Genomic DNA, 57,671 nt, shown 5'->3' with positions numbered 1-57,671 from the left:
TATGATGTTGTAATAATAGAGCATAGCGATCACAAAGGCGATCACCACCCGTATGAGCTTATCTCTCTGTCCCATATTCTTTCTGAGTGCCATTGTCGCTGCAATTATTTTAGGGTACTCGGACAAACATAGTCGGTGCGCTTCAGGTCTGTTTCCTGTATGGCTCCGTATCCTCCCGCCACATCGGTAAGATTTTTAAATCCTGCCGGGATCATGATAGAGGCAGCGATCACCGAGCGGTAACCACCGGCACAGTGTACGTAATACGGTTTGTCTTTATCGAGGGTATCCATTTTTTCCTGTAGGTAATCCAGCGGTAGGGAAACAGCATCTTCAAGGTGTTCTGACGCATACTCTCCGGGTCTGCGAACATCGAGGATGGTTGTTTCTCCATCGTATTCCTTTTCAAAGATGTGCGCACTGATAGAACGAAGGGTAGACGTAGGCTTCCCTGCGCGCTTCCAGGCCATCATACCTCCCTGAAGGTAACCCAGGGCGTTGTCGTATCCCACACGTGAAAGGCGGGTTACGGCTTCCTGCTCTCTTCCTTCAGGAACTACCAGGAGGATTGGCTGATTAAGATCGGCAATAAGCGCTCCTACCCATGGGGCAAAGGAGTTATCCAGGCCGATGAACATCGAATTTGGGATGTGTTCTTCAGCAAAATCCTGGGGTGAACGCACATCGAGCACCAGGGCGCTTTCGTGCTCGGCCATCGCTTCAAAGGCATCGGCACCGAGTGGAGCGTTTCCTTTTTTGAGCACATCGTCAAAAGAGGTGTAACCCTGCTTGTTGAGCATGGCGTTTTTGGCAAAGTATTGCGGTGGAGGAAGGATACCGTCGAGTACTTCGGCAACAAATTCCTCTTTGGTCATATCTGCTCTCAGTGCGTAGTTCGTAGCCTTTTGATTACCAAGGGTATCCACGGTCTCACTGCTGAGGTTCTTACCACAAGCCGATCCGGCACCGTGTGCAGGATAAACGATCACCTCGTCTTCAAGAGGCATGATCTTATCGCGTAGCGAATGGAAAAGCATTCCTGCCAGATCTTCTTTGGTGAGGGTCGATTTGATCGCAAGATCAGGACGTCCTACATCACCTAAGAATAGGGTGTCTCCGGTGAAAATGGCGTGGTTCTTTCCGTTCTCATCGATCAGCAGGTAGGTGGTAGACTCCAGGGTATGTCCCGGGGTATGCAGCGCCTTGATGGTGACCTTTCCGAGTTGGAAGGTCTCCCCGTCTTTGGCGTTGTATGTTTTATAGGAAGTTTCGGCATCGGGGCCGTAAACGATCGTTGCTCCGGTCTTCTTTGCCAGGTCGAGGTGTCCTGAAACGAAATCGGCGTGAAAGTGGGTTTCGAATACGTATTTGATGGTTGCGCCTTCAACCTTTGCGCGCTCAAGGTAGGGAGTGGTTTCTCTCAGCGGGTCAATGATCGCTGCTTCCCCTTCAGATTCGATATAATAGGCACCTTGAGAAAGGCATCCGGTGTAGATCTGTTCTATTTTCATATGCTGCATTTTTGCCAAATATACTAAATTCCAATAATCGATGATGTAACTGGAATGTTAGACGGCTAGTTGAGCACTTCCTTACCAATAATAAAGAAGCTCATGAGCAATATGAGCACGCCAAAGGCTTTTTTGAGACTCTGAGCCGGAACATACTGGGAGAGCATGCCTCCGATAAGGGTTCCGGTAATGGTGAAGGCAGAAAAGCGCAATAGAAAATCCCAGGCAATAGAGAGGGTTTGCATATCTCCCGAGAATCCCACCAGCGAATTAATGGTCACGATCACCAGGGAGGTGCCCACAGCAGTTTTTATAGGGAGTTTTGCCCAAAGCGCCAGGGCAGGAACATAGAGAAATCCGCCACCGGCTCCGATGAATCCGGTGATCACCCCGATCACCAATCCCTGGATAAAGGTCATATAATAGGGCTGTCGTTCATGCTCGTAGGTATTAGCGCTGGGCTTTTTATTGCGGATCATCGACAGGGAAGCCAGGAACATGACCGCCGCAAAGAACACCATGATGAGCATTTCTTTAGACATGGTAAATCCGGGCAGGTCAACGATGGTTTCAGGCAGGTAGGGTACCAGGTATCTTCGGGAGAGGTATACTGCCATAAAGGAAGGAAAGCAAAATGCGAGTCCGGTCTTTATATCTACCAGGCCCTTGCGGTATTTTTGAACCGTACCGAAAAGGGAAGAGATCCCCACCACAAAAAGGGAATAGGCGGTAGCCGTAACCGGATTGAAATGCAACAGGTAAACAAGAAGGGGTACGGTAAGTATGGACCCACCGCCCCCTAATAAACCAATGATCATACCTATTGCCAGGGCACCACCGTACCCCAGTAGATCTTCATACCCCATTAATGAGGAAGTTTATCTCTAAGCAATCCGTAAACATAGGTCCCAATCAGGGATCCGGCGATCACCAACAGGATGGAAAACACCCCGGATCCGAGCAGTACATACATAGGGCCGGGGCAAGCACCTGCGAGCGCCCATCCGAGTCCGAAAAATGTTCCTCCGATGATGTATCGCGGCCATGTTTTGTCTTTAGGATTGAAGGTTATCGCGTTTCCTTCTATAGAATGCATACCTGACTTTTTGATCAGGGCAACGATAATGACCCCGAGGATCACTGCCGAGCCGATGATGCCATACATATGGAAGGATTCAAAACGGAACATTTCAAAGATGCGGTACCAGGAAACGGCTTCCGATTTTACCATGATGATACCGAAGAATATACCGACGAGTAAGAATTTTAAATACTTCATATTAACCAAAAATTAGAGGGATGATGAAAAAGGTCATGATCAGACCACCGATAAAAAATCCGATAACGGCTACCAGGGAAGGTAACTGCAGGTTACTGATCCCGGAAATAGCATGTCCTGAGGTACAACCTCCGGCGTAGCGGGCTCCGAAGCCAACGAGGAATCCGGCGATCACCAGGATAGCCATGCTTTTAAAGGCATCGGCACCGGTAAGGTCAAATACTTCGGGTGGTACCAGGCTTTTTCCAACATTATCCCAACCGTAAGATTCCAGGGTGGCTACGGTATTTGGGTTGAGGTCTATGTCAATGGGGTTCGACAGGTATGTAACGGCAATGTAGCCCCCGATAATAGCCCCGAGCACGATCACGAGGTTCCAGGTTTGCGATTTCCAGTCGAAATCAAAGAACTTTACTTTTTTTCCGGCTCCGACAGCAGAACACATGGTTCTGAGGTTGGCCGACATTCCGAATTCTTTCCCGAACCAAAGGAGTAAGAACATGGTCAGGGCGATCAATGGCCCGGCAACGTACCATGGCCACGGTTCTAATATTGCTTCCATAAATAAAATGGTATTTAGTTTCTACAAATTTACATATTTGAAAAAGGATGGAACATGATGTTTGTTATAAGAATGAGGAAACTACTGATAAAGAGGAGACTGAGGGTTTAAAACGAAAAAAGGCGTAAAAAAATTGATTTTCCCTTTGGAAAAAAGAAAAGAAAAACATTATATTTGCACCCGCATTTGCAGTTCAGTAGATGTGATTTTTAAAGGCCTCGTGGCGCAACTGAATAGCGCATCTGATTACGGCTCAGAAGGTTACAGGTTTGAATCCTGTCGAGGTCACATCAAGCAGAAAACCCATCGTGTAAGCGATGGGTTTTTTTATTCCCCCAAGCGTCAAGTGCTTGCACTTGTAAGCGAAGGGGGAATAAAAAAAACAACAAGACGGCGGAGGCCGTCTTGGGTTTTCTATTTGCATCAGGGAGTTTATTCAGGATCTCTAATCCTGTGCTTGCACTTGTAAGCGAAGGGGGAATAAAAAAAACAACAAGACGGCGGAGGCCGTCTTGGGTTTTCTATTTGCATCAGGGAGTTTATTCAGGATCTCTAATCCTGTGCTTGCACTTGTAAGCGAAGGGGGAATAAAAAAACAACAAGACGGCGGAGGCCGTCTTGTTGTTTTCTATTTGCATCAGGGAGTTTGTTCAGGATCTCTAATCCTGTGCTTGCTTTTACAAGCGTATGGCCTTTCTTGTATTGCAGGATACTGAATTCTATTTTATCTCTACAGAATTTCCTGGGATCCAGCTCTTGTGCTCATCCCCGTAATAAAGGTAAATGGTACTTGCCGGTGCCTGGTATTGTCCGGGTATATCTGCTTTCAGGTCCAGGTTGATCGTTTTATTCTCCTCGGTCTGCATGGATCGCCAGTAAAACACCAGGTAGTTATCAAATATTTCATAGTAGGCTACCTGTTCTTCTTCTAACAGTTCTTTCAGTTGCCAGGGTTGCGCCGTGGTACCGGAAGGGATGCCGATGATCGCAGTGACCATCCCCAGAGGGTCTTTACTTTCGTTTGTAATAGCAATATTCATTCTGACATTATCACCCACCTGGTAAGTTTTTCCTGTAATGACGGTTTCCATTTTTAGAGGACAGGCCTCTGACGAGTCGGGTAGATAGCTGTCATAAGAAACATTTAAGGTATACGGGATGGTGGTTTCTTTATCGCTTAATTTTAGCCCGAATTCCTGCTGGCCTTCCGTAATGAACTGTTCCAGCCCTGAAATATGGATCTTACCATCCTCGGTGATCTTCAGGGCCTTGCTTAACGTCTCTCCATTGATGGTGAGCTCAACCGTTTGGTTTGAACCATTAAAGAGTTCATTCTGATATTTTTGGTATTCGATAAGTACTTTTAAAACCATGGAGGTGGCCTGAGTAGATCCAAAACGACCGTTTTTTCTTTGTGTCATTAAATATTCGATCCCGGAAGTGATCGATGCCATATCCGGCACCTCCTGTTTCATTAATGCCAATAGAGTAAAGGCAGCGGTTTCCACGTTTTTGGAATTCCAGTATGAGCGGGTAATGGTATGCTCTACCGGTAGATCGGCAAAACCAAAGGTTGTAATGGTTTCCTTAAGCTTCTCGGTCAGAATAATGGCATTTTCCTCCTTATTGAGGTTGTAACTGGCGCACGTCATCAAGGCCATTCTGTAAGCGTCTTTATCTTTTAAAGCCTGCTCGTAATTATATTGGTATTCGGAGTCAATGTCCACATCTACACCCGATTCACTTATGGCGTATACGATATAGGCATTGTTCACGTTTTCGGGAGCTGCGGAAAATCCGTATTTCCCCCGGTTTTGTTTAAATCCGCCTTTTCCGTCTCTGCGGCTTAATAAAAATTCGATGGTTCGTTTGATCATCGGCTGACTTACCCCATCATACACCTCCTTCATTTCGGTGAATTCCATAAGCCCATATGCCGATAAGGCTTCATGAGGTGGGGTATTTCCATACCATTCGAAACCATTTTTTCTGGTTTCATAACCAGCTAGTTTTGTATACCCCTTTTTAATAAAGCCCAGGGCCTTTTTCTCTATTTCAGGGTTGCTTTTTCCCGAAGTCCTCAGGTATTTAAGTACCAGGATATTGGGGTAGGTGCTTGAAGAGACCTGTTCAAAACAGCCCCATGGTGCTCGGATCATCCCCTCAACACCATCCATGACATCTCCGATGACATCTAAGTAAAGGGTGAGGTCGGCCTTCAGGCTACCCTCAACCATTTGATCAACTGAGAATTCATAGTTCGCCGATCGCATGCCCGATGCCGCTATTTCTGTAGGGAAATAGGGACTGATAATAACCGTCTCTTTTTCCACAATATCGGTCATCTCACCAGCCTTAGCACGTATCGTTAAGGAGCCGGTTTCAAGTTTTCTTTGCGGTATTATCACAACGTTTCTTACTGCAGAACCTCTGGCAGGAATTATCAACTCGTTTTCAGGAGCATCGACGATCTTAATTTCTTCGGGGAACTCAAGTTCCAGGTTAACCGTTATAGACTCATCAGATTCATTGTTTATGGTGACCGGCAGGGAAATAGTATCGTTCAATGCCATGTAATTAGGCAGTTTGAAATCGGTGTTTAGTAGTTTTTTGGTGGCATAGGATCTTTTCACTCTTCCCGCCAGACCATTATAGCCCACACCTTCTGTGATGATCTCAAATGAGGTAATAGCGTCCGAATTGTAGAATTCAAAATCAGCAATCCCGTTTTCATCCGTTTGAACTACCGGGTTCCAGTAAATGGTTTGCCTGAAGTCGTTTCGCTCTTCAGGAAGTTTTTCTCCCTCGTATTTAGGCATATAAAATTGCCTGGCCATGTCAAAATCTGTAACCGATCTATTATAAAAGGTTTTGATCGCATAGTTATTGTATTTAGCATTATTGAGTTTCTTTTTACGCCAATTATTACGCCAATAGCTATTGTTTTTTGTGGTGACCACAATCACACCGTTGGTGGCTGCACTGCCATAAAGGGCTTGAGCCGCCGCATTTTTCAATACGGTGACCTGATCTACCTGGTGGGCAGAAATGTCTTCAAGGGTTTCCAAAGGATAGGGAGTGCCGTCTACAATGATTAGGGGTTGATTGTTTCCGGATAAGGAGTTTATACCCCTGACCCTCACGGCCGTGGTGTTTCCAGGAGTCCCTGCTTCATTGACGATCTGTACGCCTGCCACACGCCCTTGTAATGCATTACCTAATGAAGATTCCAGCTCTAGCTCGGAAGAATTGATCATGGTTACCGATGCACCGGTCAATTTACTTCTGGATTCTGCACTATATCCTACAACCACTATTTCATCAAGGTTTTGAGAATCACTGTTCAGCGATAGGGACGCCGTGGCTTTCTTTTTAATGGTTTCTTCGGTCCCTTTATTATATTTCAGCAACGGGTTGTCAGGATCTTTTGTTTTAGCCTTAGGTCCTGTAGCTCTGCTGGAGGTATAACCTTTTACCTTTTCTTCTTCTGTGATTCTTAGCTTCCTTCCGTCTGCTGTATAAGCAATTAGGATCAGTAGGTTAGATTTGTCGTATTTGAAGGAATACCTACCTCGATCATCCGTTTTAAATACCAATACTTTTCTACCGCTTTGGTCAAATAAAAGTAGGTCGGCTATTACAGGGTTGCCCTTTTGATCCACGATCTTGCCGCTTTGTACGGCTAACCTTTCCGGTTTGAATAGGGCTTTTGACAAACTCACCGGGTTGAGAATGTAGTTTCTCCAGCCATGGGTAAGCATAACGTAATCTAGGGCCTCATAGGAAAGCTCTTCTTCCGGGTTAAAATAAAAATCAGGCTCATGTATCTTGCCCTGAAGCTCTGAGGTGAGCAGCAAACTGGAAAGAATGTGATCCTGTTTATCATCAGCAAAGGATAACAATTTATTATCGACCACCGCTACGGATAAATTAGCCGGTACGGGCTCATCATGAATATCTTTAGAGGTGACAGTGACATGAACTTTCTCCCGGGTTTGATATATTTTTTTATCAAGCTCCAGGGTGACTTTCAGTTGCCTGTGTGCATTTAAAAAGACCAGGCGTTCTGACAGGGGTGTTCCGAAGTCATCGGAAATCCGAAACCTGGTGATCCCTACCGGAAGATCTGAAGTGTCAATTTCCAGCAGGTCCTGGCCCTTAGCGATACTTTCCCGTTCTAATACCCCATTGGCATTAGCGATCTCCAGGAATAGTAATCGGTTAAGGGTAGAATGCACCCTTACCCGGGTAAGCAAAGAGTCTGTTTCTACCCTGAGGCTGACTCCTTCCTTATGCACTTCTGGCAGGAGTATTTTCTTTTCTGATCGGAATGGGGCTGTTATTAAGGCATAGTACTTTTGATCGTGATCTGGATCCATTTTAAAAGCGCCCATTCCATCGTGGAAGCTTTTAAAGGTCGTGATCTGATTTCCTTCTTTATCAAAAATTTCTCCCTCAACATCTGCAGGCTTGCCAAACTCGTCTACAGCCTTAAAAGCGATGCGATTGATGGCGTCTGCAACGATCTTACCTCCCTCCGGGAGAAATTGCAGGTCAATGTTATCTAATACCACCGGTATACTTCGGGAGATAGATTCATTACTCCCTTTATGAGCGATCACGATATTGAGTACCACATCCCTGCTTTGCAAATTGGCAGGTAGGCAGAATGTGATCTCAGCTTTACCGTTCTCATCGGTGCTCACCTTCTCTTTTATAACCTCGACTCCTTGCACCGCTACCGTATATGAGATCGGAGTGTCGGTAATCGGGTTGTTTTTCAGGTCTTTTGCTTCGAACGACCCGGAAACATTGGATAGCGGACCATAACTCTCCTTCTCAAAATCCAGGTGCAGCAGCAGGTTTGGCTTTACTGCCTTTTGAATGGTGATTTCTTTGGTGAAAAAGCTTTCTTCCCCTTGATTTCGCATCCAGTTGGTAAACGATCTGAGTTTGTATATACCACCGATCCAATCTTTTCCGATGTTGATCTGGCCGTAAGAATAACCCTGGGTGATGGCCGATCTGAACGTTTTTACCGTACTGCCATCGGGGGCTATCAATTGGGTGTACATAATCTCTCCAATGCCCGATGCGGTGTTATCGGCATTGACGATATACGATTTGAACCAGATCGTTTCTCCGGGAAAGTAAAAAGGCCTGTCGGTATGGGTATATATTTTCTCTGACCATTCTCCGACGGTCGGTTCAGACTGCCCCCTGGTATTTAGGGAGATAAAAGTGGCCAGGAAAAGAAGTATGACTGCTGAGGTGCGATTAAATACGAATGACTTCATACATTAAATTTTGATATTTAATGAGATCCCGACCTCACTAAAAAGCGGGGTGTTAAAAAAATTGAGTTCCTGGCCGGTGATATTCCCGTAAAGGGAAGAGTAGGGGTTGTTGCCCTCAAATTTTGACCATGTTAAAAGGTTTTTACCATAGACTCCCACTTTGAACGACCTGAATAGCGGGGCTTCCTCATCCCGGTCGGTAAATTCATAAGAGAGATCGACCGATCGGATATTAACATACCCTGCATCAACGATAGCCTCCTCTGCCACACCTTCAAAGCCGTATCTCACGAACCTGTTTTCCGATATGGGAGTGGCAGGATCATAGAAGTTGACCGGGACTGTATTGAAATTACCTTGTTGGGTGACCCCGGGAAATACGTAATTGGTGATCTCCCGTTCTTCTGCCGACCGGAGGGATGTTCCCAGGTAGTCCAGCACATTCTGGGTTCCGTTCCAGAAGTCACCACCTTTTTGAAGGTCGACCACTATTTTAAGCGAGAGACGCTCCCACTTCAGGGTATTGGCGAACCCCATATTGAAGTCGGGTACAGGATCGCCTATTACCCGGGGTACAGGATCTACCAGGGGAAAGCCATCGGCCCCGATGACCACATTGTTTTGAGCATCTCTCAGATAGGCCGAACCAGTGATCACCCCAGCGGGTTGCCCAACAATCAGGTTCTTTGACGTGGTCGAAAAACCGGCAATAGGTACGCTTTGAGCCCCGTTGAATAATTCCAGTACCCTGGTATCATAGGAGGAGAAAGATATCCGGGAGTCGAATTCAAACTCACCAAAACGAAGATAGGTGTCCAGGTTCAGCTCAATCCCTTCTTTTCGGATATCTGCAATATTGTCCAACATGAAGGCGCCCCCATTGATCACCGGAAACACACTTCCGTTTATAGTGGTGTTGTAATAGGTGAGATCCAATTCTGTTGTGCTGCCATTACCGAGGTAAAACCCAATGGTAGTTCCAATTTCATAATTCTCTACTTTCTCAAGGGCGATGGAAGGGGCAATAAACAGGTCGTTATTGGAGGTATAACTCAGGCTTTGTGCAGGAGACAACAACAAGCTATTATGGCTCAGGTTGGAATAGTATAGTGGGGTATCATTGACATCCAGGGCTGCGCTGGCGGAAAGTCTGATCTTGTCAAAAGGGCCATAAATATCTAAAAGATCTTTTAGGTTGGTGGTTACACGTGCTAAGGGTAAGAACCAATTACTGTTCTGAACCGATGAGTAATACGAATTTGCTCCAAGGGTAAATTCTGTGTTATAATCTAAAGTATAGGAGATGCTGTTGAATAATTGTACCGTATTTCTTGATCTATCCTCAGCAGTGATCACTTCGTTAAGAGCATTAGTGAATGAGAACGGGGATAGGCCTGAAGATTCGACCAGGTTGAAATCCAAGGCATCATATCGGTAATTTAGGGAAGAGCGGAATTCGAATTCGTTGCCATTGCCTGTGTAGACTGATGCGGCAAAATCGGTATGAAAGTTAAATATACGTTCCTTGATACTTTTATTACTCGCAAAGCCAGACTCGAATCCTGCGGTACCACTTGCCAATCCAAAACGCTGATCCTGATCGCGGTAGGTGTGGCTGGCCTTTGTCTTTAGGGTAATTTCAGATGGAAAGAAGATGTCGTTTTGAATGCTTGCTACCAGAAACCGGTTGTTGAGCGCATTGCGATTGTAGGTGAGTAACCATTCAGGATTATTAAACAATGTGCTAAACCTTCGCTGATCATCGTTGGATAGCAGTGTCCCTTGTTGATTGCTGAATGAGGGGGGGGTAGCCCATAGATTGAGAAAGAAATTGTTATAGAATCCGTTGATGTTGGGTTGGTTATCACGATCATCCTTGTAACTCAGCAGTGCCTTCCATCGAAATCCTTTTTCACCGGTATCTCTGGTAAAATCTAATTTCAGTTGGTTGTTAAACCGACGTTCCCGTTTAAAGATGTCCTTTGCGTTGTCATGAGATAATTCAATACCCAGGAATTTATTGTCAGTAGATACATTGAAGAAAAAATGGTTCGAATTGATCAGGGTGGGGTCAAAATATGAAGGGGAATAGGGGATGGCAGGTTCTCCGTTACCATTACCCTGGTTGACCAAAGCCCCGTTCTCATCCCATGGATAATTGCTGCCGTCAAATTCCAGGGTACTCAGAGCCGGACCATAGGAGAATATATTATCGGTATCAGGCCCTTGGAAAGCAAGCGATCCGCCTACGGGGATTCCCTGGCTGTAGGTATTTTGTAATCTGGGAAGATTGCGGTCTTGCAAAAAGCGCATTCCAAAAGAGGTGTTAACTCCGGTTTCGAAATAAATATCAGGCTTGAAGTATTGTAGGTTGACCTTGTTTTTTTCTATATCAATCCCTTTGATCCTTCTATATGGAAAATCGTTCCCCAGACGGTTGTAGGTGTGATCAGCATCTTCCAATCCGCGAATGGAATGTCCTTTTTTGTTCAAATTCCTGATCCGGTCAGCATAGGCTTCTGAGGTTATCCGCTCGACAGGGAGGTATTCATGATCTTCATCTTTGATCGCTCCGTCAAACATTTCAGGGGTAACCGTAACCTCCCTGGTTTTCATGCCAATAAAGGAGAAAGTCAGAATATCTCCGACCTGGCACTCTATACTGTAGAATCCGTCAAAATCTGTTTGTGTAGCCTGCAAAGTTCCTTTGATCAGAACAGTAACTCCGGGCAGGGGGAAATCATTGTCGTCATATAATGTTCCTGAAACGGTACCTTGCTGTGAAAACACCAATGAGGTGAATAAGGTAAATGCTATGAGATAAGCATACTTGAAATTCATGAGCTTATAAAGTGAAAACAGATGAGTTCTCTTTTAATTAAAAAGGGGGAGTGAGATGTATTAAATTAATTAGAGTTAAATATAAAGAATTTTCGGACAAAAGTTGATAAAGTGAAAGAGAAGCACTTAACAGAAAGATGATAAGTCTTGACACCTTTAATTTCAGTTGGAGGTATGTTCCGAAAGCTTCTTAGCAGAATCATTTTAGCACAACATAAAACAGCCTATCCTGTCATCATCAAAATCTTATTATGATAAACCTTTCCTTTATGTAGGAAGAGTTTCTTTCTAACGGATTGATGATTATTTCAGGGCAACACCGGATTCGGAGCATACCTCGGATCCTGGTTAAGCAGGTTGCTCATGGTTTGAAAGAATTCTTCATGTTCCCGATGAAAAGCCCCGGGCCTTTCAAAGAAGAGCTCCAGAGAAACGGCAAAAAGCTCCATCAAATTCGTGCCTCCATATTCCCGGAAAAGCGATGCCTTTCTATTACGAATTTCGGGGATCAGTGCCTTTCCTTGTTGCTTCCATACGTTCAAGGTGCTTTCGTCAAAGATTCTGTCCAGGTAACCGCGCCTTGAGTTTTCCAAAACCAAACAATGGGCAAATTCGTGGAGAACGAGGTTGATCCCGTCCTTATAATCTTCAAATCCATGGGTCACTGCAGGCCAGCTGAGGTTGATGGTCTTGGTCATGGGGTTTACATCGCCTTTATATCGCCGGGTGTTGTTCTTATAGGAGTAAGGCCCTGAAAAGATCATGATGCGGTTAAAGTAATCCAGTACGTCTGCCTTTAATCCAAAGGTGATCTGCACGAATCCGCCGGAGAGAATGATCTTCATAGGCAGGGTAACCGGAAATCCATGGGGTGAACCAAATGTAGTGGTCACCAGAAAGAGGTGCGTACGTACAATAAAATTCCTTTTTCGGTCCTGGTCCAATGCCCTGTAATACGGATTGTTCCTCAAGAGTACTTCGTGGTAATACGCTTTTTTAGATGAACTTAAGAACAGGTCGATCAACCGGTGTTTGACGTTGAGCAGGGTACTTTTTAACAGGCCGGGCATAGTAGATTGTTGGATTGTATGGTCGGTTCAGGCTTCAATATAGTGTAATTTCTATTCAGATGGAGGTATCAGCTTTACCTTACTAATTGTAACCTTATAACCTGATAACTACTCTACAGTTTGGAATTTGTTTTTTTGGACCTGAAATTTTCCTCCTTCTCCCCTCGTCATCTCATAACCGTTTTACTGCATCACCGCATAAGGGAATAACTGCCTAACCTCCTGTCTTTTTCAATAGCTATCATTTTTTCTTCAGTAGTGCTTCCCCTTCATCAGGCCCTACTTTTTATCTGTAAGAATATCAGTCTTATAGGGTTTGGATATGTTACAAATGTTACAGAATTGACACGTTATGTATTAGCCAAATATGACATATGTCACATATTTGAAATGGGCCTGAACATAATTTTATGGTGTTAAAAAATTATTAATTCTAACCGTTAAATACATATTAGTCATGAAACAGTTAAAGTATTTTCTGCTCCTCATGTTCTTATCTGTTGGAGTGCTTGGCACCACATATGCCAACAACCTTCAGCTGGATACAGATCCGCCAAATGAGTTTATCACCTTAGCAGAGTTCCTGCAGGGACGTACTGATTTTCTAAATGGTGAATTTCCTATTGTTCCGGCCGATGAGGTTAAAAAGAACCTCAAGAACGAGGCCTATCACATTATCGACATCCGCAATGAAGGCTGGTTCGATTACGGGCATATTAAGGATGCTGCCAATGTAAAGGCCGCCGACCTGCTCAACTATTTCGAAACACAGATCAGTCCTGCCGATTACGAAAAGATCGTACTGGTATGTTACAGCGGACAGTCGGCTGCGTATTTTGCCGGATTGCTGAGAATCGCCGGGTACGATAACGTATACAGCATGAAGTGGGGGATGAGTTCCTGGAGAGAGGATTTTGCCGATCCATGGATCAACAATACCCAACCTTCATTTGAAGATCAGCTGGAAACGGCCATGAACGCCATGCCTGAAGCGTCAGAGCATCCACAACTTGCTACCGGAAAAGCCAGTGGAGAGGAGATCCTCAAAGCAAGACTACAGGAACTGTTCGAGGTACCTTACAGCGAGTTCATCCTTAAGTCTGAGGCCGTATTTGAAACTCCGCAGGAGTATTTCACCCTTTATTTCGGACAGCCGGAGAGCTACACCAACGGTCACATTCCCGGATCGGTGCTTTACGAGGCGAATTCATTACGTGCTAACACCAGCTTGATGACGCTGCCAACCGACAAAAAAGTGGCGCTATACACCACCACAGGTCAGGAAGCTGCCTATGTGCTGGCGTATCTCAATGTATTGGGGTATGACGCCGGAAACATCGCTTACGGGGAAAACGGCTTTAAGAACAAGTCGCTTAAAAAAGCCGGAAGTGATGCTTTCACTACCAAAGAGATCAACATGTTCCCTGTGATCGAATAAAACAATTATCTAAAAAACTTTAAAAATCCAATCTCATGAAAAAATTATCAATTTTCTTATTCGGACTACTTTTATTACCCGCCCTGTTATTTACTTCTTGTGATCGCGGGGATGACGTTACGGATAATGTGGTGGCAACACCTGCATTTGAACTCATGACCGATTTTATGATCGAGAACAACCTCGATATCGATAAGATCCTCGTAAATGCCGATGGCGAGAAATTCGTTGTTGGTGCCCCTGCTGAAGCAGACCTTCCGGCATTCCTCGATAAGTATTTTATTATGGATATCAGAAGTAGTGCCGACTTCCTCACCGCTCATATAGAAGGAGCACAGAACGTGGCCTTTTCTGATATTCTGACTACTGCCGCAACCACTTCCAAGCCTATTTTGGTGGTGTGCTATACCGGCCAGACCGCTTGTTACGCTACAGCCTTGCTCCGTCTTTACGGCTATGCTCATACCCGTGCCCTGAAGTGGGGGATGTCAGGATGGAACGAAGCGACCTCGGGGCCATGGAATAACAATATTGGCAACATTGCCCAAAACAGCAATAACTGGACCTATGGTGCAGCTCCGGCCAATATCACCTTCGAGGATCCTAAGATCTCCACTACGTTTACCGATGGGGAACTGATCCTTAAGGAGCGTGTTGAAGCTGCTGTGGCAGCCGGATTTAAAGGCGTGAACGGAGGTGATGTGCTGAATAACCCAGGAGGATATTTCATCAATAACTATTTCAGTGAAGCCGATTATTCCGGATTTGGACACATTAGCAATGCCTACAGGATCCAGCCATTTACCCTGGCCGATGGTGGCTATAAGTCACTGGACCCAAATGCCAACACGGTTGTGACCTATTGTTATACCGGTCAGACCTCAGCGGTTTTATCTGCAGTGCTCAATGTTCTTGGGTATAACGCTGCGAGTCTGAAGTTCGGAATGAACGGATTGTATAATGACAATCCATCATGGAAAACAAATCAGTGGGGAGGAGATTCTCATCCGAAAAGTCTCCCTGTTCTCGCTAACTAAGCTTCAGAACTATTAAACGATGAAAAATATATTAAAAAAAGCATTTGCACTGGCATTTGTATTCCAGGTGAGTACAATGTTTTCACAAGGATGTGAGGTGGACCTGCCCGGAGCTTCAGACGGCGCTGCGAGCACTCCTTCGATCAGACTTTTCGGATATATCCAACCGCAATACGATTACTTCTTTACCGAGGGTGATCAAGCCAATACCCTACGGTTCAAGAGGGCGCGTATCGGGGTTACCGGAAAGGTTCTGAACAAATTCTCATATTTCTTTATGATGGAGACCAGTCCATTTATTGGTCAGACGGGCGATGCGTACCTCATGGACGCCTTCGTTACCTATGAAGCCAATAACTGGGCCAGGATCTCCCTCGGTACGTATAAACAACCCTTTAGTTTAGATGTGGCTACACCTTGTCATATGTTGCCAACGATCGAAAGATCGATCGTGGCCGACCAGCTGGTGGCTCCACAGCGTGACTTTGGTCTGGGTATCTGGGGAGGTAACAAATTTAACAGGTTGAATTATTCCGTTGCCCTGATGAATGGTCGTGGGTTAGGAGTAAGAGACGATAACACCCGAAAAGATATCATCGGTAGGGTAACCTATAAGCTGCTCAGGAACCTCAGCGTAGGTGCGAGTTTCCGACATGGTTACCCCATTCCAAACAACAACGATGACGACAGAAACTCTTTTGGTGGGGAGATCGTTTATAAACCCGGTAAATTCTGGTTCCAGGGAGAGTATATCTACGATGAAGGTGCTTATTTCGCCGGTGCGGCCGGTGGTTGTGGATCGACCCCGGTAGCCCTGGGAGAGGAGCGCGAAGGTGGCTATTTCCTGGCTGCATATAATGTAAGTGAAAAATTCCAACCCGTATTCAAATACGAATTCTTCGATCCGGATAGCACGATCAAAAACAATATCGGCTATCAGGAACGAATGACCGTTGGATTTAACTATTTCGTGAACCCTAAAGTTCGCTTCCAAGTAAACTATCTGGCTAATATCGAAACTGTGGCAAGTGTTCAAAATGACGCACTGCTCACACAGGTTCAGGTTAAGTTTTAATTCTTTTTTAATAGATAGTTTTGTTATGGGAATAACCCCTCTGTTTTTCAGAGGGGTTATTTACTTTTTCAGCCGTGTTTCGTATCTTTAAAGTCCCTAACAAAACGATAATGAGCCAGACTGAAACAGTGAAAAGCAAGCTCTTCGATACCTATAGCGAATTGCTTGAAAAGAACCTGCTCGAAGAGATGCTTGAAGTAGGTATGCCCAGAACAATTCAAGAAGGAGAATTACTCATCGATATTGGCGATGAACTTACGCATATCCCCCTGATCCTGGACGGGGTCGTAAAGATCATCAGAAAAGATAAACACGGGTGCGAATTGTCCATCTATTACCTCGAGCCCGGGGATACCTGTTCCATTTCCTTCGCGAATTGTATCAATAAAAAGACCAGTATTTTTAAGGGTCTTGCTGAAACTGAGGTCCATGTACTTGCGATCCCGGTTGACCTTATCGACGATTGGCTGGTGAAATATAAGTCCTGGCGCCATTTTATTATAGATAGCTACCACTTCAGATTGCTGGAAATGGTGGAAACGGTAGACTCCCTGGCCTTCCTTAAAATGGAACAGCGCATCTGGAAATACCTCACCGATAAGGTGAAGATCTCTAATGAGGTCGATCTTGAGCTTACCCACCAACAGATCGCAGAGGACCTAAACTCCACGAGGGTGGTTATTACCAGGATCCTTAAGAAACTACACGAAGAAGAAAAGATCTATTCAACAAGAAACAGGGTTCGGGTCCTGGAATTTTTCGAATAGGCTTATCCTCTTTAAGTTCTTGGCTCAAATACCTCTTAAAAGTCTAGTTTTCAAGCGAAGATATGACAAAGGTCATATGCTTTTTAGGGAGAAATTCGCTATGTTTGATATGACATAACGCTATTGCCATGATCAGTATCGAAGAGGCCTTTAAAGCTGTCATTCAGCATACCCACAACATAGCATCAACCATCACCGCACCCGTTGCTAAAAGCGGAAATGCCGTGCTGGCTGCCGATGTTTTTTCCCCCATTAAGATGCCGCCCTTCAGGCAGTCGGCAATGGACGGATACGCGCTTTGCCTCCACGATGATCTTCATTACAAGGTAGTTGGAGAGGTCAAGGCAGGAGACGGATATCATCCCGTTCTCGCTCCCGGTGAAGCGGTGCGGATCTTTACCGGAGCTCCGGTACCCGATACCGCGAATGCTATAGAAATGCAGGAAAAGGTAACCGTAAATGGAACGCACATAAGCATCGAACAACAGCCTCCCGTTGAACATAACATTCGCCCCGCCGGAGAGCAGGTCGGTAAAAACGATCTTGCTTTGTCGGAAGGAACCATATTGACCCCGGCTGCCATTGGCTATTTGAGTGCTTTGGGTATCAAAGAGGTTTCTGTTTATAAAGCACCCTCTATCGCCATCGTAACTACGGGAGATGAACTTATAACACCCGGTGAACCGCTTACTTACGGGAAAATTTATGAGAGCAATTCGGCCATGTTGCAAAGTGCTCTGAAGGGACTTGGTTTTAAAAAGGTTTCCATCCATAAGGTCGACGACAATTACGAACATACCTACCAAACCATAAAGGGACTTACAGATCAAAACGATGTGGTGATCATGACCGGAGGCATATCGGTAGGAGATTACGACTTCGTAGGGAAAGCATTGAAGGCTCTTGAAGTGGAACAGGTTTTTTACAAGGTGAAGCAAAAACCGGGGAAGCCTTTGTTCTTCGGTAAAAAGAACAACACCATACTGTTCGCACTACCCGGAAATCCAGCGGCTTCATTAAGCTGTTTTTACCTGTATGTGCATCCGGCCCTGCAGAAAATGACCCGCAGAGATCATCGGTTGCATAAGGTACAGGCCTTGTCAGACACCCATTTTATCAAAAGTGGAGACCGTCCGCAGTTCTTAAAGGCGATATGCGATGCAGGCCGGGTAACCATTCTCGAGGGGCAAAGTTCGGCCATGCTACAAACCTTTGCGATAGCAAATGCCCTTGTCGCAGTGCCTGAAGAGCTTAAGGAGATAAAAGTAAATGATTCGGTAGAAGTGATCCTGCTGCCGGTAACCAACAGCGTACGATGAGTTTCAAGGTAAAAAGTAAGATCTGGATCGAAGTCGGTGGGCAGGAATTCCTGGGCGAAGGTAAGGTGCGCTTGCTAAAGGCCATAGAACAAACAGGGTCATTGTCTAAGGGGGCCAGATCGATCAATATGTCTTATAAAAAAGCATGGCATCTTCTCGATGGTGTGAACCGTTGTGCCAAAAAGCCGGTCACTACTAACAGTGTGGGTGGTAAAGGAGGGGGAGGTACAGCTTTAACACCCTATGGAAAGTCGTTGATCGCGGCCTTTGATCAAATGAATTTAAATTGTCGTGAATTTCTCGACCAACAAATGAAAGCCATAAGGAATTTATAAATCAGCAAGACAGGCGAGGGGTGAGCTTTAATATTCAAAACGCAGCTTCTTCGTAAAATCATACATATGGAAAAAAAGAAAGTAAAGAACGTTTTTGTTCAGGGGGCGATCTCTCCTGAATTCATTTCGAACTCCATAGCAAAACACCAGGTGAAGACCAATATAGGAGCTCATAATATCTTTTTGGGACAGGTAAGGGCCGATGTGATCGACGACAAAACGGTCAAAGCCATAGATTATACGGCCTATGAGGCTATGGCCAATGCCAAATTTCACGAGATCAGGGAGGCTACTTTCGATAAGTTCGAGCTCACCTGTATGCATATCTATCATAGTCTTGGCGAGGTAAAAACCGGAGAGATCTGTTTATTCGTCTTTGTTTCTTCCCCCAGGAGAAAGCAGGTTTTTGAAGCCCTGGAATATGTGGTGGAAGCCATCAAGGCTGAGGTGCCTGTTTTTGGACGGGAGATCTTTGAAGACGATACTCATCAATGGAAAGTAAACAGTTAGGTCATGGTAGATATCACACATAAAAGCACCACGCTAAGAACTGCTATTGCCCAGGCCGTGGTCAGGGTGAGCAAGCAGGAAACGATCGACGCCATTAAGAACGATACCGTTCCTAAAGGCAACGTATTTGCCATGAGCAAGGCTGCCGGTTTATTGGGAGTGAAGCGTACTCCTGATATCCTCCCCGATTGTCACCCCCTGCCCATAGAATATACGGGGGTGGAGTATGAGATCGACGGACTCGAAATTACGGTGCTGTTTACCGTGAAGACGATCTATAAGACCGGGGTAGAAGTAGAGGCCATGCATGGGGCCAGTGTGGTGGCGCTTAATATGTACGATATGCTTAAGCCTATTGACAAGGATATCGAGATCGATCACATCCGATTACTGAAGAAAAAAGGCGGAAAATCAGACTTCCGGGACCGCTTTAGAAAAGACCTGAAGGCCGCGGTGATCGTATGTTCAGACAGCATATCGGCAGGAGAAAAGGAAGACCGGGCAGGAAAGGCCATCATGAAGAAGTTGGAATCCTGTGAGGTGAAGGTGGAACACTATCTTATTATTCCTGATGAGGTCGAAGAGATCCGTGAAAAGACCAGGGCCTTTCAGCAGGAGGGTATGGACCTGGTGATCTTTACCGGAGGTACCGGCCTTTCAAAACGGGACGTTACCCCGGAAGCCCTGGAACCTCTGCTGGATCGTCGTATACCGGGCATTGAAGAGGCTATTCGCAATTACGGACAAGACCGAACGCCCTTTTCTATGCTCTCCCGAAGTATCGCGGGGACTGTAAAAAACACCCTGGTATTGGGGCTTCCCGGTTCTACTAACGGAGCTAAAGAATCTATGGATGCTGTATTTCCATCGGTTTTGCATATATTCAGAATACTAAAAGGCGCAAGGCACGATTAAATGAAAAAGGAGGATAACATATTACGCGATACCCACGGCAGGGATCATGCCTACCTGAGGATCTCCCTGACCGAACGTTGCAATCTGCGCTGCTTTTATTGCATGCCGGCTGAAGGAATACCCTTAGTGCCCCGCAGTCATCTAATGACCTATGAGGAGATCTACGAGATCGCGAAAACCTTTGTGGCTCATGGGGTCAATAAGATCAGGCTTACGGGAGGAGAACCCCTGGTGCGAAAAGATATCGGACTCATTCTTGAAAAACTGGCGACTTTACCTGTTGAGTTGTCCATGACCACCAATGCCGTGATCGTTCACAAATTCATAGACCTGCTTAAGGCCAACCGTTTGAATCACATTAACCTGAGCCTGGATTCCCTTCAAAAGGAAAAGTTTAAAAAGATCACCCTCAGGGATAATTTTGATATCGTCTATGAAAACCTTCTCCGGTTGGTTGATGAAGGATTTAAGGTCAAGGTAAATGCCGTGCTTATGAAAGGTGTCAATGACGATGAGATCGTCGATTTTATTCACCTGACCAAAGACTTACCTGTTAGTGTGCGCTTTATCGAGTTCATGCCTTTTGATGGCAATAGGTGGGATATGTCTAAACTCGTGTCTTACGCTTCGATCATGGAACGTTTAAACGCTGCCTTCGATCCGGCTGAGGTCGAGCGCTTACAAGATGCGCCTAACGATACGGCAAAAAATTACAAGATCAAAGGCTATAAGGGTAGCTTTGCCGTGATCAGTTCGGTGACCAATCCGTTCTGTGATTCCTGTAACCGTCTGCGCTTAACCGCCGATGGTAAGCTCAAAAACTGCCTCTTCTCTGCTACAGAATCCGATCTTCTTACCACATTCAGAAAGGGTGGTGCCATCGAGCCCATAATTCAGAAGGCGGTGCAGAGCAAGTTTAAGGTCAGAGCCGGTATGGACGACCTTGAAAAGCTAAAGGAACCTGAATTGCACGGCAGGAACCGCAGTATGATCGCTATCGGAGGGTAGTTCCTGAGGTCATTATTTCCATCAGGAGTATTTCTGTGAAGACAGTCCTCTTTCAAATTGGAATATTCTTTCTATTCGGGTAATATACAGTCCGGAGCGACTTTCTTGAGCATGGCGTCTAATCCGAATTCCAGCGTTTGATCCATGACCTTTGAATCGTCTTCATGACACTGCAGGCAGGCACCCACAAATAACATACGCTTTTGTTCTGTTACGCTGAAAGGCCTGAAATCGGTTCGGGTAGACGTAACCACATCGTTATCCACCGGTTTCATAAAAGGGATCCAGGCATCTTCAGGGAGATCGTCGTTGGGATTAAGGGCATAGTCTGGCGTAAAACTCCAGGAACCTTTCCCGTTCAAAGTTTCATATACCAGGCTCCCCATTCCATATCCCAGCGTTGCCGCATCGGCATGACACGATTTACAATCTCTCACTTGTTTGGCGGTGGTATGGGGGGAGTTGGGTGCATAGAGGCGGTGAAAAGAGACATCTTCCCCGGGATTTCCGGTATAGCTACCCTTGTCTATGGTCATGATCATCCCCGGAATGGCCGGTTCGATCACCATAACGCCATTGTGTTCCCTTACACCAAGTGCGGGTTGTGAGGCTGAAAATTCGGCTACGTATTCATCCCAGGCACCGGTTACGAACTCCTTATCCAGGAGGTCAAATGCTCCTTTTTTATCGGGGTCAAACTGGTTGTGACACCCTATACAGCGCGACGCCCAGGAGGAGTGGCAGGCGCTGCAGCTCACGTTTTGGTGGGCATTACCCGAACAGACCTCCGGTTGCTTTTTTAACGGATGAATAGCTCCGTCTTTTTTACCGATAAGCCATGCATTTCCTGAGGTGTCGATAAAGGTATTCACCAGGGGGTGTCCGTCTTTTTCAACGGCAATGATCTCCTTATCGGTATGCTCATATTCGCGGTGCATGAACACCAGGAAACTTTCCCGGTCCAGCGAATCGTAAGGGATGGTATTGGGCGCTTCTTTAAAATGACAATCGCTGCACTGCAGGGCTACTGCATCTTCCTGGTGGGTGTAGCGTTCGCCGGTACCCATCACCTCATGAGACGAATGGCAGTCTATGCAGAGAAGGCCTTTTTTGTGATGCACATCGGCCTGTTGGTGTTTGTATACGCGTTTATCATCCATAACCGTATAGCCCGGAGTTTTTGCCACCTCGGCTTCTTCCAATAAGGTTTCCTGCAAGCCCATATAATTTGTGGAGATCCGGCTGGAGCGGCTATGACAACCAAAGCAGTGCATGTCGTTCACGAAGATATCTGTAGCGGGATGTACCCTGGGTAATTCCATCTTTCCGGAGGCGATATAGCGTTCGAGGTCGGAGGCTGCCTGATCGCTGTAATTTAAATGGCAGGCTATACAGCCACCTCCACGGCTTAGCTGATCTATGGCCCCGTATTCCGGTTTTTCAGCCCCAAGGTGGCAGTTGGCACATAGGTCCCGTATATGTTTATCGGACGCCGAATGCGCCAGGTCTTTAATGTGGAAATGGTGGTTAGGCGAATCGGCTTCCCCGAAGGCGAATTTGTCTACGGCAATGATCCCGCTATTGGAGGTCATTAAGGAGGAGTTCACCTTATCAAGTTCGTCGGCATGGCACTTTCCACAGGTTTCCTTAGCGTCGGCCAGATTACCGGGGATCAGGATCATTCCTGCATGCGCTTCAGACTTATCGAGTGTGGTGGTATTCCCCAGGTGACAACTTGAACAACCGATCACCTCGGGATTGTGGTAATTGGAGTAGCCTGTAGTATTTTGATGGCAGTGCAGGCATGATTCCAAATCACCCACAGCGACTTGTGTATACGCGCCTTCCGGATCTACGTATTGGTGAATGGTATTTTTATTCCGCACGTAAAGCAAAGCGGCGATCACCAGGATGATGGCCGAAACAAAGACGATCTGTGTATACTTTTTATTCATCTTTTCAATGACTACCACCAAATTTATAGGATTCCTGATTCTGAAAACATGACATTTCCCCACCTCTTGATTTTAAGGGTGTTTATGTAACAATAGTCACATTCTAAGTGCTACTAATCTGACTTTTATCATGCTTTAACGGGTCATTTGCCAATAACTTTCGGATGTAAAAATATTCCAAAGTTATGCCTACATCGAGACGAAAGTTCATCAAAATATCAGCCTTGGGATTGGGAGGATTGGCAGCCACAGGAGGCGCTATGAATCTCATGGGAATGAATCCGCTTCTGGACGCGGCTGTTAAGGAAAATGTAGCCAGAAAGTTGAGCAGGACCCCCACCTATTGCGAAGTGTGTTTTTGGAAATGCGCCGGGTGGGTGTATACCGATGAACAACAAAATATCACCAAGATCTTAGGGAATGATGACGATCCCCACTGTAACGGAAGGCTTTGTCCGCGCGGAACAGGGGGCATTGGTATGTATACCGATGAAGACCGTCTTAAAACACCCCTCATCAGAAGCATCGTGAATGGAGAAGAAACCTTCAGGGAAGTCAGCTGGGAGGAAGCACTGGATCTTATCGCATCGAAATTTACCGAGGTAAGGGAAAAATACGGACCGGAATCTTTTGCCTTACTCAAGCACGGGTCTCCGGGAAAACACCTGGAGCATTTATTTAAGGCTTACGGTTCGGATACCATTGCCGAACCGGCCTATGCACAGTGTCGTGGTCCGAGAGAAACCGGATTTGCACTGACCTTCGGGTCGTGGGTAGGTTCCCCCGAACCAACAGATATTCGCGATACCGAATGCCTGGTGCTTATAGGTTCGCATATCGGAGAGAATATGCACAACACCCAGGTTCAGGAAATGTCGGATGCCATAGACAGGGGGGCGACCATCATTACGGTCGATCCGCGGCTGTCTACTGCTGCAAGTAAGTCAGACCACTGGTTGCCGATCAAACCGGGAACCGATATGGCTTTGCTGCTCGCGTGGATGCACGTACTCATTTATGAGGACCTCTATAATAAAGACTACGTAGAAAAATACACCACCGGCTTTAATAAGCTAAAGGAGCATGTGAGAACCTGTACCCCCGAATGGGCTTATGCTATTACGACCATAGAGCCGGAGGTGATCAGAAAAACTGCCCGGGCCATGGCTGCTGCTGCACCTGCGACCATTGTGCATCCGGGACGTCATGTTACCTGGTATGGTGACGATGCGCAACGCGCCCGTGCTGTGGCCATGTTGAACGGCCTACTCGGTTCATGGGGTAATCGCGGCGGATTCTACTTTAAAGAAGGCCTGAAAGTGCCTAAATATCCGCATCCTGAGTATCCGAAACCGAAATGGGGTTGGGAAGCCATCGGAGAGAAATACCCCTATGCACAAATGGGGATCACCCAGGAATTGATCAAGGCTACTATAGAAAGTGAGCACAACGAGCATCCGATCAAAGCCTGGATGGTGGCGGGAACCAATTTGACGCAATCCCTGCCACAACAGGAAAAGACCATTGAGGCGATCAATAACCTCGACTTCCTGGTTGTGGTTGATACCATGCCCATGGATATCACGGGATATGCCGATGTGGTACTGCCCGAATGTACCTACCTGGAACGCTATGACGGCATTCGTTCGGCACCGAACAGGAATCCGTCGATCGCTGTAAGGATCCCGGCGGTGAAACCTAAATACCAGTCGAAACCGGCGTGGTGGATAAGCAAACAGATCGGGGAACGCCTCGGCCTGGGTGCGTATTTTGACTACGACGATTACGAGGAGGTCATTGAATGGCAGCTCAAACAACTGGGGACTTCCCTGGAAGAGATGAAAAAGATCGGGGTGAAAAACTTTGAAAGAACCTCAGGGCCTCTCTATCTGAAGGAGGATCAGGACCATGAATTTTTTACGTCCAGCGGGAAGGTGGAATTCTATTCCAAAGACCTTAAGAGCAAAGGCTTTGATCCTATGCCCGTTTATACCCCGCATCCGGAGCCGCCGGAAGGGTATTACCGTCTGAATTACGGCAGGTCTCCGGTACATACGTTTAGCCGAACTATTAACAATCCGAACCTCAGTGCTTTAAAAGATGAGAATACGCTGTGGGTACACCCAAAAGTGGCCCGTATTCGCGGACTGCAAAAGACTCAGGAGGTATGGTTGAAGAATCAGGACGGGGTAGTTTCCGATTTCCCTATCAAAGTAAGGGTTACCGAACGTATACGCTGGGATTCGGTATATATGTATCACGGCTTTGGCCACGCCAATAAAAAGCTTTCAAGGGCTTTTGGCAAAGGGGCCAGTGATTCCCAGCTCATCACCAGAACTGCGGTAGACCCCCTGATGGGAGGTACCGGACTCCGCGGAAATTTTGTCACCATTTTAACCGAAGATCCACATAAAAATTCAGTGATATGAGATATGCAATGGTCATAGATACCAAGAAATGTGTTGGTTGTAGCGATTGTGTTGTGGCTTGCCAAACCGAAAATAATGTGCCGGAAGGATTTTGCAGAGACTGGATCACCGAAGTGGTAAGCGGCTCATATCCCAACCTCGAATTAGAGCTGCGATCGGAACGCTGTAATCACTGTGAAGAGGCACCTTGTGTGCGATGCTGCCCAACCGGAGCCAGTCACGTGGTCGAAGGCGGGATCGTACTCGTCAATGCTTCAGAATGTATAGGCTGTGGAGCCTGTATCGCTTCTTGTCCGTACGATGCGCGTTTTCAGCATCCCGACGGCCATGTAGACAAGTGTACCTTCTGCCATCACAGGTTAAAGAAGGGGCAGTTGCCGGCCTGTGTATCGGTTTGTCCAACCAAGTGCATGTACTTTGGTGATCTCGACGACCCGAACAGTGAGGTGTCACAGTTGTTGAAAGACCGAAAGTATAAAACCTTAGCCCCTGAGGCAGGAACCAAACCTCACGTATTTTATTTAATCTAAAGCCGTACCATTATGCAAGAAGAATTATTTACCAGCGGACGCAATATCCCGAATATTGATCCCTATTTGGATGTATGGCACTGGCCCATTGCACTCTATCTGTTCTTAGGAGGATTGGCAGCAGGTATCCTGTTCTTTGCGGCCTTATTCTATATCCTGGGTAAAGATGAGGTGTATCCGGGAGCAGTCAAGAAAGCAACTGTGATACCTCCCATTGCCTTGTCTGTTGGGCTGCTCGCACTTATATACGATCTTACCCATCCGCTTTACGCCTGGCAGTTGTATACCACATTCAGAATTGAATCGCCCATGTCATGGGGTGCCTGGGTCTTATTGATCGTAACGCCCATTGCCTTCTTATGGACCTTTAGCTACTACCGCGAAGCCTTTGGAGGGATAGAATCAAAACTAAAACTATTCAATAAGCTTAAGTTTTTGAACACTTTTGAAGCCTGGGTGATCAAAAACCGGATGAACATGGCCTATGCCTTAATTCCGCTATCGCTCATCCTCGGGGTGTATACCGGAATTTTATTATCAGCCTTCAATGCAAGACCCCTATGGAACAACGCCATTCTCGGGCCTTTGTTCCTGGTCTCAGGACTGTCTACCGGAGCTGCGGCCATTATCATCATGTCTAAGAGCATGAAGGAGAAGCACCTCTTTGGTAAGATCGATCTCGGATTGATCATTGTAGAATTGGCCTTGATCGCCCATATGATCATGGGGTATTACGCAGGTTCACAGGTACAGTTGGAAGCGGTCGAATTACTGGTAGGAGGCGAATTTACCTTGATCTTTTTCGGAGTGGTCGTGCTCCTCGGATTATTGCTGCCGGCCTTCCTGGAAGTGGGAGAGATCATGGGGATTAAGATCCCGGTGATCATTCCTGCGCTACTGGTGATCATCGGCGGATTGGTATTCAGGTTCGTCATGGTCGAAGCCGGCCAGTTAACCCGTTACCTGTATTGATTGTCTTGTGATAATAAAAAATATATTATTTAACTTCTCCTACTCAGCAGGGTCTGGGTTTAAATGATAAACAGCATGGTTAAGAAAAAACTGAAAATGATACTATTTAACAAAAGGCTTTTTGCGGCCGTGCTCCTCATGGCTTTTTCAGGGGTGCTCACCCAATGTGCCACACCCCCGGAACAAGAAGGTCTTGAACTCTCGCATCTGCTCAACAGGGCCATTAGTTCAGAACGCTATATCTCGGCCGATGAGGTGGCTCAAATGATCATCGGTAACGATCCGTCCTTCATTTTGGTCGATGTGCGTAATGAAGAAGATTTTAATGCCTATGCCATCCCGGGGGCGGTTCATATTCCCCTGGCGCAATTACTCGATGAGGAACATAAGATCCACCTGGACCAGGATAAAAGAGATGTGATCTTCTATTCTAACGATCATCTTTTTGCCGATCAGGCCTGGGTATTGTGCTGCCGGGAAGGGTATTCTCATATGAAGGTGCTTGAGGGAGGCCTCAATGCCTGGTATACCGATATCATTAACCCCACCGTACCCGATGAAAGCATGCCGGCCGAAGCTTTTGAGCTGTACACGACACGAAAAGCCTCGAGTATGTACTTCGGAGTCAAGTACCCGGAAACCTTTCTTAAAGAACCGGTGGTAAAAATACCTGTAGTAAAAAAGCCGGCCCCTGTTGAAGTGGTTCCCAAGAAGAAGAAAAAGAAAAGACCTATGGAAGGAGGTTGTTAATTTTTTAAATGTATAAGTACTTTTTTATGAAAGAATCAAAACATGTAAAAAGGATTTCCTTCGGTTCGCTCGTATTCATGGGTTTGGCCGTGATCGCTGTGATGGCCTACCGATATGCTGAGCCTTTATTCACAACCACCACGGCGTCTACCCTTGAAACCCTGGCCTCCGGCACCTATATGCTGCCTTTGGATGTCCTTGAGAATGAGGAGGTAGTATTGGTGGATGTCAGAGATCAGCACGACTTTGAAAAGGGGTATCTGGGTCATGCCCTCAACATACCTACCCCCACCATCCTGGAGGAGGCGAATATGGCCCAGTTCGAAGCCTGGAAAGCTTCGGGAACCACCGTTGTGCTCTACGGCAGTACTGTGGAAGAGGCCAATATGCCTTTTCTTATGCTCTTTCAGATGGGGTATGACAATCTCAAGCTATTACAAGCCGAGGTAGTCTATGCCCAAAATACATTAAAGGTAACCCCTGCGGTGGTTGAAACTCCTGTTGCCGATATCAGGGCATTTATCGATGCCTCTGCACAAAAGGCTGAAGCCATAGACCAGGCGAGAGCGAAAGAAATGGCCAGAGAGGCGGCCATAGAAGCCGCTAAGGCTGCAGCTGCAGCAGCTCCGCCTCCACCAAAAGAAGTGGTTCCTAAGAAAAAGAAAAAGAAGCGCCCCATGGAAGGAGGCTGCTAGGTAAACACAGGCTAACCACCCATTCAGAAGCATTTGCTTCCATAAAAAAACGCACCCAAGAGGTGCGTTTTTCCTTTGTGACCGGTTCGCTGATCACGATGTTATAAGGTACTTTTCGAAAGGGTGAGCTATACTTCAGCCTCCTCAACCATTTCCTCTTCGAGGTCTGCATCAGCAGTACCGGCATCCACTGTGTCTTCTTCAGGTCTTTGCAGCAAACGCTCCGGGATCTCTTCACCCTCTTCTCCCGAGAAGTATGGGAATACGTCTACGATAGGCGATTCGGAGATCATCGGAATGGTGTAATCGCCCATAGTGTCCTTCATGGCAAAGGTGGTGTTGTCAAAGGCCTCCTTGATATCGTTGGCCTGCACCAGCAGGTAGATATTGGTCTTGCGCTCTTTTCCGCTTTCCTCATCGATGGCTACAAGACTCACCTTCGATTTGAACCAACGGTCGGAATTTTCAAAAGGGTGGATCTCCGAAAAGTTGGCCACTTTGATGTTCATGATCTGGAATTCCTCACTGGTCAGGGCGGTCATTTCTTCGTTCATACGGGCCTCGGCCTCTGTATAGGAAACCGCATCCAGCAGGTAGGTCTCAGAAGTTACTTTTTGTTCGCCCGTCTCGTGGGTCTTACGGTACTTTACTTTGCATTCAAACCAGGTTACGCTCATAGCTAAAAATTTTTAAGGGCTTCAAAAATAGGGTTTCTGCCAATGCATGAAAGTTAAATACCCGGGGAGTTGTTCACAATTTTGTTCTGAAAGTTGTTTTGAGTAAAAACTTTAATTTTTTAGAGAACCATGGAGATTGTGCCCTAAGGACTAAAGCTCAATTCACTAGCTGATATGGGGCGAAATAGATCAGGTGTCGTAGGGAATACTCTGGTTTTAAATATGCAAAACACTTTAAAATAATTGAATTCCATTCATAGTACTGATGGACATCATTTTAATCGGGCGTTCGACATCGTACCTTACCATTTGCTTTAATCCTTCCCTCTTTATTGCCGATCTGCTGGAAAATCATACGATAATCATCAGTCCGCTGTTATACGACTTTGGTACTGACCAAAAACGATTGATATGAACACACTTCATTTTTTACGGTTTCCCCTGCTTCTGGTATGGTTGGCAGGGATGGTTCTCAGCGCCTGTAAGACCGAAGAGGCACTAAGCCCCGAACAGGCGAAGGAGATCGCCAAGGAAGCCTATGTTTACGGCTTCCCGATGGTCGTGAATTACAAGACCATGAATATGTATGTGCTTGATGAAAATTCGCCGGAGTATAAAGGTGATTTTAATCAGATGGTCTGCGATGCGCGATTGCTGGGGCCCAAAGACAAAACAGTGGTCACCCCGAACTCAGATACCCCGTACTGTATGCTTTGGGTTGATATGAGAAGTGAGCCTGTGGTGATCTCGATCCCGGAGGTGGATCCCGACCGCTTCTTTCATTTCCAGTTGATCGACCTCTACACGCATAATTTTGCGTACCTGGGCAGCCTGACCACGGGGAATCAAGGGGGCGATTATTTAGTAGCCTCTTCCGACTGGAAGGGTGAAGTGCCTGAGGGCATTGCTGAGGTGATCACCTGCGAGACCGATATGTTCTTCTCGGTGATCCGTACCCAGTTGATGAACGCGGACGATATGGCCAATGTGAAGGCTTTGATGGATGGATATAAAGTACAGCCATTAAGTGTTTTTCTGGGGCAGGACCCTTTAACCAGGGCTGAACTCCCTGCATATCCCGAATGGGAAGAAGGGGCGCAATTTACTCCTAAGGCTTTTGCCTACCTGGATTATATGCTCAATTTTACCAATCCGAATCCCGATGAAAAAGCGTTTAGAGACCGGTTGGCATTACTGGATCTGGGAACACCGGAAACATTCGATATGAATAACTTCGATCCCGAAGTACAAAAAGCGATCGAAGAAGGCGTAGCAGAAGGGTTTAAGGCTATCGAAACCTTTATTACAGAAAACAGCAATGATGCCTTAATGAGTGCGAAGATCTTTGGTACCAGAAAATACCTGTCGAAGATCGCCGGTGATTTTAATAAGAAAGATCATTATATACTTAGAGCTGCTGCCGCACATACAGGGTTATATGGAAATTCGGGTGCGGAAGCCATTTATCCTACTTACATCATGGAAGCTCCCGGCACCCCTTATAACGCAGCAGAGCATAAGTATACACTTACCTTCCATAGGGATTCCATGCCTCCGGTGAACGCCTTTTGGTCGCTGAGCATGTACGATGGTAAGACCCAGCTTTTTATTGAAAATGAACTGAACCGGTATTTGTTGAATTCGAATAACACAGATCAGTTCGTGTTTGGAGATGATGGTTCTTTAACCCTGTATATTCAGAAGGAATCTCCGGGAAAAGCCCTGGATCCGAACTGGCTGCCTGCTCCCGATGGTCCGTTTTATTGTGTACTGCGATTGTATGGCCCTAAAGAGGAAGCACTTTCCGGAACCTGGGTGAATCCACCTTTAAAAAGAAATGATTAAACACAGCGCCTCCATACCTTATGGGGACGTTTTTTGCATTAAAACCTTTTTTTTTGACATAACTCCCTGATTTTTAATTTTTGGAGGATATGGTGTAACTTGCTTGTTACGTAAGGTTTAAGTTATGTCAAAACAATTTCTTTATAACACAGAAGGGCGTCATGCCACCTGGCTTGAGCTTTTTTTTGATCTAATTTTTGTGGTAGCCCTTGGGCAGGTCACCCACTTTTTCTCTCATGCTCATGATGGTCACTTGTTCGATGGGGTCTGGTCCCGGTTTCTTTTGATATTTATCGCCCTGTGGTGGATCTGGGTAGGGCATACGGTCTATTCCAATCGCTTTGACACCGATGCCCGGAAGCATAGGGTAGCTACCCTGGCACTCATGTTTATTGTGATCCTGATCTCCGGAACGGTAGATATTGAGATGGGTAAAAACAATGCCCTCTTCGTGGGGCTTTATGTGGTAGCCAGACTTATGATCGCAGGCTTTTATTTCACTTCGGCCAGTTCTGCCAAAGAAAAGGAGGTATTTGCGGGAAAAAAGGGATTGCTTATCATCATCGGTGCCCTGATCAGTCTTAGTTCGCTGCTATTTACCTCCCCTTATTCGGTGGTGGTGTTCTTTGCCGGAATCCTGTTTGATATGGTGGTACCTTTTTTGGTGCGGAGTAAATTAAATTTTTGTCCCATAGACCGGGAACATCTGGTAGAAAGGGCCGGACTCCTGGCCATTATTCTTTTGGGTGAATCGGTGATCTCCCTTTCTCAGGGAATTAATGATGTGGCATGGGATACCACTACTATTATTACGGCTTCTTTGGGCTTTTTCCTTATCTGTATGATCTGGTGGATCTATTTCGATTCCTTTCCTTTGCTTATCCATAGCAAACGGGATCCCAATGGTTTTGCCATATTGTATTCCCAGCTGTTTACTTATATGGCTTTTGCCATCCTCGCCAATATGATTCGTCATACGATCCTGATGGACCTTGATATAACCGCCTTCCGGTTTATGGCCATAGCCGGAATGGTTTCCTTTTATATCGGAAAACAGGTGGCTTATTTTGTGAACATTCCGGAGTATCGGTATGCTATTATTCGGAATACAGTAATAACCTTTGCTATTGTAGGTGCTTCCTTACTTCTTTCGACTCCTCGCGATATCCTGATCGGGATGTGTGTTTCGATGATGGCTTATATAGTACTCAACTGGCAATCACAGATCAAATTGTACGGAAAAGTCTCCATGTAGGATTGGAAGGTTGAAGGCATTGCTAAAGGTATTAGAAGGGGTGAAGGTTTATGAAGGGTTGCCATACGGCTTTTACTTCTTTTTTGACTTTTACCAATCGATAAAAGACACCCCGATCCCAATGGTGGTTTGCAGGTGGTTGTAATCGATCAGGGTTTCTCCATAGCCGTGGAAGAACTGGGCCTGTCCCCTAAGGTTACCGCGGATAGGGAAGAGGTAATTGAGCTGGATACTACCCCTGTTGTCTTTAAAGGTTAGCGTATTGGTAGCTACCATATACAGGGCATGGCGATTTAGCGTGTAAGTGGCCGTGAGTTCTCCGTTGCCGATGTATTTGGTGATGTCGGGATTCTCATCATCATCGTCACTAATACGCAGCCAGGGGCGGAGGTATAGACTCAAGGGACCCCTTTCATACCCTACATGAAACATAATACGGTTCCAGCTGCGGGAGCGCGGTAGGTCGCGTCCGTTAGATTGGTGGTTGAAGGCTAACCCGGCCATACGGATCTTACCACCGAGGAGGTCCATCTTGAGAGGGACGTTAAAAATGATCTCCGGTTCATAGTTGAGCTCCCGAAAGGGCCTGGAAAGGTCCGGATTGTAAAGTTGCCAATGGGCTACCTGCGTAAACGCCACCCAGAGGTCGGCCTTACCCCGAAACATGGACTGAAATACCTTGGTCTTAAAACTAACCTGAAATTTGGCCTCCCAGGTATTATACGGATTTGACTCGGGTACGGTGTATTCCGGATTCTCACTTACAGGTTGGAGGTTGGGACGATTGGACCATCGGGCTACAGAAAAATACGTGGGCTTGTAGGACACCAGCCTGAATGTACCTCGTTTATCTTTCTTATCTAATTCCCAACGTTGGGAAAAGGTCTTGCTGATCACCCCTGTACTGTCATTTTTACCCGGATTCGATTGCCCCGTACCTGAATGGGGATACAATAGTATTAAACAGATGAAGATCTTTAGAGTGAATCGCATAAGCCCCATTTCTTTCATAAAGTACGGAGTAAAAATACGATAAAATGGATGTTGGTGTTTAACAGGTCATCCTAATTATAGGTAAGGCGATGGAGCATATAAAGGGTGTAATTAGGTGATTTTAACTGGGCAAAACGTCGAGCAAACTGATAATCAGTTATTTACAATGCGTGTTTGCGGTGAAAATGCTATATTTGATGAGTACATGGTAATTTATGTATGCCCCCTGTCGATGCCTGTTCTTTTCCTTTTGCGAAAGTAATGGACCATGATGGATAGATTACAGCGTATGCGACGGATGCATCTTAGCAGGTTTGAAGACGAACATGCTATAGCTTTGCCCCCGCATTTAACAGAGAGCCGGAATGCTCTTTTCGAGCGACCCGAAACGACCAACCAACCGCTTACTTTCAAAGCATTCTTCACCAAAGCAGAGGCTTCACGCGAGAAGCAATCTAAAAGCTACAGCCACCGACTTAAGAAATTAAACGCCTTTGGCCTTCATGAGGTCACCGACAGAGATGCCATGGCCTTACTGGCCTGTATGGGCTATCACACAGGGAAGGACGGGGTTTCAAAAGAGCGTAGGAGGCGCATCCTGGATCGCATCTATTTTAATAACCTTCGTAAGGATTGCAAAGAAGAACTGGTATATTCCTGGGGTAGACGAAGTCCGGAAGAGCGGTTGCGACTTTTGGCAGAAACCCTTGCCTATGTTTGCCTGAGCAGGGAAAATGAGATCGATCCCGATGCTTTGATCGCGGTTCGTGAACTCAAGGAAGATCTTGATTACCTGCGTCGCATGTACTATTACCCGACCTTTAACTACGCCTGGCCGGCCATAGCCAGTGGTGCTGATCGTATTATTTCAAGAACGATCATGGTGAAAAGCGAAGAGGAAGTCCGTGTAAATAATTTATTTCTCGCAGTATATACCCTCACCCGCAAATTACTGTCCTTTTCCTGATCGGATAAGAAGGATCTTGAAGAAGTATGAGGTATCCCGTTTCAGGGGAAGGCCATAAATGAAATGCCCTATTTTAATAAGTGCAGAAATCCTGTCGGTGTTTTAGGGTCTCTTGGATCTTGTCTTAATAGCAGGCACATGCTTTTGTACAAGGCGGGGTTCTCTGCATAAAAAGCGTATGGTTTTTCGAAGAAATTTTCCAAAGAGGCAGAAAAGAGCTCCATGAGGTTGGTACCGGCATAACGTCTAAAGAGTTCTGATTTTCCCTGGCGGATTTTCACCAATTGTTTTAATCCCAAACGCTCCCATGACTGCAAGTGCTTTGGGTGGAGTATCTTTTTAATGATGCCGCACAGGCGGTTCTCCAGGATAAGGCAATGCCCGAATTCATGAATGGCAAGGTTGGCCCCTTCCGTTGGAACCACGAATCCCATTTCTACCGCCGGCCAGCTCAGGTTAACACTTCCCGTTAGCGGATTTACGTCGCCATTAAAAAGCGTGTTCATATTCTTGTAGCTGTAGGGACGTGAAAAAATAAAAATGCGTTTAAAATGTTCCAGAACATCCCTTCGCAGACCGAAGGTGATCTGAACAAAGGCGCTTCCCAGGAGGAGTTTCATTTCCCGGGATACATAAAATCCAGGTTCCGACTGTATGTTTACCGATTTAAGAAAAACCAGGGTACGTATCACAAATTCCCGTTGTCCCTTTTCATCGAGATGCTGGTAATAAGCAATACGCTTTGAGAACACCTTGTGGCATGTTTCTTTTTCTGTTCTGCCAAAAAAATAATCGTATAGTTGGTATCTTAAATTCACTACGCCGGTCTTTAGAAATACCATAGTGAAAGCAGATGATGCGGAAAGATAAGGTTACTAAATATAGGAAAAATCACCAAAAAAGCAACTAAAACACTGAAAATGAGCTAAATACTTTCGCTTAGCACCTCTTCCAGATGCCTGGAGCCGTGTTCATAGCCTATTTCAAAAGCCTTGTCGATCCCCTTTTTATCCAACACCCCTATGAGTCCGAGTCCCTCCGGTCGGAAGAGCATATCGGGAATATGGAGCTTATTGATCGCACTGGCATGGAGCATTAGCAAATTGGCGCGCTGAGAGATCTGCAGGGAATTGCTGAGGTCTTTTTTACGCATCACTCCCATAGAGGAGGTGTAGCTGCCAATGATAAAGTCTGCTTGTTCTTGTAAGGGCTCTACCGGGAAATTATTCATGACCCCACCGTCTGAATACAGTTCGCCCCTGATCTCTACAGGACTGAATACGGGGGGCAGGGCAGCAGAGGCTAGTAAGGGGTGAATGAGCTCACCGGTTTGAAAATATACCGGTTTTCCCTGTTGAAGGTTGGTTGCCGTAACATATAAAGGCCGGTGTAAGGCTTCGAACCTGTTTTCCGGAAAATAGTTTTCAAGCGCACCAACATACTTTTCGGTGTCAAAGAGTCCCGGCTTATTGATCGTTACAAAGTTGTATTGAAATAAGGGGGTTTCCTTGAAGAACGCCAGCATGTCTTCAGGCGCATAATTATTGGCATATAGAGCCCCTACAAGGGCACCGGCACTAACCCCTGAAATGTAATGCGGATGGATATCGTGCTCGTTAAGGGCTTTAAGGATCCCGATATGGGCGATACCCTTGACCCCGCCCCCTGAAAGGGCGAGTCCGATCTTTTTCTGGTTAAGTTGCATTGGCTTGGTCATTGGCTGGTATTTGGAATCTGACTACAATATAGGTTTTTCATAGTTATCGCCGGGGTCTTTATACGGCTGTTTACTCCCGTTTTATTCTTTTCAAAAGGGAGCCAATGATGAGCACAACTCACAGTTACGGTTAATTGCTGTTGGCATCCTGATCAGGGAAGCCTCGGAGGTGTTTACCTGCGCTCCATGTGGAATTGTATACTTTCGAAGGTAATTCCTACCTTTATCAGACAGATGTTACCTTTTCAGTGCACTAAATCTTTACAACTATGGCAGAACAAGCAAAACAAATTCGTTGGGGTATTATTGGATTAGGGAATATTGCCCGTGAATTGGCCAGAGATCTCGCTTTAGTTCCGGATGCCGAATTAGTAGCAGTAGCGTCACATGCTGCAGAGCGGGCAGAAGATTTTGCACAGGAATTCGGAGCGAATTATGCCTTTGGTTCCTATCAAGAGCTTTTTGAATGCGAGGAGGTCGATGTGGTTTACGTAGCAACCTACCACCATCTGCACGCCCGATATAGCATTGAAGCTATGAAGTACGGTAAACATGTACTTTGCGAAAAACCTGCGGCGATCAATGCTACCGAAGCTGAAGCCATGATCGAAGCTTCCCGAACCAATGAGGTTTTCTTTATGGAAGCCCTATGGTCGCGATTTAATCCATCCCTTAGAAAGATCAAGGAGATGGTCGATGAGGGCGCTCTGGGAACACTTAGATCTGTTCAGGCCGATTTTTGTTTTTACGGACTGGATGCCGATCCTAAGGGACGGTTATTAAACCCAGAACTGGCCGGAGGCTCACTGCTGGATATCGGGATATATCCGGTCTTTTTATCCTACCTCCTATTAGGGATGCCGGAAAAGATCAGCGCCCAGTCACGGTTCTTTCATACGGGTGCAGAGATCCAGACATCCATGATATTACACCATCCATGGGCACAGTCGGTGTTGCACAGTTCTTTTGCACACACCAGTGATAACCGCGCAAATATTTGCGGGGAGGAGGGACAGATCATTGTTGATCCCTTCTGGTTTCAGACCACGGGCTTTACCCTGACCAGGGAAGGTAAGTCTCAGCCGTTCTCTTTTCCACTTAACGGTAAGGGATATACCTATGAGATCGAAGAGGTACACCAGTGTATTCGCGGGGGGAAGACAGAAAGCGAATTGTGGTCGCATAAGGACACCCTTAACCTGATAAGCTTGCTGGACAGGATCAGGGAAATTGCCGGCATTGATTTTCCGATAGCTACCCTCGAATAAAAGAAGGGAGCGACTGCGACAGCGCAGATCATTCGCTAAAAAAAGGTGCCATTTCTTTGCCGATCTGTTCGCGCAGTTCTTTCAGTTTTTTGGCATAGTTGGCCAATTGCATCTGGGTTTGCGTTTTGGGTTCCCATTTTCTAACCGGCACAGGTTTTCCCTGGGGGTCTACCGATACGAATACGATCACACAATGGGTCTTCTTTTCAAATCCTTCTTGTTCAAAATCCCTTGAGTAGACATCAACGGCAATATGAATACTGGTCTTTCCGGTATAGATCACATAGGCATCGATCTTGATGACCTCCCCGATATTAATAGGTTTATAGAAACGTATTCCTCCTACATAAACAGTTACGCAATAGGTCGAAGCCCAGGTGCGGGCGCAGGTATAGGCCGTCTGGTCGATCCATTTCATGACGACTCCTCCGTGGACTTTACCTCCGAAGTTGACATCGGTGGGTTCGCTTATGAATTGAAAGCTGGTTTTGTGCTGATCGGTCATGTATTTACTTTAAGTGACTCGGCTTAATGCCGATCTCCTTAAGATACGAAATTTCAGCATTTACACTTTGTTTGATACAGGTATGGGGTGATTTTGAGTCCCAAATAAGTACTTGCCACCAGATCGTTCTATAGTCCTTAAAAAGTCAGGGTGAGTGCCACCGGACAATGATCAGATCCCATGATGTCTGAGAGGATCTCGATCTTTTGTACCTTATCGACCAGGGATTCACTAATGAGGAAATAATCCAGTCGCCATCCGATGTTCTTTTTACGGGCGCTGAAGCGGTAGCTCCAATAGGTATACGCTTCTTCTTCCGGGTGAAAATGACGGAAGGTGTCTACGAATCCGCTTTCCAGGAAACGGGTCATCCCATCGATCTCCTTTTGGGTGTATCCGGCGGTCTTATTGTAGTTGGATTTGTCGTTTTTTAGGTCGATGGCCTGATGGGCCACATTCATATCCCCGCATACGATCACCGGTTTTTTCTTTTCCAGTGCCTTTAGGTAGCTTAGAAAGTCTTTATCCCAGGTTTCCCTGTAATCCAACCGCACCAGTTTTTGTCCGCTGTTAGGTACATAGACGTTCACCAGGTAAAAGTGTTCGTATTCGTTGCAGATCACCCGTCCTTCATTGTCGTGTTCCAGTTTCCCGATGCCTTCAGTTGTAATGATCACCTCCGGTTTACTCAGAATGGCGGTGCCGGAATACCCCTTTTGCTCAGCGGCATTGGCTGTGATACCATAAGCCTCACTAATCGGTTCAAGGGCCTTTTCGGTTTCGTGTACCTGGGCTTTGGTTTCCTGCAGGCAAAGAATTTCCGGATCCAGGACTTCAACAGTTTCAAAAAAATCTTTCTTGATCACGGCGCGAATACCGTTTACGTTCCAGGAGATGATCTTCATGGGAATATTTTTTGTGAAGATACATATTCCACACTTATTTCGCCAAGTAACCATAAAGGGAGGTGTTTTGTTGTCGTTTCATGCTGATTATCAGATTATTATGTCTAATTTTAATTCGTTAAAAATCAGCGTATTATGAGTGCATACCCAAGGACATTTTCACATATAGGGATCTCGGTTCCGGATATTGAAAAAGCAGTACAATTTTACCAGGACATTATGGGCTGGTATGTGATCATGCCTCCAACCCTGGTTAAAGAGGAAAAAGAAACGCCTATCGGTGTGATGTGTATCGATGTTTTCGGAGAGGGCTGGAAAGAATTTATGATCGCCCATATGGCGACTTCAGACGGGATCGGGGTCGAATTGTTCTCTTTTCACCTGACCAATAAAGGCGATCGACCTGAGTTTGATCCCTTCCGCACCGGCCTTTTTCACTTTTGCGTCCAGGATCCGGATATCGAAGGGCTCACCAAAAAGATCGTAGATGCCGGGGGAAAGCAACGTATGCCCATCCGCAGTTATTATCCGGGAGAGAAGCCGTATCAAATGGTCTATGTGGAAGATCCGTTCGGGGTGGTTTTCGAGATCTATACCCACAGTTATGAGCTCACCTATTCATCGGGGGCCTATAACGATTAACGTTTTCGGTTGAAATCAGGATAACACTTTAGGATAACCGTTACATATTTTTCATTAAAGTTCCTAAATTGAAGCTGGTCTCATAAAAATCAGCCATAGTTAATTCATTGTAACTTAAGTAACACGCGCATATCAGGAGTTGCATTATTTTTGCAAATCCATGAAACTGCGTCCTCAGCTCATACTACTGCTGTTCACCCTCATTGTGCTGGCGCACAATTTAAGGGTTCCTGCGACGTACCTCTACTACATCACTGCTACAGACGATTTTATCGAGCGACTTTGTGAGAACAAGGATCGTCCGGAACTCAACTGTGACGGGAAATGTTACCTGGCAAAGATGTTACAGGAGGCCGATACCGAAGAGAATCCGCTGCCTAAAGAACACTTTTCCTGGCCTAAGAACATTTTGTTCGTTGCTTTTGAAAACAAGACCCAGCCTGTTTTAGAGGAACCTGAGATCTTGTCGTATGGCAGTTACATTAACTTTTATCACCTATTACTTTCCAAGGCGGTATTCCATCCGCCCAACGCTGTTGCTGCATAATTCCGGTGTGAAGAACCCTAACAGGTTCCGATAATTTATAACCTAATTATACTAGTAATGAAACAGCTAATCAAGGCATCTGTACTGATGCTTACTACTGCTATGGCCTTTGGTCAGGAGGCAGAGCCGGTGGCGGTTGATACCACCCAAAATACCATCAATACCTTAGGGGCTGTGATCCTTTATGGTAACAAACTTCAGGACCCTGTAATGAGCACAGAACACTACGATTATATGAAGCGGGTGGTACAGCCCCGAAACGTAGCCGATATGTTCAATAATCTCAACGGATTCTCCCTGGTAAAAAGGGGGAATTACGCCATAGATCCTTCTTTCCGTGCAGCCCAATACGAGCAGCTCAATGTGCAATTTGACGGAGGTACAAAGGTCATGCATGCCTGTCCGAATCGCATGGACCCCATTACGACCCACGTAGTGCCTGAGTCAATTGAAAATATCCAGGTGATCAAAGGACCTTATTCTGTGCGCTATGGTGCGAATTTCGGAGGGGTGATCAACCTGGTGAGTAAACGCCCTGATCGTAATGAGCGCGGACTCCAGGGTAGTTTTAGTACAGGATATGAAGGTAATGGGAATTCGCATGTAGAAATGTTGCATCTTGCTCATGTTGGCAAGCAATTCGATATTTCTTTAGAAGGTACCTACCGCGATTTTGGTAATTATGAAGATGGTGATGGAACAGAGATCCCATCTGCTTTTCGCAGTACAGATTATGCCGTACATACCGGCTATGCGTTTACACCAAACGATTACCTGCAGTTAAAGTGGCGACAATCTTTCGGAAGAGACGTCTTACATGCGGCCCTGCCTATGGATACAGAAGAAGATAACTCCAGCATGATCTCCCTTGATTATACCCGTAAGAACGTGAGTGAAAAGGTGAGTAATCTGCACGCCAAGGCCTACTATTCGTATGTAGATCATATCATGACCAATGCCCTGAGGCCGAGTTTTATGATGACCGAGGCTGTAGCAGCCGTGGAGGCTACAACTATGGGCGGTAAGGTCGAAGTAACCTGGAGTCCGGTGTCTCATTTAAAAGTGTTTTCCGGAGTCGATGCCCAACTCGTATTTCGCGATGGAGGTCGTACCCGCATGGTAAAACGCAATATGGCAGGAGACCTGTTACCGGAACCAAGGGTGTTTAATGATAAGGTTTGGCAGGATTCCTATGTAAACGACTATGGTTTGTTCTCCGAAGGGAACTGGCAGCTTTCGAACGATCTTACCTTAACCACCGGTATCCGATATGATATCGTGGCCTCGGATATCCGCGACCCTGAGGCCGATTTTGCAGCGCTCTATCCGGAATTGGACCAGCGCACCGAATACAACCTGAGCGGAACAGCTTCCCTGAAGTACAGAATTCAGCAGGGAATGCTTTTGGAAGTGGCTTATGGTAGAGGGATGCGTTCGGCAAATATGATCGAAAGGTATATCAATCATTTTACAGTGGGGCAGGATCCCTATGAATACGTGGGTAATCCTAACCTTGATGCCGAGGTGAACAACCAGGTTGAGGTAGCCCTCAGAGGAAAAGTGGAACCGGCATTTAAAGGATTGCATGCATTCAATTACGGGGTTTCCGGATATTACTCGCGTTTTGAGAATTATATCGTTGCCGTGATCGATCCGGAGCTGGATCGTAAATACATGCCTATGGCACAGCCAAGTGAGGTAAAGCGTTTTACAAACCTCGATAAGGCCTACAAGTACGGAGCAGAAGCCGAGGTAGGTTTTGAATTGACTCCTGAGCTAAGCCTCAACGGATTCATGGCTTATGTTTACACCAGGAACGAAGACCTGGGAGAGTCCCTTCCGCTAACACCTCCATTACGCAGTCGTGTACAGTTCATGTACGAAGGGAAAAAGTACTGGTTGGGTATTGATCAGAATTTTGTTTCTGCGCAAGATGAGATCGCCCCTTCCTTTGGAGAGACCAGCACCCCGGCATATCAAACCACAGACATACGCGCCGGTGTTAAACCCTGGAAAGGCATTAGCCTGGGGGTTGCAGCGCTCAATCTTTTCGATGAGACCTATAGCGACCACCTTAATTTCTCATTTGTGAACCAGCAAGGGTTCCAAAGAACCCCGATCACCGATCCGGGAAGAAATATTTCCGTTTTCCTGCAATACCGTTTTTAATACCGTATCTATATCATACAAGAAAAAGCCTTCCATACCGGGAGGCTTTTTTTACATGATACAGTCTGCTTTTCATGCGATCGATACTGCTTTAACACGCTGTTAAAAGCTAACTTGCCGAATATCCGTACGTTATGTAACATTTATCACAGAGCCTCTCTGGTCTTTATCTTAACTTTGTTTCTGAGCAATAGGAAGATAAAACACCATAGCAATGGAAGATTTTGGCACCCTTATCGAATCACTGCGAAAAAAGCTGGCCCTGCTTATGGGGCTCATTATGCTGGTATCGGTCTTTATCTTTTACTACAGTTATAATCCGCAATTATTTTCATTTTTAAATACCGAACCCACTACCTGGGAATTAAAGGTTCCTGAGGAAGAATTTGCTGCAGGTGTCATGGATCCCGATGTCAAGTACGGCTACTTGCTGTTGTCCGAAACAGCGCGATGGATCGGTCCCGGAGTGGAAGATCCGGAAATGCGCTATACAGGAAACACCCTTTCCTGTACCAATTGCCACCTCGCCGGAGGTACCCAGGCCGGATCGGCATCATGGGTGGGTGTCACCCAACGCTATCCGCAGTTTCGGGGCAGGGAAAACAAGATCGGCACCATCGAAGAACGTATTAACGGTTGTATGGAGCGAAGTATGAATGGAAGGAAATTACCTGGAACAGGTAAAGAAATGAAGGCCATGGTCGCCTATATGGACTGGCTGGGGAATGGGCTGCCTGAAGATCAGGTAGCAAAATTCAAGGGGTATCCAAAGCTGGTGATCCCGGAAGAAGCGGTAGATCTGGAAAAAGGAAAGGCCGTATATACCCAGCATTGTGTGATCTGCCACGGTGAGAATGGTCAGGGAGCTCCAAAGCCCGATGGCCCGGGGTATGTTTATCCGCCCTTATGGGGTACAGACACCTATAATAACGGGGCAGGGATGCACCGCGTGATCACCGCTGCCGAATTTATCAAGTCTAATATGCCCTATCTTGAAGCTACATGGGATAACCCTAAACTCACCGATGAGGAGGCCTATCACGTGGCCGGCTATATCAACAGTTTTATGCGTCCCGAAAAAGGTAACCTGGCAGAAGACTTTCCGGATAAAAAGCTGAAACCCGTATCGACACCTTATGGCCCGTGGAGCGACGAATTTAGTCCGCAACAACACAAATACGGACCCTTCAAGCCGATCATGGAGTACTACAAGAAGGAATACGGAATCACAAAAACAAAGTAATGTACAAACCGGCCCTGATCTTCATTTTCTTGCTGATCAGTCTATCCCTCCGATCCCAGGAGGAACAGAACAGACCCTACCGCGGAACATTGAGCGGACAGTGGAGAACCTTCTACATGACCACCCAAAACAAGGGCGATCTCAAGGACTACTACGCCATGGCCACAGGAGGGCATATACGTTATCAATATCGCTTTTCTGACCGGTGGCGCATTGGGGCTGCATTCTATACTTCTGCAAATCTGCAAATTCAAGACCTTACCCTTGCCGATAGAACCACAGGAAAAACCAGCCGCTACGAGGTGGGGCTTTTCGATGTTACTGATATTGAAGATCCCTTTATATGGCTTGTGGGTGAATTTTACCTGGGATACAGGTCGAATCATCACGAAATTCAGCTGGGAAGGATGAAGGTGAATACCCCATTCTTGAATGCACAGGATGGCCGAATGATCCCAACCCTGGTAGAAGGTGTATGGTATACCTATAGCCCCGGCGATCATACTCATTTGCAACTGGGACTCATAGGGAGAATAGCTCCCCGGTCTACAGCCAGGTTCTACAATATAGGAGAAAGTATTGGCCTCTACCCGGTAGGTCGGGATGTCGTTGGAGATCCTTCAGGATACCTGGAGAATGTAAACTCTGATCTTATTGCCGTAGCCAGTGCAGATTTCGATCTGGGCGAAAAGATGACCCTTAATGTTTGGGACCTGTACGTAGATAATGTGTTTAATTCTTTCTACGTGCGATCCGGGTATGACCTAAGCGATCGCTGGAAGGCAGAGGTGGAGTGGTTGCACCAAAACCGGGTGAACAACGGGGGGAATGCCATAGATTCATTGACCTATTTTAGTAATAAATTTTCTGATGTTATCGGGGGAAGAGTAACCTACAAGATGAAGCGTTCTTCATTGTCTCTTGCCTATGACCGTATTACCGGAGCGGGGCGTTTTCTTTTTCCCAGAGAATGGGGGCGAGAATTTCTTTTTAGCTTTCAAAAGCGCGAGCGCAGCGAGGGTACAGCCGGGAATCACGCCCTGGTGGCCTACTTTCATACCAATACCTATTTTTCCAAATTACGCACCCGTATGAAGGCCTTTTGGAGCGCCGGGCAAAACTGGAAAGATTCCACCACCGATCCTGCGCTCAATAAGTACGCTTTTTCCAGCTATGCCCATTTTAATGCCGACCTCTTCTTTGAGTTCGATAAGTTAAAAGGATTCCGGCCTGAGCTTCTGGTAACCTATAAGGTGGCCAATGGGGACTATCCCGATAATCCCAACTTCATTATCAATAAGGCCGATATGTGGAACATCAACCTGGTTTTGAACTATAACTTCTAATACCGGTTCTTAATTCATAAGGGCTATATGTGAGACATTCAACTCGTATGGAATATAATTTCGAATACTGTTACTTACAGGCGTAGGGTCACCTTCTTTCCAAAACGAAACCAAGCCATTACCGATAAAAGTATCATAAGGGCTGCGATCACATAGACAAACGTAGGTACCGGCATTGGATCTCCTGCAGCGTAGCTATGGAGGCCTGATAAATAGTAGTTCACCCCAAAGGAGGTCATGATGATCGACCAGAAGGCAAACATACTGCTCGCATTGACTACATAGGGATTGTGGAGTTTTGGGATGAGCCTTAAATGAAGTACGACACTGTATATGATGATGCTTATAAGCGCCCAGGTTTCCTTAGGATCCCACGCCCAGTAGCGCCCCCAGGATTCGTTGGCCCAGACCCCTCCCAAAAAGGTTCCCACTGCCAGAACAAAGAGTCCGATGGTCATGGAGATCTCATTGATATAGGTGAGTTCTTTGATGCGTTTATCTACATTCCCCGCGATCGATGGGGTGCGGATGATCATGAGGATAAGCACCATGATCCCTAATACGGCCGAAAGGGCCAGGGGGGCATAACTGCTTACAATAGTAGCCACGTGCACCTTGAGCCAATACGATTTTAGTACGGGCATGAGGTTGGTGATCTCCGGGTTGAGCCAGTCGAGGTAACTCACAAATAGTAAGGCTCCCGAGAACAAGGTGGCAAGCGGTAAGGCAAAGTCAGATTTCCTGAAGGTGAGGAATCCGCATAGGAGCAATACCCAGGCCACAAAGACCAACATCTCGTAACCGTTACTCCAAGGGGCATGTCCGCCGATATACCATCTGAGGATAAGGTTTCCGGTAAAGACCAGGAATCCGACCAGGGTGATCAGGATGGCGCCATTCCAAAGGACTTTCAGGAACTTATTCGTCTTAAAGATGAAGGTAATGGCAAGCACCAGTAATACAGCTCCTATAGTGAACAGGAACTGGAACATCCAGAAGTTAATGTTCAAATCGTTGTACAGGAGTTCGGCGTTGATCTTTTTCTCACCGGGAATGATATCGGCTGCCAGGGTCTCCTGGTAGGTTTTTATATATCGTGCCTTTTCAAAAGCCTCAGCATAGTCGCCATTGTGTATGTCCAGGAAATACAAGGGAAGTACATTCTTCGCGAATCGTGCATCTTCCGGGGAGAAGTCCTGAAAGTGGTGATTGGTCGCAAACCAGGTGTCGTTTTCATCATTCTTATTGGGGAAGATCTTCATAAAATCTCCCTGGAGGATACCGAAAACGATATTAAATCGTTCATCAACCTTGATCAGTTCTTTATCGGTCTCATTGCGCTCTGCCGGTTTTTTAAGATTGGCCTTTTCTACAGCTTCAGAGAGGATGTAACTCCCATCGGCTTCCAACAGGTCGTTAAAGGCTACCAGTTCGTTGGGGTGTTCCGGAAGTTCTTCGGTTACGGGCGAGAGCTTCTTGCTATCTACCTTGATCAGGGGTAGGGTTCGCCATTGCTCGGGGTACATTTGCATAGATAAAAATACCTGGTCTGGAGTTAGCCGGAAGGAGTTTCCGGACTGCTCGAGTTCAAGGTAGTTCTTCCTGGAGATCTTTCTAAGGAATTCAGACGCCAAAGAATTGAGCGGTTTGATGCGTCCGTCGAGATCCTGGACCAGCACCCTGGAGAAATTTTCTGCCTGTTCGATAGGGAAAACGATATTCTGAGCAATGGTCCCTTCAGCATCTTCACTTTGTGCTGCAGCGAATTGCATGGCTATTAGTGCGACGATGGCCGTACCGATGCGCTTTAATTTTTTAAGTTTTTTGTTGATCACCCAAAAGTGCGAGCCTTTCCCAAAGAGTGTAAGGAACATCCCCAGCCCCATGAGCAGGTATCCCAAATAGGTGATATACGTACCCGGACGGTCCTTATTTACGGCCAGCACGGTACCCAGTTCGTCGGTGTCGTAGCTCGCCTGGTAAAAACGGTAACCCCGGTGATCCAGCACATGGTTCATATGTATGTTGTAGTTTTCCTGCTGTTCTCCTTCAATGATCCTGACTTCGCTGGCGTAAGACGACGGACTCGTAGAACCGGGGTACCTTTCCAGCTGGAAGTCTTCCAGGTAAAGTGCGAACGGTAGGTTTATGGCATCCGACCCGTAAGAAATGTGACCGGTGTATGGCCCTATCGCTATGGGGTGTTGCACGGGCAGAAAACCGGAGCGGAACAGGAGATTGGTACTAACTTCTTCTTCTCCCAATTGGAGTGTGACCTGGACGATATCGTCTTTGGTTTCTTCATTATTACCCGGTTTTTCGGAAGTGCTTATAAAATCTATTCGGCCGTTAGGGTGATAATTTAAGGGCACAAAAGAGATGTCTCCTTTGCGATACAGTGTTCTGAGTTGCATGGGTTGTACAGAGTCTGTGCTGATCTTTCCGGCGACCTGTTGTGCCATGATGAAGAAGTCAAGTTCTGTTGGTGAGGTCATCGTGAATCCTTCTTCCGATCGTTGAATATTCACTACTCCCGGGCTATCCACCTCAAATCCTACTTTGATCGAGGGAGATAAGATCTCTGTCTCGCCGTATTCGAGCAGCAGGGTTTCCCTTCCCTGTCCTTTGCTCACCACCATTTCGATCATGGGTTTTCCATGCTCTTGGTCGTCTACGATGCGGGTTTCGGCATCGGGAATAAATCCTTCTACACGCACCTCCAGGGGTTGGCCGTCGATCTCGGTATTCCAGGAGTGATAAGGATCCTGAAGCGGGATGAGCTTTAATGGTTGGGTAAAGTCGTGATGAATGCTGTTGCTGGTGAGATGGATCCTGAGAAAGGTTTTATCAGAAATTATGGTAGACGACTGCTCGCCTTCACGAATACGCATGACTCCCCCTTCGGAGGTGTAGCGGGTTATGGCAGCTCCGAGAATGATGATGATAAATGCCAGGTGAAATAACAGCATGCTCCATTTTTCTTTTCGAAAGAGCCTGTATTTGAATATGTTCGCTACGAAGCAGAGGGCGAGTCCGACCATAATAAGCTCGAACCACCAGCTGTCATAGATGATCGCCCAGGCAGTGGGTGTGCCGAAATCGTTTTCCACAAAGGTGGCTGTAGCCATGGCTATGGCAAACAACATCAATAAAATAAGGGCGAGCAGGGGCGAGGCAAATACTTTATACAATTTCTGCATCAGCAAAAGTTTAGATCGATTCAAAAATTTGATTACGGGCGGTTGTTGCTATATGTTTGGTGGTGGTATCGGTTAATTGGAAGCGTCGGCTACCTTATCTACTCCCATCTGGCTTTCGCGCTCACGGGCTTCTTCCAGCCACTTAGGCAGCAGATTTTCCTTGAATTCTTTTTTCTCAGCTTCGAGTTTCTCCATATCCATTCCCAGGAAGGCCTGAGCTTTCTCTTTGGTGGAGATATCCGGAACAGGAACCTCTTGATTAAAACCAAGGCTGGCCAGCATTCGGGCTAATTTTACCCGTGCTTCCTGAGCTTTTTCGAGTCCGCTCCCGATCACCCTGGCGGTTTCTACGGGGGAGTGGAACGAGGCTCCGTGGGAGGCTGCCGCATAATCCCATCGCCATTGGGCATGACGAATATCCATCAGGATGGGTTGCATCTGCTCTTCTGTAGCGCCCAGGTCCCAGCATTTTTTGGCTTCCAGGTGGGCTTTCACCAGCATGGTCTCCAGTTTAAGCCTGTTCTCATTGGCCTTAGCCTGACGCTCATACACATTGGCGCGAAGTTTTTCGGCATCTTCCCGGTGGCATACCTGGCATGCGTTGGAGATGTTGTTTAAAGGCGACTGAAGGTGGTGGTCGGTATATTTTTGTCCGCCGGAGCTTTTATAAGGCATATGGCAATCGGCACAACTCACCCCTCTGTCGGCGTGCACTCCGGTAAGGTAGGTTTCGTACCCCGGGTGCTGCGCTTTGAGCATGGGGGTTTTACTTAAGGCATGCGTCCAATCGGAAAATTCGATCTCATCAAAATATGCCTCCATTTCTTCAGCCTTCATCCCGTTCTTCCATGGGAATACCAGGTAAGGCGTACCTTCTTTTCCCGGGAGGTTTTTGTTGAAATAGTATTCCACATGACATTGGGCACAAACCAACGAACGCATTTCCTGGTGAGTTACTTTGGTAATATCCTTACCCATGGCATCAAAGGCTTCGATCAATGCCGGGCGGGTAATTCTCAATTTCATATTATCGGGGTTGTGACAATCGGCACATCCAATGGGGTTTACGATCTCGGCACCTTTATCGGCCCATTTCCCCTTGTAGAACTCTGCTACCCCGATCTCGTTCATGAGTCTGGGTACATCGGGACTCTTACAGGTCCAGCAGGTGGCCGGCATAGGGCCATCACCCGGACCTTTTGGTCCGCCGGTTCTCAGCGTATTGTGAATGTCCTCAACAGCGTAAAAGTGTCCGCGTCCCTGGTTGTAATCCTTAGCAAAGCCATATCCGGCCCATAAGATCACCAGATTGGGATCTTCTTCCAGCATATCTCTCATGGCCGACCCTCCCTGGTAAGACACAAAAGAGGTGTCTGAGGTTTGCAAAGACGATTGGTATTCTGCAGGATAATTTTCTCCCCAAACGGCATTTCTGGGTTCGTACTGACTGATCTTTACCTTAGGCGCGTATTTGAACTTGGCTTCACTCTTGCGATTGATTATACTGGACGCCAAAAGTCCAAGAAGAAATACTACGACCAGGGTCACCAGGAAAAGGACTTTATTTTTCATCGGTTGCGTTTTTATTGTTTAACTCTGCTTCCAACCACTCGGGTACGATCTCTTCCGGTTGATCGGTGGGTAGGGGAGCAATATTGTATTTTACGGTGGAGAGCCCGTGGATCTTTCCGTGGGGAACTTCCCGGTGGCAACTCCAGCATTTACGGTCGGTACGATTGCTGGTATGGGTGTCCAGCCAACCTACATATTTGGTTTCGGTAACCTGTTGCACATGGCATCGAAGACAGTTATCCTGTACTACCTCTGCCGATTCTTCACGCATAAAGATCACCTCAGGTTCTGCACGGAGCGTAAAAATGGAAGCGTGGTAGAGGCCATCTTTCGCTTTGAAAAAGTATTGGTTGAAAATATTGTCATGGGGTACGTGGCAATCGTTACATGATGCCCACTCCCGGTGCGAACTATGCATCCAACTGTTATAGACAGGGGTCATCACGTGGCAGTTCACGCACGCTTGGGGATCGTCTTTCATATAGGAAAACACCTTGGCCTCATTCGCAGTGAAAGCTGCGGCCCCAAGGATCACCGCAATAAAGAAAACGGCAACGGTTCTCCATCGCGAGGATCTGGGTGGTAATATTTTGCCTAATAGACTCAAAGTGAGAGAGTTTCTTTAAAATTAGTAAAATTTTAAGACGGTGGACCTACAAAGAGGGGTAAAATGTGTTTTAAATGTTGATCAACAGGTGATTAACCTTCAGTAGGTTGAAAATTTATACCTTTAATACACACTAAACAGGAGCGATCCTTATAAAAACCAACCTCATGAGATCAATAATTACTTTCCTCTTCGTTATTTCAGGGTGCCTTATGATGAGCGCCCAGGAATTTCAGACCTCCCTGGATTTTCGCGATCGTTTTGAATTGCGCCACGGCTTCGGTACGTTATTTCCTGATGGGGCCGAACCCGCTGCCTTTGTACGACAAAGAGCCCGGTTGAATGTAGGCTATACCCACGATTGGGTCGACCTGCAATTTTCGGTGCAGGATATCAGTACCTGGGGTGATACCCGGCAGATCCTGCCTCAGGACGACAATGGGTCCCTGATGATCTTTGAAGCCTGGGCCAAATTAAAATGGCAGGAAAAATGGAGTTTAAAATTGGGACGGCAGGTGATCTCTTACGACGACCAGCGTATTCTCGGGGGACTCGATTGGGCCATGCAGGGGCGTACGCATGATGCGGCACTTATTCGTCATCAGAACAACGGTTTAAAGATCGATCTTGCCTTTGCCTTTAATCAGCAAAATGAGCCGCTAATTGGTAATGCCTATCCCGTGACAGGTTTCTTCTCCTATAAGACCATGCAGTTTTTACATATGACCAAGAGCTGGGAAAAGGGCAGTACCAGCTTTTTGTTTCTGAATAATGGCTTCCAGAATTTTACAGGTCCTGATAATGATATTGCCGATGGGGTATACTACAGGCAAACTACGGGATTGTACACTAAAAACCCGGTGGGGGAGGATCTGGCTTTGGAAGGATTTGCTTATCTGCAATTTGGTAAGGCGACCAACGAGACCGATCTCAGTGCCTACGATGTGGGGTTAGAAGCTACTTATAAGCCCGGAAATACCTTATTTGGTTTAGGGTTCGAGATGCTCTCGGGGACCGACCAGGATGGTGAGAGCAAGAATAAATCCTTCTTTCCGCTATACGGTACCAATCACAAGTTTAACGGATTCATGGATTATTTCTACGTAGGTAATCACGCCAATAACGTAGGATTGAACGATCTTTTTGCAAGGGTCACTTTTAAGACGGGAGAAAAAAGTAATTTACTGGTCAAAGGCCATTATTTTGCAGCCAATGCCGACCTGAGCGGAGGCACCGATAAATACCTGGGAACGGAGCTCGACCTGGTGTTCACTCAAAAATTATTCACCTTCGCCACCCTGAATCTCGGCTACTCGCATATGTTCGCTTCAGACAGTATGTCGCTTATCAAAGGTGGAACCACCAACGACAATACCAATTACTGGGGGTGGGCGCAGATCAAGATCAATCCGGTATTGTTCAAACACAGTTGGGCTGATCACCAATAAGAGAAGCAGATCAATTTGATTATCTCAACTACAAATTGCCGAAACGCGCAGATCAATAGCTCGTTTCGTCGAGCTGAACCTTACCTTTAAACGTACGGTAAACAAATATGGTGTATCCTGCAACCAAAGGAGCTCCTATGGCTACAATGGTCATCATGATCTTCAGGGTTTTGGTCGACGCGGCAGCCTTGTAGATATCGATATTGTTTTCGGGAGATATGGTAGAGATCAATAAGGTGGGATAGAGCTCTATGGCTACCAGCATAAGCATTAAACTTATGGTAAGGGCAGAGAACACGAATGCGAGTCGGTACCTTCTTTTACTCGCCAGTCGGGGTACATTGGCGATACTCAGAAAGGTGAGCAGGGGAATGATGAATAACACCGGGTTACTCTTAAAATCGTCGGAAAGGTGTGGAATATAAAGCAGGGTGAACAGGGTGGTTACTCCGAAGCTTACCATAAAAAAGATCATCCCTTTTTTCAGTAAGAAGGTAAGCAGGGTAAACATTTTACCCTCCGTTTTAAGCAACAAATAAATGGCCCCGTGCATCATAAAGAGAAAGAGGGTCGTGATGCCGGTTAGGAGGGCATAAGGATTGAGGAATTCAAAGAATCCGCTCCCTGCATAGTTGTATTGCTCGTCGATGGCGATACCCTGAAGTACGTTCCCCAAAACCACGCCCAATAAAAAGGCCAGCATGATACTGGAGATACTATAGGTCACATCCCACATGGAACGCCACCATTTCATGGGTTCCTTACTGCGGAATTCAATAGCGATAGCTCTGAAGATGATGAACATCAAAAAGAGCATGAAGGGAATATAGAGGGAAGAGAAGAATGTGGCGTACATGAGCGGAAATCCTGCAAACAAGGCCCCGCCACCAATAACAAGCCAAACCTCGTTCCCATCCCAAACGGGTCCGACCGCGTTCAAAGCGATACGCCTGTCGAGCTCATTCTTGAAGAACAGGTGCCAGGCCCCCGCCCCAAAATCAAATCCGTCGAGAATGGCATATCCCGAAAACAGTGCCCCTACAACAAGGAACCACCAGGTGGGGTAATCGAGTCCTAAAAGGGTTTCCATAAATTTGTTTTAACGCGTTAAACTTTCTGTAAATTCTTTGGTATGGGGGCGGTCGTCTATCTCACGGGTATCGTAAGGTCCGTGTTTGATCTTCTTATTGAGCAGGTAGAGAAACAAAACGAATAACAGCGCATAGATCACAAAGAACATGATCAATGAAAAGAGGATCTGATTGCTTGTAACGGCCTGTGAAAAGGCATCACTGGTACGCAGTAATCCGTATACTACCCATGGTTGCCTGCCCATTTCGGCGGCAAACCATCCGGTTTGATTTGCGATCTGGGGGAGAAGAACTGAAAAAACAAAGAGCCACATGAGCCACTTCTGACTAAAGAGGGTGCCTCGCCACCAGCTAAAGGCTGCGTAGCCGGTAAGCAGGATGAGGAACATCCCTATGGCCACCATGATGTGATAGAATTGGAAAACAGCATTGACCTGTCCCGGGCGTTCATCTTCGGGGAAGGCATTGAGGCCGGTTACCGGAGTTTCGGTATCGCCATGGATCAAAAAAGATAGCATCCCGGGCATGGCCAGTCCGTTGACTTCCTGCGTATCGTTATCCACCCATCCCATAATGTAAAGGTCGGCAGGGGCTTCGGCCGGATAATGACCTTCAAGAGCAGCGAGCTTGGCAGGCTGATTTTCTGCTACCCCCTCTGCCGAGCGGTGACCGGCGAAAAGTTGCGCCAGGGAACACACCAGGGCCACAGACAGGGCGATCTTAAAAGCTTTTTTAGAAATGGCTACGTGTTTGTTCTTTACCAGGTACCAGGCATGCACGCTCAGTACAAGAAAGGTACCGGCCAGGAAAGCCCCTAACCACACGTGAAGCAGGCGGTCTACACTCGACGGATTAAAAACCATTTCCCAGAAATCGGTGATCTCTGCGCGGGCATTCATCCCTTCCCCGACAATATGATAACCGGCAGGAGTTTGCTGCCAGCTGTTGGCAACCACGATCCATACTGCAGAGAACATGGATCCCAGGAACACACCAATGGTAGCGACCAGATGAACCCAGGGTTTTACCCGGTTCCATCCAAATAGAAGCACTCCTAGAAATCCGCTTTCCAGGGCAAAGGCAAAGATCCCTTCCGCAGCAAGGGCACTACCAAAGATATCACCCACATAGCGGGAATATACAGCCCAATTGGTGCCGAATTCGAACTCCATCACGATCCCCGTAACCACGCCGATCCCAAAGGTGAGTGCAAAGATCTTGGTCCAGAAGCGCGCCAGGCTGTGGTAGATCTCCTTCCCGGTACGAATATACTGGCTTTCGAAGATCACCAGCATGAGTCCGAGGCCAATGCTGAGGGGCGGATAGATATAGTGAAAGGCTACGGTAAAGGCAAATTGAATACGTGCTAATATTTCGGTTTCCATTAAAATTCCGGAGGAGTTAGAGGTTAGCAATAACGATTACCGTAAAAATAGAAAATTCTACCTTAAGAACTGATAATAAGTCGCTTAAGGTAGAATTTAAGATAGGTCTGGGGGTGGGGGATTATTTAAATTCTTCCACCGCTACACTGAGGTCGAATACATCTCCATCGACGAGTCCTTCGAGGATACTGCTTCCTGCAGCGCTGCGATACCCTCCGGCACAATGCACTACCAATGGTTTGTTGGCAGGTACTTCCTTAAAGCGCTCGCGAAGTTCATTGAGTGGAATATGAATGGTGTCTTTAAAGAATTCGGCTTCAGCCACTTCTCCGCTGTTTCGTATGTCTACGATCGTAAAGTCTTCCGGAGTTGATCTGAATTTTTCCAGATCTAATGACTTGTCGGTCTCCAGGTCACCTTCCATATCAAGGGTGTATACCGCCAGGATCTGTGCTTCATACCCGATCTTGGCGATCCTGCTCAGCAAGTCTTCCCTTTCCTGAGCCGAAGGGATCACGAGGATGAATTTCTCTTCCGGTTTTACGATAGACCCCAGCCAGGTTTCGATCTTGTCGTCGATACCATTGCCCTGGATATTGATACTTCCCTTAACATGGCCTTTTTTAAAGGCATCTCCCGGACGTGTGTCTACGATAAGCGTTCCGTTGGGTTTCGGGTTTTGATTCATGTAAAAGGGAATGCCGGTAATGCTTCCTTCAAAGTTAGGCGCTCCTGCTTTGTTGATCCCTACATCATAACCGAAGTAAGAAGGAATGAAAGGCTGATCTTTCAGGATCTCATTTACGAATTCTTCTTCTGTTTGTTTTCTGAAGGCCCAGTTCCCCATACGTTCATTCCCCAGAGTACTGCTGGATGCCTCGCTGAGGTTCTTTCCGCATAGGGATCCTGACCCGTGGGCCGGATAGACCATGGCGCCATCGGGAATATCGTTGAACTTGTTTTGAATGGTGTGATACATCATTTTGGCAAGCTCCTCTCTTTTGGCCTGCATGTTTCCGGCTTTCTCTCTCAGGTCAGGGCGTCCTACATCACCAATGAACAAGGTGTCTCCGGTGAAAAGGGCCTGGGTTTGGTCTTGTTTGGCCAGAATAGTGATCCCGTCGGGGGAGTGTCCGGGAGTATGTATCGAGATAAACGTGATCTCGCCCATGGTGAAGCTATCGCCTTCGTCAAAGGCCTGATGCGGATAATCGGCCCCCACCATGGCACTGGTATAGATGGTAGCTCCTGTTTCTTTGTGAATTTGCAGATGACTACTCACAAAATCGGCATGTGGGTGGGTTTCGAATACCGCTACGATACGTGCTTTATTCTCCTCGGCGTATTTGTAATACGGCATAGGATCTCTCGCCGGATCGACAACGGCCATTTTATCGCCACTAACGATGGCATAAGAATAATGTGCAAGTGGCTTATCTTCAAACTGTTTTACTTTCATAGCGTGATTTTTTTCTTTGTGGTTTAGCTGTTAGGAATATCTTTTTTCGCCAGGTACCAATCTACCTTTTCAAGCGTGGTATCGGCCAGGCGGTCGTTGAGTTCATCAAGTGATTTTGGTGGTGGTACAATAGCCTTGTCTCCTTGTTTCCAGTTGAGGGGTAGTGCCACTCCGTGCTTATCAGAAACCTGCAAGGCGTGCAATGACCTTAAGATCTCGTCCATATTACGCCCTACATTAAGCGGATAATACATGATGAGGCGTATCTTTTTGGAAGGGTCGATAAAGAATACGGCACGTACGGCGGCAGTTTCACTCTCGTTAGGCTGAAGCATTCCGTATAATTTGGCCACCTTCATGTCGAGATCGGCAATGATTGGAAAGTCAAAATACACGCCGGTATTCTGTCTTACGTTTTGCACCCATCCCAGGTGGGCGTGAATACTGTCGATACTCAGTCCCAATAATTCGGTGTTAAGCGCTTCAAATTCGGATTTGCGCTCTGCGAAACCGCTCATCTCGGTGGTACATACCGGGGTGAAATCGGCCGGGTGAGAAAACATGACCACCCATTTATCTTTGGCGAAATCAGAAAATTTGATCTTTCCTTTGGTCGTTACAGCCTCAAAATCGGGAGCCTGATCACCAATTCTTGGCATGCTATAGATTTGTTGATCTGTGTTATTTATTGTTTCCATTTGAATAGTGATTTTTAAAGTTAGTCAAAAATAGGACTTCCTACAACGGTTACGTGTAACATAAGTGACACAAAATGAGGGTTTTAATTGGATTTTTCGATGAGGGATAGGGAAAAGTTATGGGGGTTACGAGGTTATGAGGTGAAACTGTGATGCAGTGACGCGGTGATACGGTGACACGTTGATGCTGTAATGAATAGATGTCTTTGCGAGGAGCGAAGGGACGAAGTAATCTGCTGAAAGGGTAAAGTTACTATGTTTGTTTTAGGCCACAGTTCCAATGAAATAAGAGGAAAGAATCAAAGGTAGAATTGGGGCATTATTAAACAAAAAAGCATAAGCCAAGTTTTTTATTTTAAGGTAATAACAATCTAAAAAACATTGACTTATGCCGACATTAGTTAAAGATACGCCGAGAGGATTTGATGGGCAAACAATTTATATTGGAATTGACTGTCATAAGAAGAGTTGGAAGGTCACGCTTTTAAGTGATAATTTTGAACTGAAGACGATGAGTAGGGATGCTGATGCTCAAGGGTTGGCAAAATACCTTCAAAAGCATTATCCCGGAGCTTGTTATAAGGCTGTTTACGAGGCGGGCTTCAATGGGTTTACTCCTTGCAGAACACTTCGTTCATTGGGTATAGATGCTCAGGTGGTACATGCAGCAGATATCCCTACAAGTCAGAAGGATCGCCAACGAAAGAATGATACGGTCGATAGTAGGAAACTAGCCAATACACTGCGATCCCAGTTACTTAAAGGGATCGATGTTCCGGATCGGCATTTGGAGTTAGACCGTAGTTTACTGCGTTTGCGTTATAGTTTAACGAAGGATCTTTCCAGGGTGAAGAATCGGATTAAGTCGCTTTTGTTTCAGTATGGGATTTCTATTCCTGAGGAACTTGACCGGGGGAGCAAGAGTTGGACTAAGGCTTATGTTGCGTGGTTGGAAAGTGAGATGGTAAAGTATCCGGATCTTAAATTCATTATTCAGGCTCATCTGGATTACGGCCAATATTTAAAGGTCAAGAAGAAAGAGGTGAGTTCTCGTTTAAGAGCTCTGGCAAAGAGTAATAATTACCGTGAGAATGTACTATTGCTGCAAAGCATACCTGGTATAGGTGTTGTGACAGCCATGACTTTGCTGACTCAAATTGGGGATATACATCGTTTTACCAACTTTGACCGTCTTTGCGGTTATTTTGGATTAATGCCTAAGGTACATGCTTCAGGAGATCGGGAGAGCTCCTCGGGTATAAGCTCCAGAGGTCGAACTAATGTAAAGAACACATTGATCGAAGCGGCCTGGAGTGCAGTTCGCAGCGATCCTGCACTGACTTTACGATTTACCAACTTGAGTAAACGGATGAAAAAGAATAAGGCTATCATTCGAATTGCCAAGAATCTTTTAAACCGGATTCGTTATGTATTAATTCATCGAGAGCCTTATAAGTATGGGGTCGTATGTTAAAAACAAATAGCGTGAATCAGAAAGCTTTAACTTTAATGGTACTATTTATAAACCTGGGAAAATTACAAAGGGGGAACGAACGTTCGTTTACAATTGCAGCACTTGAAGATCACTGATCTGCAAGCAGACTGTTCGGTGAAGTTTACGTCCCCCTTCCTTTTAAAGTGAACAATAAATTGCAGCTAATGCCTAAGCATTGAGACTGTTGATAGAAGATTAATTGAAAGGGTTTTTAGTAAAAAAGTAGTACCATCAAAGAGAAAGAGTGTTTGAATCATGAACAGAAATGGAAGCTTTGAAAAGGGCTTCCGAAAGACTATAATGGTAAAAAACAGGCTTTTTGCTTGGAAAACAACATAGAAG

48 protein-coding genes and 1 tRNA gene (1 of these 49 running past the window's edge) are annotated in these 57,671 nt (G+C 46.2%); 27 read left to right on the top strand and 22 right to left on the bottom strand.

What is annotated here, in order from left to right; all coding sequences use genetic code 11:
- The 5 genes from IS446_RS02115 to IS446_RS02095 form a co-directional block, all read right to left on the bottom strand.
- Positions 1-93, bottom strand: the start of a protein-coding gene (locus tag IS446_RS02115; RefSeq protein ID WP_235996375.1) for a YgaP family membrane protein. The gene continues 120 nt to the left of window position 1, outside the view; 93 of the gene's 213 nt are visible here — the first part of the coding sequence; its start codon is at positions 91-93; the stop codon falls past the left edge of the window.
- Positions 94-104: 11 nt separating this feature from the next.
- Positions 105-1,511 carry an MBL fold metallo-hydrolase gene (locus IS446_RS02110; protein ID WP_203058076.1) on the bottom strand — a complete coding sequence of 469 codons (1,407 nt, stop codon included), beginning with the start codon at positions 1,509-1,511 and terminating at the stop codon, positions 105-107.
- A gap of 65 nt (positions 1,512-1,576) precedes the next feature.
- Positions 1,577-2,377: a sulfite exporter TauE/SafE family protein gene (locus IS446_RS02105; protein ID WP_203058074.1), complete on the bottom strand. Its 801-nt coding sequence runs from the start codon at positions 2,375-2,377 to the stop codon at positions 1,577-1,579.
- Entirely contained in the window at positions 2,377-2,790 is a 414-nt protein-coding gene (locus IS446_RS02100; protein WP_203058072.1) for a DUF6691 family protein, read from the bottom strand. Before IS446_RS02100 ends, IS446_RS02105 begins: the two co-directional genes overlap by 1 nt.
- A gap of 1 nt (position 2,791) precedes the next feature.
- Positions 2,792-3,352: a YeeE/YedE family protein gene (locus IS446_RS02095; RefSeq protein ID WP_203058070.1), complete on the bottom strand. Its 561-nt coding sequence runs from the start codon at positions 3,350-3,352 to the stop codon at positions 2,792-2,794.
- Between the two features lie 214 nt (positions 3,353-3,566).
- Here IS446_RS02095 and IS446_RS02090 point away from each other — a divergent pair.
- Positions 3,567-3,640 (top strand) — tRNA-Arg (locus tag IS446_RS02090).
- A gap of 431 nt (positions 3,641-4,071) precedes the next feature.
- Here the strand turns inward: IS446_RS02090 and IS446_RS02085 are convergent.
- The 3 genes from IS446_RS02085 to IS446_RS02075 form a co-directional block, all read right to left on the bottom strand.
- Positions 4,072-8,649, bottom strand: coding sequence for a TonB-dependent receptor plug domain-containing protein (locus tag IS446_RS02085; protein WP_203058068.1), 4,578 nt, complete (start codon positions 8,647-8,649; stop codon positions 4,072-4,074).
- A 3-nt stretch (positions 8,650-8,652) separates the two neighbouring features.
- Positions 8,653-11,490, bottom strand: a complete 2,838-nt coding sequence (locus tag IS446_RS02080) for a carboxypeptidase-like regulatory domain-containing protein (protein WP_203058065.1) — start codon at positions 11,488-11,490, stop codon at positions 8,653-8,655.
- Positions 11,491-11,798: 308 nt separating this feature from the next.
- A complete protein-coding gene (locus IS446_RS02075) occupies positions 11,799-12,560 on the bottom strand; it encodes a zinc-dependent peptidase (protein WP_203058063.1) in 762 nt (253 codons plus the stop codon).
- Positions 12,561-13,017: 457 nt separating this feature from the next.
- Between IS446_RS02075 and IS446_RS02070 the strand changes: the two genes are divergently transcribed.
- From IS446_RS02070 to moaA, 9 genes are all read left to right on the top strand, one after another.
- Positions 13,018-13,998 (top strand): rhodanese-like domain-containing protein, encoded by a 981-nt coding sequence (locus IS446_RS02070; protein ID WP_203058062.1) that lies wholly within the window; start codon positions 13,018-13,020, stop codon positions 13,996-13,998.
- A 35-nt stretch (positions 13,999-14,033) separates the two neighbouring features.
- On the top strand, positions 14,034-15,035 hold the full coding sequence (locus IS446_RS02065; protein ID WP_203058061.1) for a rhodanese-like domain-containing protein: 1,002 nt from the start codon (positions 14,034-14,036) through the stop codon (positions 15,033-15,035).
- A 19-nt stretch (positions 15,036-15,054) separates the two neighbouring features.
- Positions 15,055-16,110 (top strand): porin, encoded by a 1,056-nt coding sequence (locus IS446_RS02060; RefSeq protein WP_203058059.1) that lies wholly within the window; start codon positions 15,055-15,057, stop codon positions 16,108-16,110.
- A 110-nt stretch (positions 16,111-16,220) separates the two neighbouring features.
- Positions 16,221-16,877: a Crp/Fnr family transcriptional regulator gene (locus IS446_RS02055; protein WP_203058057.1), complete on the top strand. Its 657-nt coding sequence runs from the start codon at positions 16,221-16,223 to the stop codon at positions 16,875-16,877.
- A gap of 128 nt (positions 16,878-17,005) precedes the next feature.
- Positions 17,006-18,196 carry a molybdopterin molybdotransferase MoeA gene (locus IS446_RS02050; protein ID WP_203058055.1) on the top strand — a complete coding sequence of 397 codons (1,191 nt, stop codon included), beginning with the start codon at positions 17,006-17,008 and terminating at the stop codon, positions 18,194-18,196.
- Positions 18,193-18,531: a winged helix-turn-helix domain-containing protein gene (locus tag IS446_RS02045; RefSeq protein WP_203058053.1), complete on the top strand. Its 339-nt coding sequence runs from the start codon at positions 18,193-18,195 to the stop codon at positions 18,529-18,531. The genes IS446_RS02050 and IS446_RS02045 overlap by 4 nt, the downstream gene beginning before the upstream one ends.
- A 66-nt stretch (positions 18,532-18,597) precedes the next feature.
- On the top strand, positions 18,598-19,041 hold the full coding sequence (locus IS446_RS02040; protein WP_203058051.1) for a molybdenum cofactor biosynthesis protein MoaE: 444 nt from the start codon (positions 18,598-18,600) through the stop codon (positions 19,039-19,041).
- 3 nt (positions 19,042-19,044) lie between these two features.
- Entirely contained in the window at positions 19,045-19,956 is a 912-nt protein-coding gene (moaCB, locus tag IS446_RS02035) for a bifunctional molybdenum cofactor biosynthesis protein MoaC/MoaB (RefSeq protein ID WP_203058049.1), read from the top strand.
- The gene (moaA, locus tag IS446_RS02030; RefSeq protein ID WP_203058047.1) at positions 19,957-20,964 is read left to right on the top strand and encodes a GTP 3',8-cyclase MoaA; all 1,008 of its coding nucleotides are present in this window, start codon (positions 19,957-19,959) and stop codon (positions 20,962-20,964) included.
- Positions 20,965-21,035: 71 nt separating this feature from the next.
- Here the strand turns inward: moaA and IS446_RS02025 are convergent, their stop codons facing one another.
- Positions 21,036-22,919, bottom strand: coding sequence for a hypothetical protein (locus IS446_RS02025; protein WP_203058045.1), 1,884 nt, complete (start codon positions 22,917-22,919; stop codon positions 21,036-21,038).
- Positions 22,920-23,104: 185 nt separating this feature from the next.
- Between IS446_RS02025 and IS446_RS02020 the strand changes: the two genes are divergently transcribed.
- The 5 genes from IS446_RS02020 (at position 23,105) to IS446_RS02000 (ending at position 28,295) form a co-directional block, all read left to right on the top strand.
- On the top strand, positions 23,105-25,348 hold the full coding sequence (locus tag IS446_RS02020; RefSeq protein ID WP_203058043.1) for a molybdopterin-containing oxidoreductase family protein: 2,244 nt from the start codon (positions 23,105-23,107) through the stop codon (positions 25,346-25,348).
- The gene (locus tag IS446_RS02015) at positions 25,345-25,878 is read left to right on the top strand and encodes a 4Fe-4S dicluster domain-containing protein (protein ID WP_203058035.1); all 534 of its coding nucleotides are present in this window, start codon (positions 25,345-25,347) and stop codon (positions 25,876-25,878) included. The genes IS446_RS02020 and IS446_RS02015 overlap by 4 nt, the downstream gene beginning before the upstream one ends.
- 12 nt (positions 25,879-25,890) lie before the next feature.
- The gene (gene nrfD / locus IS446_RS02010; protein ID WP_203058033.1) at positions 25,891-26,850 is read left to right on the top strand and encodes an NrfD/PsrC family molybdoenzyme membrane anchor subunit; all 960 of its coding nucleotides are present in this window, start codon (positions 25,891-25,893) and stop codon (positions 26,848-26,850) included.
- A 96-nt stretch (positions 26,851-26,946) separates the two neighbouring features.
- Positions 26,947-27,600: a rhodanese-like domain-containing protein gene (locus IS446_RS02005; RefSeq protein WP_203058023.1), complete on the top strand. Its 654-nt coding sequence runs from the start codon at positions 26,947-26,949 to the stop codon at positions 27,598-27,600.
- Positions 27,601-27,626: 26 nt separating this feature from the next.
- Positions 27,627-28,295, top strand: a complete 669-nt coding sequence (locus IS446_RS02000; RefSeq protein WP_203058021.1) for a rhodanese-like domain-containing protein — start codon at positions 27,627-27,629, stop codon at positions 28,293-28,295.
- Positions 28,296-28,423: 128 nt separating this feature from the next.
- Here the strand turns inward: IS446_RS02000 and IS446_RS01995 are convergent, their stop codons facing one another.
- Positions 28,424-28,972: a DUF4494 domain-containing protein gene (locus IS446_RS01995; RefSeq protein ID WP_203058019.1), complete on the bottom strand. Its 549-nt coding sequence runs from the start codon at positions 28,970-28,972 to the stop codon at positions 28,424-28,426.
- Positions 28,973-29,237: 265 nt separating this feature from the next.
- On the opposite strand from IS446_RS01995, the gene IS446_RS01990 reads away from it, so the two are divergent.
- From IS446_RS01990 to IS446_RS01980, 3 genes are all read left to right on the top strand, one after another.
- Positions 29,238-29,387: a hypothetical protein gene (locus IS446_RS01990; RefSeq protein WP_203058017.1), complete on the top strand. Its 150-nt coding sequence runs from the start codon at positions 29,238-29,240 to the stop codon at positions 29,385-29,387.
- Positions 29,384-30,817 carry a DUF1254 domain-containing protein gene (locus IS446_RS01985; protein WP_203058015.1) on the top strand — a complete coding sequence of 478 codons (1,434 nt, stop codon included), beginning with the start codon at positions 29,384-29,386 and terminating at the stop codon, positions 30,815-30,817. The genes IS446_RS01990 and IS446_RS01985 overlap by 4 nt, the downstream gene beginning before the upstream one ends.
- 124 nt (positions 30,818-30,941) lie before the next feature.
- Positions 30,942-32,072 (top strand): low temperature requirement protein A, encoded by a 1,131-nt coding sequence (locus IS446_RS01980; RefSeq protein WP_203058013.1) that lies wholly within the window; start codon positions 30,942-30,944, stop codon positions 32,070-32,072.
- Positions 32,073-32,162: 90 nt separating this feature from the next.
- Here IS446_RS01980 and IS446_RS01975 read toward each other — a convergent pair whose 3' ends face one another.
- Positions 32,163-33,065, bottom strand: a complete 903-nt coding sequence (locus IS446_RS01975) for a phospholipase A (RefSeq protein ID WP_203058011.1) — start codon at positions 33,063-33,065, stop codon at positions 32,163-32,165.
- Positions 33,066-33,333: 268 nt separating this feature from the next.
- Between IS446_RS01975 and IS446_RS01970 the strand changes: the two genes are divergently transcribed.
- Positions 33,334-34,032: a hypothetical protein gene (locus IS446_RS01970; RefSeq protein ID WP_203058009.1), complete on the top strand. Its 699-nt coding sequence runs from the start codon at positions 33,334-33,336 to the stop codon at positions 34,030-34,032.
- Positions 34,033-34,100: 68 nt separating this feature from the next.
- Here the strand turns inward: IS446_RS01970 and IS446_RS01965 are convergent, their stop codons facing one another.
- The gene (locus tag IS446_RS01965; RefSeq protein ID WP_203058007.1) at positions 34,101-34,850 is read right to left on the bottom strand and encodes a zinc-dependent peptidase; all 750 of its coding nucleotides are present in this window, start codon (positions 34,848-34,850) and stop codon (positions 34,101-34,103) included.
- Between the two features lie 107 nt (positions 34,851-34,957).
- Complete coding sequence (locus IS446_RS01960; RefSeq protein ID WP_203057999.1) at positions 34,958-35,749, bottom strand: patatin-like phospholipase family protein; 792 nt, start codon at positions 35,747-35,749, stop codon at positions 34,958-34,960.
- A gap of 269 nt (positions 35,750-36,018) precedes the next feature.
- Here IS446_RS01960 and IS446_RS01955 point away from each other — a divergent pair, with 269 nt between their 5' ends.
- Positions 36,019-37,017: a Gfo/Idh/MocA family protein gene (locus IS446_RS01955; RefSeq protein WP_203057990.1), complete on the top strand. Its 999-nt coding sequence runs from the start codon at positions 36,019-36,021 to the stop codon at positions 37,015-37,017.
- A 28-nt stretch (positions 37,018-37,045) separates the two neighbouring features.
- Here the strand turns inward: IS446_RS01955 and IS446_RS01950 are convergent, their stop codons facing one another.
- Together IS446_RS01950 and IS446_RS01945 are read right to left on the bottom strand one after the other, a co-directional pair.
- Positions 37,046-37,522 (bottom strand): acyl-CoA thioesterase, encoded by a 477-nt coding sequence (locus IS446_RS01950; RefSeq protein WP_203057982.1) that lies wholly within the window; start codon positions 37,520-37,522, stop codon positions 37,046-37,048.
- A gap of 137 nt (positions 37,523-37,659) precedes the next feature.
- Positions 37,660-38,427, bottom strand: coding sequence for an exodeoxyribonuclease III (locus IS446_RS01945; RefSeq protein WP_203057980.1), 768 nt, complete (start codon positions 38,425-38,427; stop codon positions 37,660-37,662).
- A gap of 135 nt (positions 38,428-38,562) precedes the next feature.
- Here IS446_RS01945 and IS446_RS01940 point away from each other — a divergent pair, with 135 nt between their 5' ends.
- The 5 genes from IS446_RS01940 to IS446_RS01920 all read left to right on the top strand — a co-directional run bounded on the left by IS446_RS01940 (position 38,563) and on the right by IS446_RS01920 (position 44,374).
- Complete coding sequence (locus IS446_RS01940; protein WP_203057978.1) at positions 38,563-39,069, top strand: lactoylglutathione lyase family protein; 507 nt, start codon at positions 38,563-38,565, stop codon at positions 39,067-39,069.
- A gap of 160 nt (positions 39,070-39,229) precedes the next feature.
- Positions 39,230-39,616: a hypothetical protein gene (locus IS446_RS01935; RefSeq protein WP_203057976.1), complete on the top strand. Its 387-nt coding sequence runs from the start codon at positions 39,230-39,232 to the stop codon at positions 39,614-39,616.
- A 57-nt stretch (positions 39,617-39,673) separates the two neighbouring features.
- Positions 39,674-41,785 carry a TonB-dependent receptor domain-containing protein gene (locus IS446_RS01930; RefSeq protein ID WP_235996373.1) on the top strand — a complete coding sequence of 704 codons (2,112 nt, stop codon included), beginning with the start codon at positions 39,674-39,676 and terminating at the stop codon, positions 41,783-41,785.
- A gap of 214 nt (positions 41,786-41,999) precedes the next feature.
- Positions 42,000-43,028 (top strand): c-type cytochrome, encoded by a 1,029-nt coding sequence (locus tag IS446_RS01925; protein WP_203057974.1) that lies wholly within the window; start codon positions 42,000-42,002, stop codon positions 43,026-43,028.
- Positions 43,028-44,374, top strand: coding sequence for an OprD family outer membrane porin (locus tag IS446_RS01920; RefSeq protein ID WP_203057972.1), 1,347 nt, complete (start codon positions 43,028-43,030; stop codon positions 44,372-44,374). The genes IS446_RS01925 and IS446_RS01920 overlap by 1 nt, the downstream gene beginning before the upstream one ends.
- 74 nt (positions 44,375-44,448) lie before the next feature.
- Here the strand turns inward: IS446_RS01920 and ccsA are convergent, their stop codons facing one another.
- The 3 genes from ccsA to nrfH all read right to left on the bottom strand — a co-directional run bounded on the left by ccsA (position 44,449) and on the right by nrfH (position 49,753).
- Complete coding sequence (gene ccsA / locus IS446_RS01915) at positions 44,449-47,574, bottom strand: cytochrome c biogenesis protein (RefSeq protein WP_203057962.1); 3,126 nt, start codon at positions 47,572-47,574, stop codon at positions 44,449-44,451.
- 72 nt (positions 47,575-47,646) lie between these two features.
- Positions 47,647-49,146 carry an ammonia-forming cytochrome c nitrite reductase gene (gene nrfA / locus IS446_RS01910; RefSeq protein WP_203057954.1) on the bottom strand — a complete coding sequence of 500 codons (1,500 nt, stop codon included), beginning with the start codon at positions 49,144-49,146 and terminating at the stop codon, positions 47,647-47,649.
- Positions 49,136-49,753, bottom strand: coding sequence for a cytochrome c nitrite reductase small subunit (nrfH, locus tag IS446_RS01905; RefSeq protein ID WP_203057952.1), 618 nt, complete (start codon positions 49,751-49,753; stop codon positions 49,136-49,138). Before nrfH ends, nrfA begins: the two co-directional genes overlap by 11 nt.
- A gap of 167 nt (positions 49,754-49,920) precedes the next feature.
- On the opposite strand from nrfH, the gene IS446_RS01900 reads away from it, so the two are divergent.
- Positions 49,921-51,201, top strand: a complete 1,281-nt coding sequence (locus IS446_RS01900; RefSeq protein WP_203057942.1) for an alginate export family protein — start codon at positions 49,921-49,923, stop codon at positions 51,199-51,201.
- 52 nt (positions 51,202-51,253) lie between these two features.
- On the opposite strand, the gene cydB is transcribed toward IS446_RS01900, so the two are convergent.
- The 4 genes from cydB to IS446_RS01880 form a co-directional block, all read right to left on the bottom strand.
- Positions 51,254-52,291 (bottom strand): cytochrome d ubiquinol oxidase subunit II, encoded by a 1,038-nt coding sequence (cydB, locus tag IS446_RS01895; protein ID WP_203057940.1) that lies wholly within the window; start codon positions 52,289-52,291, stop codon positions 51,254-51,256.
- 9 nt (positions 52,292-52,300) lie between these two features.
- On the bottom strand, positions 52,301-53,677 hold the full coding sequence (locus IS446_RS01890) for a cytochrome ubiquinol oxidase subunit I (protein ID WP_203057938.1): 1,377 nt from the start codon (positions 53,675-53,677) through the stop codon (positions 52,301-52,303).
- Positions 53,678-53,798: 121 nt separating this feature from the next.
- Positions 53,799-55,136 carry an MBL fold metallo-hydrolase gene (locus IS446_RS01885; protein ID WP_203057936.1) on the bottom strand — a complete coding sequence of 446 codons (1,338 nt, stop codon included), beginning with the start codon at positions 55,134-55,136 and terminating at the stop codon, positions 53,799-53,801.
- Between the two features lie 23 nt (positions 55,137-55,159).
- Complete coding sequence (locus tag IS446_RS01880) at positions 55,160-55,834, bottom strand: peroxiredoxin (RefSeq protein ID WP_203057926.1); 675 nt, start codon at positions 55,832-55,834, stop codon at positions 55,160-55,162.
- Between the two features lie 388 nt (positions 55,835-56,222).
- On the opposite strand from IS446_RS01880, the gene IS446_RS01875 reads away from it, so the two are divergent.
- Positions 56,223-57,308 (top strand): IS110 family RNA-guided transposase, encoded by a 1,086-nt coding sequence (locus IS446_RS01875; protein ID WP_203057834.1) that lies wholly within the window; start codon positions 56,223-56,225, stop codon positions 57,306-57,308.
- The last annotated feature ends 363 nt before the right edge of the window (positions 57,309-57,671 follow it).

Origin of the sequence: Robertkochia sediminum, from assembly GCF_016786255.1 — a bacterium.
Classification (GTDB): domain Bacteria; phylum Bacteroidota; class Bacteroidia; order Flavobacteriales; family Flavobacteriaceae; genus Robertkochia; species Robertkochia sediminum.
The sequence above is the reverse complement of the archived record's forward strand: the minus strand, read 5'-3'. Positions and strand labels throughout refer to the sequence as shown.

Bases quoted from the DNA above. Each gene is read 5' to 3' on its own strand.
- IS446_RS01970 (WP_203058009.1), top strand. From the start codon at position 33,334: ATGATGGATAGATTACAGCGTATGCGACGGATGCATCTTAGCAGGTTT.
- IS446_RS01950 (WP_203057982.1), bottom strand. From the start codon at position 37,522: ATGACCGATCAGCACAAAACCAGCTTTCAATTCATAAGCGAACCCACC.
- IS446_RS01945 (WP_203057980.1), bottom strand. From the start codon at position 38,427: ATGAAGATCATCTCCTGGAACGTAAACGGTATTCGCGCCGTGATCAAG.
- IS446_RS02055 (WP_203058057.1), top strand. From the start codon at position 16,221: ATGAGCCAGACTGAAACAGTGAAAAGCAAGCTCTTCGATACCTATAGC.
- IS446_RS02045 (WP_203058053.1), top strand. From the start codon at position 18,193: ATGAGTTTCAAGGTAAAAAGTAAGATCTGGATCGAAGTCGGTGGGCAG.
- IS446_RS01885 (WP_203057936.1), bottom strand. From the start codon at position 55,136: ATGAAAGTAAAACAGTTTGAAGATAAGCCACTTGCACATTATTCTTAT.
- IS446_RS02040 (WP_203058051.1), top strand. From the start codon at position 18,598: ATGGAAAAAAAGAAAGTAAAGAACGTTTTTGTTCAGGGGGCGATCTCT.
- IS446_RS01985 (WP_203058015.1), top strand. From the start codon at position 29,384: ATGAACACACTTCATTTTTTACGGTTTCCCCTGCTTCTGGTATGGTTG.
- IS446_RS02020 (WP_203058043.1), top strand. From the start codon at position 23,105: ATGCCTACATCGAGACGAAAGTTCATCAAAATATCAGCCTTGGGATTG.
- IS446_RS02060 (WP_203058059.1), top strand. From the start codon at position 15,055: ATGAAAAATATATTAAAAAAAGCATTTGCACTGGCATTTGTATTCCAG.
- IS446_RS01900 (WP_203057942.1), top strand. From the start codon at position 49,921: ATGAGATCAATAATTACTTTCCTCTTCGTTATTTCAGGGTGCCTTATG.
- IS446_RS01980 (WP_203058013.1), top strand. From the start codon at position 30,942: ATGTCAAAACAATTTCTTTATAACACAGAAGGGCGTCATGCCACCTGG.
- IS446_RS02095 (WP_203058070.1), bottom strand. From the start codon at position 3,352: ATGGAAGCAATATTAGAACCGTGGCCATGGTACGTTGCCGGGCCATTG.
- IS446_RS02025 (WP_203058045.1), bottom strand. From the start codon at position 22,919: ATGAATAAAAAGTATACACAGATCGTCTTTGTTTCGGCCATCATCCTG.
- IS446_RS01940 (WP_203057978.1), top strand. From the start codon at position 38,563: ATGAGTGCATACCCAAGGACATTTTCACATATAGGGATCTCGGTTCCG.
- IS446_RS01955 (WP_203057990.1), top strand. From the start codon at position 36,019: ATGGCAGAACAAGCAAAACAAATTCGTTGGGGTATTATTGGATTAGGG.
- IS446_RS02100 (WP_203058072.1), bottom strand. From the start codon at position 2,790: ATGAAGTATTTAAAATTCTTACTCGTCGGTATATTCTTCGGTATCATC.
- IS446_RS01930 (WP_235996373.1), top strand. From the start codon at position 39,674: ATGAAACAGCTAATCAAGGCATCTGTACTGATGCTTACTACTGCTATG.
- nrfA (WP_203057954.1), bottom strand. From the start codon at position 49,146: ATGAAAAATAAAGTCCTTTTCCTGGTGACCCTGGTCGTAGTATTTCTT.
- IS446_RS02080 (WP_203058065.1), bottom strand. From the start codon at position 11,490: ATGAATTTCAAGTATGCTTATCTCATAGCATTTACCTTATTCACCTCA.
- IS446_RS02015 (WP_203058035.1), top strand. From the start codon at position 25,345: ATGAGATATGCAATGGTCATAGATACCAAGAAATGTGTTGGTTGTAGC.
- IS446_RS02050 (WP_203058055.1), top strand. From the start codon at position 17,006: ATGATCAGTATCGAAGAGGCCTTTAAAGCTGTCATTCAGCATACCCAC.
- IS446_RS01920 (WP_203057972.1), top strand. From the start codon at position 43,028: ATGTACAAACCGGCCCTGATCTTCATTTTCTTGCTGATCAGTCTATCC.
- moaA (WP_203058047.1), top strand. From the start codon at position 19,957: ATGAAAAAGGAGGATAACATATTACGCGATACCCACGGCAGGGATCAT.
- IS446_RS01890 (WP_203057938.1), bottom strand. From the start codon at position 53,677: ATGGAAACCGAAATATTAGCACGTATTCAATTTGCCTTTACCGTAGCC.
- IS446_RS01995 (WP_203058019.1), bottom strand. From the start codon at position 28,972: ATGAGCGTAACCTGGTTTGAATGCAAAGTAAAGTACCGTAAGACCCAC.
- IS446_RS01960 (WP_203057999.1), bottom strand. From the start codon at position 35,749: ATGACCAAGCCAATGCAACTTAACCAGAAAAAGATCGGACTCGCCCTT.
- IS446_RS02065 (WP_203058061.1), top strand. From the start codon at position 14,034: ATGAAAAAATTATCAATTTTCTTATTCGGACTACTTTTATTACCCGCC.
- IS446_RS01875 (WP_203057834.1), top strand. From the start codon at position 56,223: ATGCCGACATTAGTTAAAGATACGCCGAGAGGATTTGATGGGCAAACA.
- nrfD (WP_203058033.1), top strand. From the start codon at position 25,891: ATGCAAGAAGAATTATTTACCAGCGGACGCAATATCCCGAATATTGAT.
- cydB (WP_203057940.1), bottom strand. From the start codon at position 52,291: ATGGAAACCCTTTTAGGACTCGATTACCCCACCTGGTGGTTCCTTGTT.
- IS446_RS02110 (WP_203058076.1), bottom strand. From the start codon at position 1,511: ATGAAAATAGAACAGATCTACACCGGATGCCTTTCTCAAGGTGCCTAT.
- IS446_RS01880 (WP_203057926.1), bottom strand. From the start codon at position 55,834: ATGGAAACAATAAATAACACAGATCAACAAATCTATAGCATGCCAAGA.
- IS446_RS02075 (WP_203058063.1), bottom strand. From the start codon at position 12,560: ATGCCCGGCCTGTTAAAAAGTACCCTGCTCAACGTCAAACACCGGTTG.
- IS446_RS02070 (WP_203058062.1), top strand. From the start codon at position 13,018: ATGAAACAGTTAAAGTATTTTCTGCTCCTCATGTTCTTATCTGTTGGA.
- IS446_RS01975 (WP_203058011.1), bottom strand. From the start codon at position 33,065: ATGCGATTCACTCTAAAGATCTTCATCTGTTTAATACTATTGTATCCC.
- IS446_RS02005 (WP_203058023.1), top strand. From the start codon at position 26,947: ATGATACTATTTAACAAAAGGCTTTTTGCGGCCGTGCTCCTCATGGCT.
- IS446_RS01990 (WP_203058017.1), top strand. From the start codon at position 29,238: ATGGACATCATTTTAATCGGGCGTTCGACATCGTACCTTACCATTTGC.
- IS446_RS01935 (WP_203057976.1), top strand. From the start codon at position 39,230: ATGAAACTGCGTCCTCAGCTCATACTACTGCTGTTCACCCTCATTGTG.
- moaCB (WP_203058049.1), top strand. From the start codon at position 19,045: ATGGTAGATATCACACATAAAAGCACCACGCTAAGAACTGCTATTGCC.
- IS446_RS02000 (WP_203058021.1), top strand. From the start codon at position 27,627: ATGAAAGAATCAAAACATGTAAAAAGGATTTCCTTCGGTTCGCTCGTA.
- ccsA (WP_203057962.1), bottom strand. From the start codon at position 47,574: ATGCAGAAATTGTATAAAGTATTTGCCTCGCCCCTGCTCGCCCTTATT.
- IS446_RS01925 (WP_203057974.1), top strand. From the start codon at position 42,000: ATGGAAGATTTTGGCACCCTTATCGAATCACTGCGAAAAAAGCTGGCC.
- IS446_RS02085 (WP_203058068.1), bottom strand. From the start codon at position 8,649: ATGAAGTCATTCGTATTTAATCGCACCTCAGCAGTCATACTTCTTTTC.
- IS446_RS02105 (WP_203058074.1), bottom strand. From the start codon at position 2,377: ATGGGGTATGAAGATCTACTGGGGTACGGTGGTGCCCTGGCAATAGGT.